Raw genomic sequence first — 54,816 nt, forward strand, 5'->3', positions numbered from 1 at the left:
GCGCCGCGGCGTGAGATTCGGCTAGTGCTTTCTCCGCCGCCCGCGCATCTTGCAGTGCTTTGTGGGCGGCCAGGGCCTCGGCAGTGGCCTTAGCCTTATGGGCTTGGAGTTCTTCGTCGGTCATACTCATTTTCTTGTGCTTTCACTTCCTTTCTATTCTTGTGCATTTAGGTGTCGTCACTAGCGACTTTATCATCTACGTGTAGTGTGATTCTGATTGAGTCCTGCACCCCAAGGTCGGTGTTAGGCCCCCAGCCAAGCATGATCCGCCCATCATCATCCAGCGGCACAATTGGCCCTACTTCGCGTTGTGCGATGCGAGTTTGGTAGCAATCGGGGAATAAGGCGGCATCGTCTTGTGCTTGCTTCAGCTTGGTGAAATAGTCCCCGCTATCCGTCCACTCCCCATCCCACATGTACTGCACCAAAAACAAGGTGTGAGCTTCCGGCCTCATGCGCCGCGCAAGATTTGTCGCAGTTCGCTCACGGCTTCGCTAAAGCTCACGGTCAACGGGCTGGTTGTGTCTTGATAGGTGCTGATGTCGAGGCTTTGCCAGTGCTCGGCCAGCTTCTCGATACCCTCCCTCAGCCTGATTACTTCAGCCACGGCCTCTGGGGCAGACACAGCGAGGAGTGCCTGCCAATCAGCAGTAGTTCTAGACAATGGAGTACTCCAAAAGAAAATCAGCCTCATAACATGGAAAGAACTTGCCCTTTTCGCTACGCACGATGAAACTTCCAGGACTTGCGTATAGATTCCGATCGATTCCTAGGAACGTATTTCTGACATAGAGTTTCCCAAAGATGCTGCTATCATCATTCCACCATGTTGCGGTTCCACCTCGGCTTTTAACCCATTCTTCGATCTGTTGGGCGTTTTTGCGGGTTCCGTCCCATTGTGCGGCCTCGACCTTTTGCGGGTTCTTGCTGTCGATCGTTGATCGTTTCCAGTAATGATTAGTGATTGCCATCGTTCTCTCCCAGGTGTCGTGCCCAATGTCCTCGCGGGCGGTTAGCTCACTAACCTCTTGCATAGCCATGCCCCATGTCGTGCAGCGGACGTAAGACACTCCGTCGATTTCCACACGCCATGGATGGCAGTAGTCATCGTCTTTGCGCACACAGTATCTACTCATTTTCCCCCTATTCTTGGGTTTATCGTCTGTCCTGATCGCTACCTAGACTCCTAGCACGATGACGATCCACAGGGTGACGTACAGAATCGCTAGGGCTGCAACTTCTTCCCGGCTCATGGCTTGGCCTCCCAGTCATGCACGAAACGGCGGTGGGTGAAGTCGCATGCTGTGAACGGTGAAATGTCCTCCAATTTCCATACGGTCGGCCCGCCCTCTTGCCACTCCCCTTTCGCCGGCTCCCCGTCTGCACCCCACGCACGAGGCAGGTCAAAACGCGGGATGAGGCATTTAGTCATTACCGAAGCGTCAGTCCTGCCATCGGTCGCCTTTGGGTCTTGCACAGATGACAAACCGTTCTTGTCATGCCGGTAGATGACGCTAAAGCGCTTTTCAGATGGGTCGGTGTAGTCACACCACATCCCTTTACATTCTTCCCGCTCCTGCGGGGCCATATCGGCCAATGTTCTAGGCATCTGCTTCACCCAGCAGCTTTGCGTAGCTGCGTACCCATTCGTACGGTTCCTCATAAAGGGAATCGCGGGCACTGATCGCCCCGGATCGTCCTGTTTCTCCATCTACATAAGCAGATGATTCTGCAACGTCACCCGTGGAGATGGTGCACTCCATTTCGGAAGCCAGATACTCAGCTATCTGCTTCGGCACATTGTCGTAGATAGAAATGAATCCAGCGTCGATAATCGCTTGTGCAAGTTCATCTGGTTCGAGATAGTCTTTCCCGTTTGAGATGATCGCAGTCAACATTCCCAGCGGAGATAAGTTCCTATTCATTGGCTTCCTCCAGTGCTTTGCGGGCTGCGCGCACCTGCGAACCGGTGGCAACAACCACCATTGGATACATCATCTCTCGCGGCTCGGCAGTCGAGCACATGTAACCCGCGCCAAAGGTTGTTGATGCCACTTCTCGATGCGTGGCGACGAGAGTATCCAGGTCTAGGGCTTCGAGTTCCTCCGCTGTGCGAATGATCTGCGGGGTACTCATTGATTCTTCTCCTCTGCGTAGTTGGCTGCTGCGAGGAATACTCCTGCAATGGCTTTCATATCCTCGGGGTTTAGTCCCTCAAGCGCTTCTTCAGGGAACTCCGTCCACCCGCCGTACAGCCCGTATTCCTTGCTGTAAGAAATCCACCACTCGTCCTTGCCGGGGGTTTGCCACACGGCTTCGGGAGGCTCGCTATCCCACTCTTCGCGGTGCCACTGTGCCCATCCGGGGTGTGACTCTGGAGTCATCGTGGGGGTCGGCAGGTCTGGCGCGAGGAGTCCCGCATCCGCGAGGGCCTGGGCTATATGCGGACTAACATGGTCTTGCATGTCACGGACACGTGGGGCGGTACGACGCGCCTCGGCAATAATCTCCACCGCTTTCTCTAGGTTGCTCATGCTTGCTCCTTTTCTAGAGCCTGTTTCTTATGGAGGTAGTCGATACCCTCCAACAGAATGATTGCTGGCAAAGCCTTTTCTCTGCCCGGCCAAAGCTTGAACTTCGCGGTGGAGTGATCAACCCAGGACCAGGCCTCTGTTATGTCTCCATTACTATCTAGAATTAGAGTATCCTCGGCAAGGCCTCGAAGATCCTTGGGATAGCGCAAAATGTCTCTCATGCTTGCTCCTTGCGGTCTGGTAGAAGCCGGGCCAGGAGGGTGATTTGCCTGTCCGAGCACCAGTTCGCGTAATGGATATCGGCATCAGAGACAACCCAGGGGCAGATGCCATCCATGGGGTGGCATCGCTTTGCTATGACTTCCCGGCCAAATGCCCTGGCAAGATACAGCTCCCCCGCTTTGCAGTCCTCGGGTTTGGGGAGGGGTGCAGGTGATGGTTCCTCTTCGAGGAACGTGAGGGTAGATGGGTCTACATTGCTCCAGTCCCAACCACTACTGATTGCGTCGGACAGGTAACAGACAAAGTATCCCCCATTGCGGTGTTCCCTAGGACTCACCACACACCGCCCGTATTTCTCATGCTCTGCCAGGCGCATACCCTTCGGCAGAGCAGGGCGGGAACCAGTGGAGGGGGTGGCATCCTCCGCTTCTTTCAGCTTTCGCTCAAGTATGTTGATGCGCATTTGCTGCATTCCGAATACACCGTCCAGTGCCTCATCCCTGGTAGCGAGGTACTTATTGTCAGCTATGAGCTTTTTCTTGCCGGCCCACAATTCCTCCAACCGCTTCTGTACTTCGTCACTCTCGCGGGTGAGGTCAGCGACTCTAGTTTGCAGCTCATTGCGCTCGGCGCGTAGAGCGTCAATTTGCGACCGTATATAGACACGGAACGACGTTTTGTTAGCGGCGTCTAGGGCATCGGTGTATATGAGATTGAGCACCTCCTCGACTGGTGCGTCCGTACACGTGATGGTGTGGGTGGTGTTGATGTTGATGCTCATTGCTTCTCCTTATGGCAGTTTGCAGCCTCAGCTGCTTGTCTCGTTTTATGCAGGTTTCCGGCCAGGTCTTTGTATCCAGTGATGGTGGTGAAACGGCCAATGGTGCGCACATCAGCTTCACAATGCACACGACCACAATCAGGGCACGGTGGCTTAATCATGCGTAGATCCTTTCGATGATGTCTGCCTCGAAATCGCATTCCTGGATGGCCCGACGCATGAATGGGTAGGGCTGCACGCCTACCCGCTTGAGCGTCTGCTCTGATTCGTCGGTGAGCTCATAGCTTTCTGGGATAGCATCCATGGCCTGCGCGTCCTCGTCGCCGTCGATCGCTACTTCTGCTTCAACGGTTATCGATATTTGAATACCCACGCCCGGCTGTTGCGGGTGTGTGACATACCCGTCGATGCGCCACTTCTTGTATTCCTCCGGCAGGTTACAGCGGTCACAAGGGCACGTCGAACTGCCGAAGCAGTGCCCGCGCATGTACCTACGATCTTCCTCAGCCAGTGCATTATTCCAACGCCCTCCCATTAGAGTGCCCCCAGCCATACCGGCGGCATGGCGATGACCGCACCGAAGATGAAGCCGATCAGGATACCAAGGACAAGGGTGAGTAGGGCGAGCCGGAGGCGCTTTTCGAGCTGATCCTCCAGCTTAGCGATGCGAGGATCAAGATTGTTTTTAGTGGTCATTGACCAGATTCCTTTCTGCTAAGCCCGTTGCAGCGGGCCATGAGTGAATTTGATTATTGCAAATCTTCGAGCGCGGTCTTGAACTCCTCCAAGGTGTCCATGAACTCGGAGAGCCGCAGCCGCGTCTCATACAGCGTGGAGGCCTGAAAGTCTTTTACGTCGAGCTTCACGATTGAGAACTCCCATTCTTCCCGCCCGTGTAGCCATTCAGCGGTGGCGACCGTGTAGTTACTCTGCCTGTAGGTGCAAACGACTTCTACAGACCAATCGTTGACGAGGGCGTCGTAGTTAGAGATCTCCATCTGGTACGGGGCGCCGTCCGCGTGGAAGATCAGGCTTTGGGATAGTGGCATCGCGTTTCCTTTCTGCTGTTGGCCCTTGCAGAGGCCGGTGAGTGTGGGCGTGATTACGGTATGCGCCCCCCACCCGTTATGGTTACTTCACCGAGAAGTAGGGGAGACCCGGCAAGCAGGCCAGTTCTAAGTCGTCCTTGGTTGCTCCCAAGACCATAGCCACGGAGGCCAGTTCCTGCAGGGCGGTGTTCAGCTTGGCGACCTCGGTGGTATCCGGAACGAACAAAATCCGCTCGTTGTTGAGGAGGCGGTCCTGGGCGGCTGCAGATTCCTGGGAAACCTTGATCAGTGCTTCGTTCAGGTCGTCGCTACAAGCAGCGATTTTGTTTAGGACTGTGGCGAGAGCTTTGGTTTCGACGATTACGGTGTTCATGGTGTGGTCCTTTCTGCTTAGGGGTTGCAGCCCCTTGTTTCTTGCTTACCTTTTTAACAATACACAGCTGTTAGATGTTTGTAAAGTCATAGGGGATAACTAGCAATAATTACCTTTTACGCGCCTCCGCCAGCCGTCGTTTAAGCTCCTCGAAATCACGATCATTAGGCGGCTCAATCTCCGCCAAATCACGCGGGGGAACCGCGCCAGGACGGTATGCGGGCCCCAGCATTCGCCGGTACTTTTCCTCTAGCCTCACGGCCCTAAACCGCTCTAGCTCCGCCTTGCCCGCCGGGGTAGATTCCCACCGCTGTACCGCAATCCTCGCAGCATTCAGGATGTCCCTTGGGGTGCACATCCGATCTCCTACCAACTCGGTTGCCCACACCAGCACAGCATCACGCCATACCGCATCGGGGAGCTCACGATTAAGGGCGATCGCCCAATCGTCTTTTACTTCTGGGCTGGGCACGGGGAACCGATCGGGGGCGAGGTTCTTGCCCAGATGGAGGATTTTCTTCGCTAGATTCGCGTCTACCACGGCAACTCACCCATCTGGACTACTTCCCCATCGATAGCCTGCGAGGCGCTCTGCGGGCCGTATTCCCACGCTTCTAGGGTGTTCTGCACACCGCGCCCCGCATTAGAATTGCGAGCAGGGATGGGATCATCTTCCCAGCAGTCCTGATTCAGCCACGTTGCCGGATGCTTAGTGAACTCCGCTTCACGATTCGGGTCATTCCGATATCGGGCCATGCCGTCAATAATTTCTTCGAGGGGTGCCCGCAGCGCCGCTTTCTCGAATGCTTTACGCGCCGCGCCCTTAGCGGCCTTACGAGGGACGAGATTCCAGAATCGATCGAACGCGTCGGAGATCGATCGATCTTTAGATTCTTCTTTGGGTTCTACTTTGGGTTCTTCTTTGGGTTTGTAGGAACACGTCTTCACCCCACCCTGTGAAGGCGTGTTCACCCCACCACCGGAAGACGTGTTCACCCCATGAGGTGAAGGCGTGTTCACCCCAGTAGGCGTGTTCACGGGTGAAGGCGTGTTCACCCCACTAGTGAAGTTAGTATCAGACTTAGGTGGCTTTCGCGGCTTCACCATCTCCAGATTCAGCACCCACACAGTAGGGCGCTTCCCCGCAGGGAGGTGCTGCACCCAATACGGATCGCCTCGGTAAATCAGCCCGGCTTCCTCCAGCGTGTTAATCGCCTTCTGCACCGTCCTCACAGACACCCCAACATCATCTGCAATGCTGCCGATAGACGGCCAGCAAACGCCCGTATCATCATTGAAGCGATCCGCGAGGGCGACAAGCACGAGGCGGTTTCGACACTGGGACGCATCCCGCTTTAGTGGCGCCTGGCGCAGCGCCCACGAGGTAGCAGCGAGGCTCATAGCTGCACCTCCCCAGCCGGCTCTAAACCGCCGTCAGCGAGCAAATAGAACCACTCGTCACGGATCATCATTGGCACCTGCCCGGGGTCGGGGTGATGCGAGTGCACAATCAGGCCGCGCTCGCGCCCAACGCTCGGATCGACGTGCGTAATGTAATGGTGGCAGGCGTGGCAAAGGGCGGCACCATTCACCACAAGATCATTGTTCCGCTGCCTCCGCTGCCGGTGGTGCCACTCCTCTGGGCTGCCCGTGCAGCAATCCAGCCCGGCCTCGCACCTGCCCTGAGAGCGTTGCATAACTGTCGCGTACACCTCCTCGGGCATACGTCCACCTCGCCTCGGGCGCTTCTTCATAGGGGTGCGTTTTATTGGTGCTCTTTTCACCGTGTGGTTTCCTTTCTGCTGTGGCGGTTGCAGCCGCCAAAAAATGTTGGAGTATCGGCTCTTGTATGGCCCGGGCCGTAGGGCACAAAATGCGGGGCGAAGTAGCGCAGGCATAGGGCCTGCTGTCCCACCCCGCCCCGCTGTGGGGAGGTTAATCACGCCGCGTTCGTGGTCACGATCTCCGCATCGATAACCTGCTGTACCGTCTCCTTCGCCTGCGATAGGTCGGTACCTAGCAGGCGGTCGAGGGTGGCTACCGCCATTTGCGAGAGCTCACGGTCGCCGGTGCGTGAGTAGTATTCGAGGGCTTTTCGCAGCTTCGCTTCGTCGCCCGCAGTCTCCGCTGCAAGGAGTCCCTGCGCCTGGTGCGCTACGTACTGCTTGCGCGCATCCTCGTCCTGCTGGGGTTCCGACTGTTGTGCAGGCCGGGCCTGTGACGTCTGCGCTTGGGGCCGCTCCTGCTGCGCGTGTTGCTGGCCGTCACCCATGAGAGACCCGTCCACACGGCCCTCAACCATCGTAGATCCTGGCTGCCCAGCCGCCGCGCCCATAGCGGTCAGCAGCTTCTCGACCGTGAAATCCGGCAGGGGCTTCTGCTCCCCTGGCTGCACCTGCAAGGCCGGGTTAGTGGTCACAATCTTTGTCAATGTCCAGGTGCGTGGCGCCCGCGCCTCAACAATCGCAGACACACGGAACGGAACCTTCTTCTGCACCTGAATCTTCCACTCCGTATTACGGGAGGGCTTACCGGCCACCATTTCGGTCACCTCGTCCAGGCGGGCTGTGCAAATAGCTGGGCCGGGGAAGTTCGCAAGCTGCCGCATAATGCCATCAGACACGTTCGCCGCGGCGTTCCACAAGTCCATATCGGGCTTAGGCTCCTCGCCATTAAGGCGGCGCTTCTTGCGGGTCAGCCGGTCTTTCATCGCCTGCTCCGCATTGTCTTTGATCAGATCCCAGATCTCGGTGAGTGAGTCCAAAATCAGCAGATTGTATTTGCCTTCTGCTGCGGGCTGGGCTGATGCCCACTGAATGGCCTCACGGATCTGCTGGAGGGTGCCGTCATGCTCGATGATTTCAAAATCAGCGCCAGGGATACTGCCGTAGGCGTCTGCCACGCCCTCCCCAATCTCAATGAAGAACGAACGATCCACAGTCTCCAATGTGGTTGCTTCCACTGCCGCCCAGGTCTTACCACCGCCGGCGATACCGGCGAGGAGGATAACGGGGGACGATTGCACACCGGTTGGTTTACGTGTATTGAAATCGTGCATTACTTCGTCTCCTTACCGTCAGTGATTTCCAGCACTTCGCCAGCGCTTTGTACGAGGGCTTCAATAGCAGCCTTAGCCACCTTCGAGCGGCCCGGCGTGACCCGAATCGACGGGCTGGAGGATTCCTTAATCTCCCACCCCGCAGGCAGTTCACCAGTTACTTGCCAGTGCTCCAGTACCTTGCCGGAGATCTCGGCCTCGTCCTCGTTCGAGATAGAGAAGTCGAGCAAATCGGGGCGATTCTCTGCCAGATAGGTGACGAGTTCGTGCGCTTTCTCCGTGGATGGGTGAGGCAGGAGGTCGATGATCTCCGCGCCGGCATCCTCGGCCATTCCAAGCAATACAGCCGGGTCGGTGCAAACGGCCTTCTTACCAGGAGCCGTGACAGAAAATGAACCAATCTCCAAGCCCTGGGCATTCTTCACGGTCTTTTTGTCGCCCGGTGTGAGCTGCTTAGCCAGCTCCTCCTTGAAGGTTTTGTGAATCCCGTTGAGCTTCTTAAGCACGGCGGATTGCAGGATCACTTTCTCAAATGGGTCGCGCTCACTAGCGGGCGCGGGGGCGGGGGTGTTAGTCTGAGTATGCATCGTGTTTAGATTCCTTTCTGCCGATGCGGCCCCTCGATTTATAGGCTTGCAGGCCTGAGGGGTCTTTTAACGTTTTAGGCCGCGGTTTGCAGCTGTTCTATCTCTACGAAGCGGTCAAGATCTTCAGCCTTGAAGAAAATGCGGCGCCCGATCTGGTAAGTGGGAACATAATTGCCGCGTTCTTCTTGCCTGTAGAGGTAGAAAGTATTTCGGGAGATTCCGCCGAGGTATGCTCGGGCGTCCTCCTCCGATATGAGGCCCGATGTGTAGACCATTCGGGTTTCCTTTCTGCCGATGCCCTTGCAGGGGCGGTACTATCTTGTACTGGGTTTCGCTGCTTTGCAGTGCATACCCTGTACTAGACTGTACTAGACCGTACTATGTGTGTCTAGTCGAGGGTAAAGATACATTCCGCTGATAGGCTAAAAGCCATGACCACCACACAGTGGCGGGCAGGCCAACTCCTTCAGGCCGCCCGCGAACGGCAAGGACTATCCAAAGCCGAAGCGGCCCGACGCTCCGGCCTCTCCGAGTCGTGGTGGCGACGCCTAGAAACCGGCGTAAACATACGCAACGGGCAGAAAATCCCCGTGAAGGCAACCCCAGAAGCCCTCACCAAAGCCGCCCACGGGGTAAACCTCGCGGCAATAGAAGTCCTCATCGCCGCAGGAATGCGCGAACCGGCCGCCGACACCCCTGGGCAGCGAGCTGCTGCGCATGATCTCATAGACTCAACCCCGGAAGAACGACTACCCGAAGCGGTGGCGTTTCTTCGCGGCCTAAACGCCACCCGTTAGAGGAAGTATGGCGCCCAGCTTTTCCATAGCGGCCCGTGCCATAGTCTGATCCAGGTGAGCGTACCGACGGGTGGAAGCTACATCACTGTGCCCAAGAATCTGCACGATAACCTCCACCGGCACCCCGGCAGCCAGAAGTAGCGACGCGGTTGTGTGGCGGGTGGAGTGCAGATCCACCGGCTCGTATCCCGCCGACTTCTGTAGCTTCTTCCATTCTCGCGTCACTATCCGCGGATCGAGTGGCAAACCTGATTCGGAAGCCCACACCAGACTATAAGGGTTAGGCCGGGCTGTATCCCGATGCTGTCGCAGCACCATGAGCAGCGGCCCGGGTATAGGCGTCATGCGGATAGACGCCGCCGTCTTAGGGCGCACCAGAATGCGGGAAGCCCGCAGTTCCCTAAACTCCTGGCCCGGCTTTACCGCGTGCTCGCGCCGTGGGCATTGCACCGCGGGCTTCCCCTCCCTGCATCCGCATTTAGGGCCGTGACGCCACGGTATTTGCTGCACCTGCCACGACAAATCAACCAGCCCGCGCTCTAAATCGAGGCGATCCCACTCCAGTGCGATAAGCTCAGCCCTGCGGAAACCGAGAAGAAGATACGACGCCCACAGCGAAAAAAGCGGATCCTTGGCCGCCCTCGAAAACTCGAGAATATGCGCGGCATCCTTCGCTGCTAAAGCTGTGCGTGTGGCAGAACGGGCCTGCGGGCGCTTCACCCGCTTACACGGGTTTGAATCCATTTTTCCCCACTCAACCGCGGCATCAAGACAGGTAGATAGTGCAGAACGCACGGCCTGCTGTGTCCTGCCAGACACGCCGGATTTTTCCACGGCCTGGTCGAGCTCAAGCACCTCCTCAATGCCCAGATCCGCGAGCTTGTATTTTCCTAGGGTCGGAACGATATGCCGACGGTGTGCAGATTGGAGATTTTGGAGAACGCGAGGACTCACGCCTTTCGGCGCTATTTGCTCCAACCATTGTGCCGACCAGGTCTCCACGGTGATTTTCTCCGGCTGCTTCTGCTTCGTGAGTAGCCGGCGGTAGAGCTCTAGCTGGCGGCGCTTCACTTCGCTGCGAGTCTTGGCCGAGATGTACTTACGGACGCGTTTGCCGGTGCCGTCGTAGCCGGTTGTTATTGCTCCGCGCCAGCGCCCGCCGGTTTTGTAGATGGTGCCAAGGGTGATCTCTACGTCGCGCATGGGGGTGGCCTTCTGGGAGTGGTGGGAATGGCTGTACTTGTGGTTGGCAGCCAGGTTGGCAGCCACCATTTAGTACAGGATAGTACACCATAGGACATAGTGGCGACGTGCGACTATCTCCCCCCAGAAGAAAAACACACCCTGTACTGGTACTTGTATAAAACGGCACCCCAATCTTCCAAGCTGAAGACGCGGGTTCGATTCCCGTCATTCCCTCCATAGAATACACCCCATGACCTGCTCTTATAGGACATGGGGTGTTGTTGTATTTTCCGGTATCAAAAGCGGTGGCAGCCAATTTGGCGCCAACTCAGAATTTAAGGCGCAACAATTGGCCCGTAAGCGTCAGGGCGACGATCACGATAGAACTGCCAGTCATAACGAGTCTTACGGATCTCGTCCATGTCGACGGTAGCTACGATGAGCTCCTCGTCTTTGGTGCTTGCTGGCCCAGCAACGTAGTTGCCCTTCGGGTCAACGATGTAAGAGGAACCGTAGAACTCTACTGCTTCGTCACCGAACTCATCATCCTCAATACCGACCCGGTTTGGCACTGCAACAAAGTATCCATTTGCCGCAGCTGCTGCTGGCTGCTCAATCTCCCACAGGCGATTGGACAGACCCGGCTTTGAGGCGTTGGGGTTGAACCCGATTTCGGCTCCCGCCAGCCCCAAGTTCCTCCAGCCTTCGGGGAAGTGCCGGTCATAGCAAATTGTTACGCCAATATTGCCCACCTTAGTCTCGAACACTGGCCAGCCAGTGTTGCCAGGGCGGAAGTAGAACTTCTCCCAGAAGCGATCCACGTGCGGAATGTGGTGCTTCCGGTACTTTCCCACCAGAGTTCCGTCCGCATCAATGACGACGGCCGTGTTGTAGAGAACTCCGGTGTTCTCTTCTTCATAAATCGGAAGAACAATGACTATGCCGAGCTCCTTAGCTAGCTTCTGGAACCTCTCAGTCGTCGGTCCTGGAATCGATTCGGCATAGTCGTAATACTTCGTGTCTTGAACAATTCCGAAGTACGGGCCGTAGAAGAGTTCTTGATAGCAAATTATCTCCGCGCCTTCTTTTGCGGCTTTTCGAGTTAGCTCCTCGTGCTTTTCAATCATGGATTCCTTATCCCCAGTCCACTTGGTCTGGGTAAGGGCGATTGTCACATTGGACATAGAATTTGCTCCTTGGGGCAAGATAATTGTGTGTTGTCGTGCAGGTTGGGTTTTCTGGTTTTTAGGGACCGCTCCTTAGCGTGGCGCCAACTCGGATGACGGGCGCAGAACGCCTAGAGCCCTTAGGCTGGCACACGGTCACTCACCTCACGAGTTTCTTCAGCTTCAATCCGGAAAGGAACTGTCACTTCTTGTCCGCGCTTTGCTAGCTTCGTGACATTGAGCAGTAGATAGACCGCGAAGCCGACGCCGAAGCTGACGACCCAGTTGTAGTCATAGAGAGTTTTGAAGATAGGTATGAAGCCGTCCACCGGAAATGGACCAGTTTTTGCCCCGTCTACTTCTGGCGAGTACGCACCCGCCACTGCGAAGAATGCACCAATGACGAAAGCCAAAAGCGCCTTAATATTGAATCCTTGCCTGTACCAATATTTCGATCCGGGAGTAAACAATGCCGGAACATCTAGGTTTGCATTCTTTAGCAGCCAATAGTCGACCACCATTACACCACCGATAGCTCCTGTGACGCCCCCGTAGAAGCCGAGCCAAACAAATACGTAGGATTCAGGGTTCGACAAAAGGCGCCACGGAAACATGCATGTTCCGATGAGCATTACAAGGCAAACCCCTACCCGGAAGTTTATCCACTTGGGGAAGGCATTCGTCATGTCTAGAGCCGGACCCGCCATATTTGCAGCCACGTTGGTGGAGAAGTTCGCTAGGACAATGATGAGGGCGCCGATAACAACCACAACGGGATTTCCGAGTGTGGCAACGAGTGCATCTGGACTCCACAAGGACGTGGGATCAACTTGGAATACCGCAGCGGCCGTCGAAGTCACCAGGACAGCAATCAAGGAGAAGGCGAACATCGATAGCGGTAGTCCGATGATCTGTCCCCTTCGCTGAGACTTTTGGTCTTTGGCGAAACGGGTGAAGTCTGGCATGTTCAGCGAAAGCGTTGCCCAGAAAGCGATATTGGCCATCAGCCCCGGAGGAAACACTCCCAACCAAAAGTCGCGTCCCCACCCCACCTCAGAGGGTTGCTCGACTACAGGGCCGAGGTCCCCTTTAGAGCGAAAGAGGAGGTATGCCAACAAGATGATTAGGGAAATCGAGATTAGCGGCGCTGATAGTTGCTGCAACCGTTTCACTGCACCAAATCCCCGGACGATAGCCCATACCTGGGCTACTGCACAGAATACAAAGCAGAACCAAACGGTGACTCGCTGTTCCCCAATGAATCCAAGAGATAAAATCGGCGCCTCTTTCCACCAAGACCCAAAAAGAACGCCTAATGCCAGATCGAGGGCTAGTGCCGTCAACCAGGTTTGAATTCCCGCCCAACCGCAGCCTACGAGGGCACGCAAGAGGGCGGGGACATTTGAGCCTCTAATGCCGAAACTCGAGCGAACAAATACGGGAAAGGAGATCCCGTGTTTAGCTCCCGCGTGACTATTGAGGAGCATGGGAACGAGAATGATTAAGTTCGCGAGAACAATAGTAAATACCGCCTGAAACCAATTCATCCCCATTGCAATTAGTGAAGACGCCAATGTCCACGTAGCGGCGTTAATCGCCATTCCTACCCACAAAGCCAAGTAGGCCCCGGACCCCCAAGTTCTTGCCAAAGGGGCAACCGGACGTAAGTCGGGATTGATTAACTCCCGTGAGACAGCTTGTGATGAAGTCATTTTCTTGCTCCTTAAGGAAGGACTCGGCCAAGGTGCCGAGCAAGTAAAGTGAGGTTCAGATTCGTCCACGATCCAACTCAGTGTTCGCGGTGCTGCCTGTGGTGAGGCTCCAATAAGCGTTTTCTTCGAAGTTCTGAGAGACTGCGGCTATCAGCTAGATCCAGCCGGAGCTAGCTGATAGTGCGGTCAATGAATCTCTATTCCGACCTCCTTTCGGTAGGCTTCCATCGCCGTCCAATCATCCGCGAGCTCAGGACATTGTTTTGTTAGTTCGTCCCAGGTGATTGATGCACGGCCCGAATCAACGGAAACCATGTCAATACAGCCCTCAACTGGGCAGACGTTCGCGCATAATGCGCAGCCAACACAGTCGCTTTCCCTGACTCGCGGAGTCGGGCGAAGGTCTAACGTCCTCTTTCCATTAAGCAAAGGGTTGATCCCCGGGCTAACTACATCTCCGTCCGTATTCACGAGGTCGATACATTGATGAGCCGTGTCATGGCATGCAGTCACACACAAGTTGCAACCAATGCACTTATCGAGGTTGATTCTCGCTACTGACTTCGCAGACAAGTCCAGCTCATTGAATGTGCCATGTGTGGCGAGGGCCTTACCCCGAAGATCTTCGATGGTCGCGAACCCCTTCTCATCCATCCAGTTGCTTAGGCCCTCACAGAGGTCCTCAATGATACGAAAGCCATGGGTCATCGCAGCTGTACAGACTTGCAAAGAAGTCGCGCCAAGCAACAAGAACTCCGCAGCATCTCTCCAAGTAGAGACACCACCCATGCCGGAAATCGGAATCTCTGCAGCTTGAACCACCTCGTCTTGCATCACCTCAGACAGCATGTGCAAGGCAATGGGCTTGGCCGAAGGACCTGCTAATCCACCGTGCGTCGACCTTCCCCCGATGGTGGGAGATACTTTAAGAGAGTCAAGGTCAACTTTTGTGACTGAGTTGATCGTGTTTATCAAGCTGAGCGCATCTGCTCCCCCGGCCAGGCCGGCCCGTGCAGACACGGTGATGTCAGTGATATTGGGAGTCAGCTTGACTATGACCGGCACTGACGCTGCTGAGGTGGCAAGCTGCGTATTGAGCTCACATAGGGCAGGGTTCTGGCCGACGGCAGATCCCATCCCCCGCTCCGACATTCCCTGCGGGCATCCGAAGTTAAGTTCTATTCCATCGGCACCGGCACTCTCTGCCGCTTTAACGTAATAGTCCCAAGTCTCCGGCTTTGCATCGACCATGATCGACACTATGAGGGCACGGTCAGGCCACTTCTTCTTGATCTGCTCAATCTCTCTCAAGTTGGTTTCGAGCGGCCTGTCCGAGATAACCTCCACGTTGTTGATGGCCAACATGCGCTTGCCTTCTTTTGTAAAAGACCCGTATCGGTTAGAAATATTGAGCACCGGCGGGCCAATGGTCTTCCAAACAACCCCTCCCCAACCTGCTTCAAAAGCCTTGTCCACTTGATAGCCGGAGTTCGTCGGAGGCGCTGAGGCAAGCCAGAACGGATTGGGGCTTTCAATGCCTGCGAACCTTGTCCTTAAGTCAGCCATTGCTTTCTACTTCCCTTCCAGATAGTCATTAATCGCACGAGCCGCAAGCTTTCCGTCTTGCACCGCCATCACCGTCGATGCATCTCCGGTTACCCGTATCGCGTCGCCTCCTGCAAAGACGTTCTCGAACTGCCCCGTAGCTTTAAAGGACTCCACGTCCAAGAACCCGCGGTTTAGTCCTAATCCAAAGGAGTTTTCTTCTTCGTACTTCTCCTGGCCAATTGCTGAGATCACCATGTCGCAAGGAATGATGACGTCTGGCTCGCCCGAGGGGACCACACGCTTTCTGCCAGCTGCATCCACGCCATCGACTTCCATCCGGGTGCCTCGGATGCCGCTTACTTCTCCGTCCTCGTCGAGCAAGATTTCGGCCGGTGCTGCCAAGAACTGAAACTCAATACCGAAGTTCGTGGCAAACTCGTACTCGGCATCGAAAGCCGTCATCTCACCAGGGGTTCGACGATAGATAATTGTTGCCTGGGCTCCACACTGCCGGGCGGTAGTGGCGGCATCGATTGCCGTGTTTCCGGCTCCGATGACGACTACTCTGCGGGGAGGAATCAACGAATCTGGAGCGGTCTTGAACTGCGCAATGAACTCTAATCCGTCCACGGCTTTGTCGGCACCGGGAAAGTCGAGCCCTGGAACTTTGCCCAGCCCTGTTCCCAGGTAAACAGCATCAAATTCACTTGCAACCCGCACTAGTTCCTCCTGAGTCTCCAACGATGTATTTGTCGAGACTTTCACACCCAGTTGCTCGACCATCTTTACTTCATGGAGCGCTGCTTCTATAGGTTCCCGGAGGGTGATAATCCCATAAGTGGACAAACCTCCTGCCATTTCGCGCCGCTCCCATACCTCAACGAAATGCCCGGATTGGGCAAGAGTGGCCGCTGCAGATAAACCAGCCGGACCAGATCCAACAACCAGTACTTTCTTTCCCGTCGGAGTCCCTGCTTTTAACAAGGCCTCGTCTTTGTGCGCACTGTAATCCGTGGCATATCTCTGAAGCCTTCCGATGGAAATGGGGCGCTCAGTTTTGTTGAGGACACATGCGCCCTCACACAGCTCTTCGACGGGGCAGACCCTCGCACAGGTTCCTCCGAGGAAGTTCGCTTGGAGAATCGTCTTGGCAGAACCAGTTACGTTCCCGGTATCGATCTTCTTAATGAATCCAGGAATGTCTATGTGCGTGGGGCACGCTTGCATGCACGGCGCATCCGCGCAATATAGACACCTTTCCGCTTCAAACTGCGCTTCTTCCGGCCTAAACGGTTGATGCAGTTCTTCCTGGCGCAGACTTGGAAAAGGGAGTTGTGTAGTCATGGGGGTTCTCCTATGGGGTGTCAGTTCGCGCTAGATTGCTTCTACAATCTCTTTCTTGCTGCTTAGAGCTTTGATAGCCAATACCGAGAGGAAGCCGAGAGTCACGCCGATGGGCCAGCTGAAGGAAGCAAGTGCAGAGAATGCTGGGACGAGGGCGACAATGAGAGTCACGATGCCGCAGAGAAGGAATGCCGCGATATAGGGAACGTTGAAGCCGCCGCTATAGTGGTAAGCCCCTTGAGGCGCAGAGGTATAGAGATCCTTGACAATGAACTTTGACTTCTTGACCAAGTAGAAGTCCGCAATCAGGATTCCGAAGAGCGGACCAACAAGGGCACCGACTCCGCCGAGGAAGTAGTTAATGATGACCGGGCTTGAGTACATATGCCACGGCATAACAACGATTGCTAGGACAGCAGTGATAACGCCGCCAATCTTGAAAGTAATTGCTTTCGGTGCCAAGTGCGCGAAGTCAAAAGAGGCCGACACAAAGTTACAAATGATGTTGACGCCGACCTGCGCAACGGACACGGCCAGGGTCGCTACCAGTAAGAGCGTGATGGAATCAAGATCTCCGAGGAGCAAGATGGGGTCTGTGACTGCAGCGTCATAAACCTCCGCTGAAGCGATACCAATAATGACCGAAATCAAAGCAAAGGCTATGCCGTTCAAAAGCAAGCCAAGTGCGTTTCCACGACGGACAGAGGACTCGGAAGATGACATACGGGTAAAGTCTGCAAAGTTCAACATAGGTCCTGCCATGTAGGCAAGGACCAAAGAAGCGACAGAAAGAACTCCGACAACAGCGGCACCACCGGTTAGAACCTGATCCGACATAGTGTAATTCCAGTCCAGCTTCCAGTCAGCGCGTGACAGTGTCCACAGCGCCAATGCAATCATTGCGATCCAAATAGTGGGGCCAGCGAAGTCAGACAACCTACGCACGGTCTCCATCCCGCGATGCAGGACAAAAAGCTGCGCGGCCCAAAGAAGCAACAGACACATCCACCCAAGCTGCGACAGCCCCAGAAACATTGTGTTGTTCAAGGGCTCGAGGCCGGGGAAAATCTTCAGAGCTAAAATCAAGACTGCCTGCGAAGCCAAAAACGTTTGGATTCCGTACCAGCACACGGCCACAATCGCTCGCAAAAATGCAGGTATGTTGGCGCCATTTACACCGAAAGACATACGGGCGAGAACCGGGAAAGGAACGCCGACGCGCTGCCCCGCTACTCCCATGAGATTTGATGCACCCCACATGGCAATCATGCCAATAGCCATGCCAAGTAGAGCTTGCCATCCGTTGAGGCCTAGGGCCATGAAGCCGACAGCCATGGCATAGCCGCCGAGCGAGTGCCATGCGCTCATCCACCAATTAAAAAGGCTTCCCGTCCCCCAGTTCCCCTTTCCGGTACGGGGCGCGATGTCTGGATTAAAAAGCCTGCCATTTGAAATGTGCTGGTCCGTTAGACCGTGCTCCGTGCGCCAGCTCGATGCTGCAGTAGAGGTGGCAACGGAAGCTTCCACCGTAGAGGGAATTGTAGCTGTTACTACAGTTGATTCCGGTTCTTTACCGTGTTTCATGATGGTCATGAGATGTACTCCTGGTTGGTTTCACAGGGCGATTGAGATTTGTGTGCCCCGGGGATGGAAGAAGGCTAAGCCTTCAAGTGATCGAGGTCTCCGGTGATGAGACGCGAAACAATATCTGTGTGAACAATGAGGCCTTGGACTAGGTCTTCATCAGCGGTGAACTCGCGCTCGCAGTGGGACACTCCGCCTTCTGAGGGGACGAATATCATAACAGTGGGAACTTTGCGATTTAGAGGCACGGAATCGTGGCCGGCCATGGTTTCAATTCTCATGCAGCTAACCCCCGTGTTCGCCGCTGCCTTTTCAGTGAGCACAACTCCGTCATCTGGGTAGCGCTGGTGGTCTCGGATATCGAAATCAACAGCCTCAATGGTGATGTCTCGAGCGCGAGCGACTTCCTCGCAGTAGTCGACCAGAATCTGGCGTGCTTTCTCGACATCTTCTCGGCGATGCCCTCGCAGGTCGATGACCAAGTTGACCTCACGCGGGACAACAATCGGCGAGTTCGGTTCTACGTTGAATTGCCCCACGGAAGTAACGATTTGCTCCTCTTCAAATTCCTCGACAACTTCCTCGGTTTTTAGTACCAGTAAAGAGGCCGCTGGCAGAGCGTCATGCCGATCTTTCATTATGGTCGCGCCCGTGTGGGACTGCTCGCCTAGTACTTTTACGTTAAGTTTCTGGGTGTACCAAGATTGCGTCACGGCACCTATCGCGATGGCATGACGCTCAAGGAGCCGACCCTGCTCGATGTGGATTTCTGCATAACTCGCGGGCACCGGGGCCTCATCCTCGCCGAGGTAGCCGATAGACTCCAAGGCTTCCCGCACTGTGGTGCCACCAAGGTCCTTTACTGCAAGCATTTCGTCGCGGTCGAAGAATCCACACATGACAGAGGAACCCATAATGGATGGAGCAAAGCGTGCGCCTTCCTCATTGAACCAGTCAACAACCGCCACGTTGTACTGCGGAATAACTTCACCGGCTTCAACGCGGCGCTTAAGCTCGATTGCCGCGTGAAAGGCCGCAATCACGCCGAAGCAGCCGTCAAATCTTCCACCGAGCGGTTGGGAGTCTAAGTGAGATCCCGTCAGCACGAAGTCCGCGTCGGGGATGAATGTGAGAAGAGCGAATACATTGCCGATGCTGTCTACACGGACTTCGAAGCCCTCCTCCTCGGCGCGCTGCTTGAACCAGTCGCGGATTCTCCCGTGCTCTGCTGTCCCTGCTTGTCGGTCGACTCCATTCCTAGCTGTAGCTCCAAACTGCCACGTATCGTGAAAGTCAGCCAGAAACTGATCAGTGTCTTGAATTACTGCGGTAGTCATTTAAAGTTTCCTCATCTCTTTGTGAGTGTGCTTTTGGGAAATGCTTCTTATCGCATAAGGAGCCTCGGGAAATGAGCTCCTTATTCTTGAATCAGGCAAGCTCTAGACCAGGTACTGGCAGGCCTGCCGCTTAATGAACTCGCCGTGGCCTTTCTTGCCTAAGTACTCACCGTTGTCTATGAGGACCTTTCCGCGGGAAATGACCGTGTCAACGTGGCCATCGACTTCGAAGCCTTCCCAGGCGGAATGATCCATGTTCATGTGATGTGTCTTGTTCAGCCCGATCGACGTGTGCCCATTGGGGTCATAAATAACGATGTCACCGTCGGCACCAGGCGCGATAACGCCCTTCTTTCCATACATTCCGAACATGCGCGCCGGAGTGGTCGATGTGAGCTCCACCCAACGTTCCAAAGTAATCTCGCCAGTGACGACGCCTTGATACATCAAGTCCATGCGGTGCTCAACAGAACCGATTCCGTTGGGAATCTTTGAGAAGTCACCGATTCCGAGTTCTTTCTGGCCCTTAAAGCAGAATGGGCAGTGGTCTGTGGCGACGGTTTGGATGTCATTTGTCCTTAGCGCCTGCCAAATTCCCTCTTGGTGATGTTCGTGCTTCGAGCGCAGCGGAGTTGAGCACACCCACTTGGCTCCTTCAAAACCAGGTGCACCCAGCTGGTCCTCCAAAGACATGTACAGATATTGGGGGCAGGTTTCACCAAAGACGTTCTGACCGACATCCCGAGCTGCCGCCAGTTGCTCCACGGCCTGCTTTGCCGAGACATGAACGACGTAAAGTGGCGCGTTTGTAAGGTTTGCAAGCATAATCGCACGGTGCGTCGCTTCTTCTTCCATCTGCCAGGCGCGCGCGACACCGTGGTAGTAAGGATCAGTCTTGCCTTGAGCGAGTAGTTCTCCGACCATTGCATCAATTGCCGGACCATTTTCCGCATGCATCATGGACAAAAGCCCAGTGTCTGCAGCCTTACGCATCGCCTTATAGATCTGGGCATCGTCGGAGTAGAATACGCCCGGATAAGCCATGAAAAGCTTGAAACTTGAGACTCCCTCATCCATGAGGCCGTCCATTGCCGCCAATGAGTCTGCGTTGACATCACCGATTATCTGGTGAAATCCGTAGTCAACTGCGCATTGGCCAGCGGCCTTATCGTGCCAATCTGCAAGACTGTCCACCACTTGCTCACCGTATTTTTGAACGGCGAAGTCGACAATCGACGTCGTACCACCCCATGCTGCCGCCCGAGTACCGGTTTCAAATGTATCCGAGGCCTCTGTGCCTCCGAAAGGCATTTGCATATGGGTATGTGCATCGATTCCTCCTGGAATGACGTACTTACCCGTGGCGTCGATTGTGGAGTCCACGTTCTCCGCGAGGTTTTCACCCAGAGTCTTTGCCCCTGGCGCAAGTACAGCAGCAATCTTTCCATCTTCGATCAGCACATCTGCCGCCCCCTTACCGGTCGCGCTGATGACCGTTCCTCCCTGGATTAATGTGGTTGGCATAAGTGCTCTCCTTTAAAGTATGCAGCGAGTGGGGACCACCCCATTCGTTATCTGTCGCTCTATAGGTAACGATGCCACTCGGCTACACCTACCAACAAGACGAATTCTGTTCATTTGGAGGGTGAAGTCGTGACACTTTGTACACCTGGACAAAACCCCAGTTAAACCGGTGGATAACACCTCAAAGTCAGTCGACTTTCGCAACTAAGGCAACACTTTCCACCCGTACTATAGGCCGGCCAATCCCGGTTTCGACGGTTGTCTGCCTCAATCAACACTCCTGCGGCTCCCCGACGTTTCCGCGTAGTCTGGGCCGCATGACAGTACCAATGATTAAGTTGAATGACGGCAATTGCATTCCCCAACTGGGCTATGGGGTCTTCCAGGTAGATCCAGACAAAACGGAAGAGCTAGTGCTGGAGGCACTGCGTGTAGGCTATCGCCACATCGACACCGCGGCCATCTACGGCAATGAGGAGGGCGTTGGCAGGGCAATTGCCAAGTCAGGCATCCCGCGCGAAGAGCTCTTCATCACCACGAAGCTGTGGAATGATCGCCAGACTGACGCTGCGGCCGCGCTCGATGAATCACTTCACAAGCTGGGCCTAGATTACGTAGACCTCTACCTCATCCACTGGCCCTGTCCCGCCAACGACCACTACCTCGAGGCGTGGAAAGAGCTCATCAAGCTGCGCGATGCGGGCAAGACTCGCAGCATTGGCGTATCCAACTTCGAAATCGAGCACCTTGAAAAGCTCGAGACCTATACCGACGTAGAGCCCGTGGTCAACCAGGTAGAGCTGCACCCCTACCTGCAGCGGTGGCGCGAGCTAGATGCGTTCCGCGCGCACAACATCCAGATTGAGGCGTGGGGGCCGCTAGGCCAAGGCAAGTCCGATATCTTCGAACAGCCAGAGATTACCGAACCCGCGCACAAGTACGGAGTTTCCCCCGCCCAGGTCATCATCCGCTGGCACCTGCAGAACAACGTCATCGTATTCCCCAAGTCCGCCACGCCTTCCCGCATTGCGGAGAACTTCGACGTCTTCGGCTTTGAACTCAGCGAGGATGAAATGGCCGCCATAACGGGCCTGGATCGCGGCGAAGAGGGTCGCGGAGGCTCGCACCCCAATGACGTAAACGTGTCCTAACTCCGGACCACGCTCGACGAAATGGCTTCACAACAAACCCCGCCGCCAAGCTTTCACAGCATTTAAGCTGTGGCTTGGCGGCGGGGTAATTAATTGCGTGGGCAGCTTGCCCGGAGCTGCTAGCGCGCGGGCGGGACCTCTGGGGCAACGCCGGTGCGCTCGAAATCAGAAAGAATGTCGATGCGGCGCTGGTGGCGCTCGGCCCGGGACCATTCTTGGTCCAAGAAAGCGTCAACGATGGCGAGAGCCTCGGCCTCGGAGTGCATGCGCCCGCCGATGCCGATGAGCTGAGCGTTGTTGTGCTCGCGTGCGAGGCGGGCAGTCTCCTCGGACCATGCCAAGGCACAGCGTGCACCCTGGACCTTGTTGGCGGCGATCTGCTCACCGTTGCCGGAGCCACCAAGGACGATGCCCAAAGAACCCGGGTCATTGACGGTGCACTGCGCCGTCTCAATGCAGAATGCCGGGTAATCATCCTCGGCATCGTATTCGTGGGCACCGCAGTCGATGACCTCGTGTCCTTGCTTCTTCAAATGCTCGGCAATGGCATTCTTTGTCTCAAAACCGGCGTGGTCTGCTCCTAGATAAACGCGCATGCCCTTGATACTACCGCCTTGCCGCTAGTTCGCAGGCGCTAGCCCACTTCTGGAGTAGGTGATGCCCCTGCGCAACCGTCCTGTGTTCTAGTGCGGGAAGCTTGCGAGAATTCGGGTGGCTTGGACATAACTGCCGACATAGCCGACTGGCGTACTGGCAGGTCAAGGGCGTGATTGAACCTGCGGCATCTCCGTGCGGGTGCGCTTGATTTCAAAGAAGTAGGGGTACTGGGCCAAGCGCACGGCGGCGTCGAAAAGCTCGCCGGCCTCCTCCCCCGTGGGAATGCGGGTAATAACGGGGCCAAAGAAAGCGGTATCGCCGAGCTTGACCACGGGGGTACCAACTTCATCGCCGACCTCGGAGATGGCGTGATTGTGAAACTCGCGCAGCTTGTCATCGACGGCCTCAGTGTTGGCCACCGCGGCGAACTCGGCGGGAAGACCGGCTTCGGCGAGAGCCTCGGAGATAACCTCGTCGTAGGCGCCGTAGCCCTTCTTGCCGCCCTTGCCGTGCCCGTGGAGGGCGTTGCCCATGGCCGTGTAATAGGCGTCGACCTTCTCAGGGGCCTCCACCGCAATCTTGGCAGCAACGCGAGCCGGGCCCCATGCGGCCTTCATCATCTCCAAGTATTCGGGGTCAAGGTCGCGGCCCTCATTAAGTACGGACAACGACATCGGTTCGAATTCGACATGGATATCGCGCACCTTCTCTACCTCCTTGATCCAGCGCGAGGTTGCCCACGCGAAAGGACAGGTGCAGTCGAACCAGAACTTGACGGCTTCAGCCATGGTTTTCTCCTTGATGTCAGGTGTTTTTGCGTGTTTTTAAAGCGAGCAAGACCAAGGGAGTGGGCATTCCCCGAGGCTTGCTCTGCCCCCCACTGTAGGTGCGCGGCTAGGGTGGATGCAGAAAAACATCCGCTAGTTAGGAGCAGAACTTCCATGACCTCGACAAACCTCACTCGTGAGGAAGCCGCCGCGCGCTTTCGGCAGATTGCCGTCCATCACTACGATGTCCATCTTGACCTCACAGTGTCGGAATCGCACTTCCTGTCCACCACCACCGTGCGCTTTAGCTGCCAAGAACCGGGGTCGACATTCATCGACCTGCGCGCGCAAGAGATCCACGAGGTGACCCTCAACGGGCAGACGCTGCCGCAGAAGGGATACGAGGAGGAATCCGGGATCGTGCTCGCTGGGCTCGAGGAAGATGACTACGAACTCAAAGTCGTGGCCACCATTCCTTTCTCGCGCACGGGCGAAGGGCTCCACCGCTTCGTGGATCCGGCCGATGAGCAGGTTTATCTCTACACCCAATTTGAGACCGCAGATGCCAAGCGGGTCTTTGCCTGCTTTGATCAGCCGGACATGAAGGCAACCTACGATCTCTCCTTCCGCACTCCCCAGGGCTGGAAAGTCATCACCAACGGGCCAGTCACGCAGCAGGACAATACCTGGTCCACCAGCATTGATTATCCACTATCCACCTACCTGGTGGCTCTGTGTGCCGGGCCCTATCACGAGATCACAGACACCTGGCACGGCGAGCTCACCGAGCACCCAGAGGGCCAGCCGGCGCGTGCCGTCGAAGTTCCGCTGGGGTTGTACTGCCGCGAATCCCTGGCGCCACACTTGGACGCACAGCGCCTGTTCCGCGAGACCAAGCAGGGCTTCGACTTCTACCACCGCAACTTTGGTGTGGCCTACCCCTTTGGGAAATACGATCAGATCTTCGTCCCCGAGTTCAACGCCGGGGCCATGGAAAATGCCGGCTGCGTGACCATCCGCGACGAGTATGTTTTTAGCTCCCCGGCCACTCACTATCGCTACGAGCGCCGCGCGGACACCATCTTGCACGAGCTGGCGCACATGTGGTTCGGCGACCTCGTCACCATGAAGTGGTGGAACGATCTCTGGCTCAACGAATCCTTTGCCACCTGGTCAGCGGCCATTTCCCAGGCGGAGGAAACCGAGTATGACACTGCGTGGGTGACCTTCGCGAACGTCGAAAAGGCCTGGGCCTACCAGCAGGACCAGCTTCCCACGACGCACCCCATCTCCACCGATGCCTCCGATATCGAGACCGTGGAGCAGAACTTCGACGGTATCACCTACGCCAAGGGCGCCTCTGTGCTCAAGCAGCTCCAGGCCTATGTGGGCAGGGAGAACTTCTTTGCTGGGGTGCGTCGCCACTTCGCAGCGCACGCCTACTCCAATGCCACCTTCGAAGATCTCCTCGGGCACCTCGAGGAGGCCTCCGGGCGCGATCTTTCTTTCTGGGCGCAACAATGGCTCAAGACCACGGGCATGAATACCCTGTCCGCCGACTTCCACGTGGAGGACGGCACCTATAGCGACTTCCGCATCCGGCAGCAGGGTGAGCCGGCGCGCACCCACCGCATCGCGGTCGGTCTCTATCGCCTGGAAGATGGCAAGGTCCGCCGTTTCAAGCGCGTCGAGCTCGACATCGATGGTGCCTCCACCGAGGTCCCGGAGCTGCGTGGCGTTCCCGCCGCCGACCTCATTTTGGTCAACGACGACGATCTCACCTACTGCTTGCAAAAGCTCGATGAGGCTTCGCTCGATTTTGCTGTGGGCAACATCGACAAGATCGCCGACCCCATGGCGCGCACGTTGTGCTGGTCGGCGGCTTGGCAGATGACGCGGGATGGGGCGATGCGCGCTCGCGACTTCGTCCAGCTCGTTGCCCGTGGAGCTGCGGCTGAGAGCGAGCTAGCCGTGTTGGAGCGCATTCTGCAGCAAGCCGCAACCGCCCAGTTCCACTATGCAGACCCGCGCTGGGCGCACCAGTCCACCGTGCTTGCCGACGCCCTTTTGGAAGGCACCACCGATCCAGATTCCGAACGCGCGCTCATTTTCGCCCAGGCTTTGACGCGGATCAAGCTGACCGAGGGCACGCGCGAGTTTCTGCGCGAGACTCTCCAGAACTCGAGCGACCAGGGCCTGCGCTGGCACGCTATTGCCGCGCTAGCCGCCGACGGCGCACTAGAGGATCCCTCCGCCACCATCGAGGCCGAACTGGGCCACGATAACTCCGCGACAGGCTATCAATCCGCAATCCGCGCTCGCGCTGCGGTCAATACTGCCGAGAACAAGCGTGCGCAGTGGAAAGAAATCGTCGAAAGCGAGCTGGGCAACCGCGAGCTGACCTCCAAGCTAGAGGGTCTGACTTATCCCGGCGCGGAGGAACTCCTGCCCTCTGCGGAGTACTTCGACGTCGCGGAGAAGATCTGGAGCTCGCGTTCCTCCGAGATTGGGCAGACCACCGTGACGGGGCTCTTCCCCTCCTGGGATGTCTCGCATGCCACCCTCGAGCGTGCGGATGCATTCCTTGGCCGTGACCTGCCGGGGGGCTTGCGCAGGATCGTCACCGAGCAGCGCGATCGCAGCGCCCGCGCTCTGCGTAACCGACAGGTCGACGCCGCTTAAGGAGCCCTCTGGCCGGCAGCTGCCGCGGCTAATCCAGCCGCGGCGCCTCCGTCGGCGCTGGATCCTCCCCCATCTCGAGCTCGATGTTTACCGCATCGGCGCGCAGGGATTCCTCGACATAGTCAACGACCGTGCCATCAGCCGCCTTGAGGATCCGCATCAGACGCAGCAGCGGGTGTCCACGGCTGACCTTCAAAAGGCGCTGCTCTTCGCTGCGGGCAGTGGTGGTGGAGATGGCCTCACGCTTGTACACAGGCGGGCATCCCGCCGCGGCCAGCAGCTGCGGAATGGGGGCAGTGAGCTCGTTTTCCCTCAAATCCGGCACGAGTGCCACCGGGAAAGTGTGATAGGAAAAGATCACCGGAAGGCCGTCAATACAGTGCACGCGTTTGAGCTCCCACACGGGCGTGCCATCCTCTATTCCCAGCGCCACCGCCACATGCCGGAGCACCTCATTTCGAGAAAGCGAAACCACCGAGTCTGCAGTTTCATGCCCCAACGCGCGTAGCTGCTCGATGAAGCCCTCTTTAGAGGTCAGGCTCAGTGCGGGAGGAATAGCGCGCACGAAGGTTCCGCCCGTGCGTCCGCGCCGCCTGTCAATAAGGCCCTCGATTTGTAGAATATCGAGGGCATGCCTCACCGTCATGCGTGCTACGTTAAACTCCTGCACTAATTCGCGCTCAGTTGGAAAGCGCTCCCCTGGTTTGAGCTCGTGTCTTTCGATACGGCCACGCAGGGAATCCGAGATCGTCAAATACGCCGGACGCCGGCGGTTAGTATTGCCCACATAAGGATTATAACGAAAGGGTATCTAATGAGAGACTTAACATATGTGACGTCTATCGCCCTTTTTATTATTACTTCTTCAGTTCCACCCGCGGGCGTACCTGAATCTCCGTCAACTGCGTTGAAGGGCCGGCGTTGACCACGGCGCGGATAGCCTTGGCCACCTCGACCGGCGCAATAACATGCTCCGGCTCATAGTCCTGCAGGCCTTTGAGCATCGGCGTATCCGTCGGCCCCGGTGCCACGGTAGAGACGCGAATCTCGGGCTCGGCCTTGCGCAGCCCATCCGCGAGTGCATAGAGCGCATGCTTGGTAGCTGCGTAAATGACATTATCTGCATAGCTATTGCGTCCCGCACCCGAGTTGATAAAGATCACCGTTCCCCCGGCCTTCCGCGTCTGCGGCAGGAGAGCCCTGGTCAACTCCGCGGCGGCATACACATTGAGGTCCATCTGATCCCGCCAAGCGCTCGGCCGAGCCGACTCCACCGAGAACTTATCCGCGCGCGCCGCCGCATGGACGAGAACATCAACTCGCGCGATCTCCGGAAGCTCTAGCCCGGAATCCAGCCCCGCGACGAGGTCGATGGCAACGGGGGTGACGTTTTCCATTCCTGCAATCTTTTCTACCTGCCTGCCGAGGGCAAAAACGTGATGGTCACGCGCGAGATCCGCGATGATCTCACGCCCCATTCCTCCGGTGGCACCGCTTACTACTGCAATCTTCTCTGGGGAATCTACTTCTGGTTTAGCCATGCCGACCATCGTAGCGATACAGCGCACACCCGGTCAGGATTCTATTTACGGAAGCGCTTGGGCAACTCCGCCTCACCCAGCGTCAGCATGAGGCGGTTAGCCCAATTGAAGAAGGAAGCGGAGTAAACCAGATCAAGAATAGATTGATCGTCGAATCCGCCCGCGCGCAGCTCCTCCACATGCTTGGCCCCAAAGGCAAAGGGCGTTGCCATGAGCGCCAGCGCTGCCCTGCGGATGAGGTCCCACTTGCTGCTGCCCAGATCCGCCTCGACGCCCTCAAAGAGCAGGCGGTCAATAGCTGCGCGGTCCCCGCCCTCCTCCACGCTGCGAGCCTGATGCACCGAAGCGCAGTATTCGCAGCCGTTGTAACGCGAGACCACCGTGGCTGCGAGCTCGCGATCGGCGCGAGCAAGGCCGCCCTCAGTGTTATAAAAGATGTCGAAGTCCGTCAGCGTCCGAGCCTTTAGCGCGGCGGGATCACGCGCGAGCAGCCGAAAATAAGCCGAATCAATGCGTTGAGGTTGGATGAGCGCCTCGCGCTGCTCTCGCGTGAGCTCCTCCTTGCTCAGCGGCGCCACCCACGGACGCCAGCCTAGAGAGTGGTTGACAAAGCCGGCTGGGCCTACGACCTCCTCATTTACCACGCTATCCGTCACCTGCCAGCCTGGATCCGTCACGCCCTCGACACGGGAAGCAGAAGGCACTGAAGGCGACTGGCCACCCAACACGCTGAGCGCGTGAATCACGCGTAGCTGGAAAGAAAGGAAAGCCACCAGCTGGGAGAGACTGACTGTGTCATCCTCCGCCCACCCGGCACTATAGAGGTGCCCGATCGCAGCAGGCGAGGCATCCTTGGGATGAAAAATAAGCAGGTGCGCCCAGTCAAAGGCTGCGGCGAGGCGCTCGCCCACATCGGCGGCGCTAAACACCAGGAAACTTCCGTGCTTATAAGGCCCGCTGGATACCCCGTGCTCTATCGCTCGGCGCACGGCATCCACGACCTGTGGCGAGGTTTCATCCGCCAGCAGATCGAGATAGAACTCCGCGGCCTGGGATGACTGGGAGACTCCGGCACTAAAGGCAGCCACCGCATAGCGCTCGCCATAGGAAAAGGGCCCGGGGTTCTCCGGCTCGAGCAGGGCCTTAAAGGAAGCCTGCGCATTGCTACGCGCATCCGCCCGGGCGGCGCGCAATGCCTCAATGTCCGGGCCGGCCTGTGCTAGTTGATTGATGATGTCTTCCATGTTTTCCTTTCAGTGCCTTATAAATGCCTTTAGAAGTTCAGTGCCTTTAAGTGCAAGGCCGAGCCTAGAGCCCCAAGTTCAGGTCACCTGCACGGTAGCGTGAGCCTGGAATAGCCTCGATGAGCTGGCGGGTAAACCCAGACTGCGGGTTGCTAAAGACCTCGGCGGTTTTACCGTATTCCACCTGTTGTCCGTGCGAGAGCACGCTGACGGTATCGGAAATCTGGTTGACCACGGCTAAATCGTGCGAGATGAATATATAGGTCAGCCCCAGCTGGCCCTGCAGATCGTTGAGCAGGCGCAAGATCTGCGATTGGACGGTGACGTCGAGGGCGGAGACAGCCTCATCGAGCACCACGAGTTCCGGCTCGACAATCATGGCGCGGGCGATGGCCACGCGCTGGCGTTGGCCGCCGGAGAGCTCGCGCGGACGTCGAGAAGCAATGGCCTTGTCTAGGGCCACGAGGTCTAGGTATTCTTCGGCCTTGCGACGAGCCTGACGCGCTGAGGCTCCGTCGAAGTTACGCAGCGGCTCAGCGATGCTATCCCCGATGCTCATGCGCGGATCCAGGGAACCGAAAGGGTTTTGGTAGACCAGCTGGATGCGCCGGCGCAAGTGCCGCAGCTCCTTGCCCCTGCGCCCAGTTATCTCTTCCCCACTCAGGGCGATAGAACCGGATGTTGGGGTATTGAATAAGGAAATGGCGCGACCAATGGTGGTTTTCCCGGAGCCGGACTCCCCCACTAAAGCGTGGGTGCTGCCGCGAGCAACGCTGAAGCTCACTCCATCGACAGCCGTGAAGTCATCGAAGCGCTGGACCATGTTCTTCACCTCGAGCAGCGTCTCGCTATGGGGCACGGGGCGCCGGTCGATGTCGGCTACGGTGAGGGAGGGGGCGTCGGCAAGCAGGCGTTTGGAATAGGCGTCTTGGGGATCGGTGAGCACGCTGGCGGCAAAGCCCGACTCGCGCACCTGGCCCTTTTCCATGACCACGATGTGATCCGCGCGGTCGCCGGCCACCGCCAGGTCATGCGTGATGAACAGGATGCTCAGGCCCAGCTCATGCCTCATCTCATCAAGGAGATCAAGAATGACCTTCTGCACGGTGACGTCGAGGGCGGAAGTCGGTTCGTCGGCGATGATGAGCGCCGGTTCCAGCGCCACTGCCGCGGCGATGAGCACGCGTTGCTTCATGCCGCCGGAGAGCTCGTGGGGATATTGCCCGTAGCGCTTGCGCGGGTTATCAATGCCCACGCGCTCCAGCAGCTCAAGCGCCTTGGCTTTGCGCTGCGCCGCGCTGCCGCGACCGTGGATGGCCATGCCGTCCTCCACCGCGGCGCCAATGGTCTTGAGCGGGTTGAGGGAGTTATTCGGGTCCTGGGGAACCAGACCGATCCGGGTGCCGCGCAGCCCGCGCCACTGCTTGTTACTAAAGTCCGTGACGTCACGGCCATCGAATACGATGCTGCCGGCTGTGATCCGGGCATTCGGCGCCAGCAACCCAATCGCGGCCATGGCGGAAGTGGACTTGCCTGAGCCTGATTCGCCCACGATCGCGGTAATCTGGCCCGGATAAGCAGCTAGGTTGACGCCTTCGACGGCGTCGACGTGCCCCTGGGCGGTTTCATAGGAAATATTGAGGTCAGTTATCTGCAAGAGCGGTTGTGTCACGGTTTATGCCTCTGCTCGGAAGTTCTGCGATAGACGGTTGGCCGAGACAACAACGGCCACGATGGCCAGCCCCGGCAAGATGATGAGCCACCACGCCGTGGCCATAAAATCGCGGCCCTCGGCGATGATAAGGCCCCACTCTGGCGTGGGGGCCGGTGCCCCGTAGCCCAAGAAGCCCAGGATGGAGAGCTGCAGGATGGCGGAGCCGAATTGCAGCGTCGCCAGAGCTATGACCGGAGTCAGCGAGTTGGGCAGGATATGCCGGAACATGACCTGCGCCGGGGTAGCACCCGAGCCATAGGCAGCCTCGATATACTCCGCGCCGGCCACCGAGATCACCCGCGAGCGAGCCAGACGGGCGAAGGTGGCGATGGAGGTCGCACCGACAGCGACCGCGGCCTGCAGCGAACCAAAGCCCAGGACAATGATGATGGACAGGCTGAGCAAGATGCCCGGAATCGAAAGCAGCACATCGACGACGCGCATGATGACCACGTCTACCCAGCCACGCAAGGAACCGGCGACAAGGCCCAGCACCGTGCCAACCACCAGACCTACGGCCACGGCGATGAGCGCCCCGAGCAAGGATTGCCTGGCGCCGTAGACCACGCGCGCATAAAGATCGCGGCCAATCGCGTCGGTGCCAAACCAGTGCTGCGAGCTGGGGCTAAGCAGCGCGACATCGGTTCCCGCATAGGGGTCAGAGTTACTAAAGAGCCCGGGAAAGAGCGCTGCGAGAAAGGCAATAGCCAAGATAATGGCAGAGATCACCGTCGTGGGGGCGAGAAGCTTCTGCTTGGTCATGCGCGAGGTCCTTCCTCGAGTTCGGCCGCTGGTGCCGTGACGCGGGCCGAGACGTGGTCTGCGGCGGCTTGTGGGCTGGTGGAGCGCGTGCGGGGAGCACGCAGGCGCACATCGAGAACGGGATAGAGAAGGTCCACGATGAGATTGATAACAACGTAGGCTGCGGCGGCGATGAGCACTATCGCCAGCAAGACCGGGGTATCACGGTTGGACACCGCCTGGGCGGTCATCTGCCCCAGTCCGGTGCGACCGAAGACGGTTTCCGTGACCACGGCGCCGCCGACGAGCTCTCCAAAGAGCAGTCCCGCCATGGTCAGCGCGGGCAAGAGCGAGTTGCGCAGAATATCGCGCCAGAATATCCACGCCTCGCTTGCTCCACGCGAGCGCACGGCCTGCACGAAAGGCATGGCCTGGGTCTCATCAATGGAGCGAATGAGCACCTGGATAAGCGGGGCCGCCATGGGCACGGCCAGCGTCAGGGTGGGAAGGATGAGCCCCTCAAAGGAAGAGGGCTCGATGATTCTTATCCAGCCCAGCTGGAAGGAGAAAAACTGGATGAGCAGGATGCCGATCCAGAATCCCGGCAGGGAGACCATGAAGGAAGGCAGCCCACGGAAGAAAGCGGAGATGAAGCCAAGCCCGGGCAGAGTGGCAAGGAAGGCCACGAGAAGCGCCACGAGGATGGCCAGCCCAATGGAGCTGGCGGCGAGGGCGAGGGTGTGGGGCGCGGCGTCGGCAATGAGCGTTCCCACCTTGGCGCCAGTCTGGGTTGAGTTGCCGAAGTCACCCACCAGTGCCCCTGCCAGGCCGGTGAAGAATTGCACCACCAGAGGCTTGTCGACGCCCATTTCCTCCCGAATGGCCGCAATCTCCGCCTCGGAGAGCCCGAGTGCCGGGTCACCGAAGCGCGACATCACCGCATCAGAGGGCAGCGCCGAGAGGAGCAGGAAGGCGACCGTGTAGGTCACCACAAGCACGACGACCGCCTGGCCGATACGCGCAGCAAGTTGCTTGGGATTCATCGTTTATTCTCCTCCTGCTGTGCGGTGGAGCTCCACCTCATAGAACCAAGGGCGTGCCACCGATTCGGGTCTAAAGCCCGTGACTTCCCTGCTGACGGCGTAGACCACCGGCTCTTCAAAAAGCGGCAGGAGATAAGCCTGCTCGGTGAGGTAATCCTGGACTGCCTCGACGGCCTTGCGGCGCTGTTCTTGCTCCGGGCTGGAAGTAACCTCGTCCAAGAGCTCCTCTAGACGCGGGTCCAAAGCGTTGCCTTCCGCATCCTGGTTGAGCAGGGCGTCACGGGAGTCTTTGGCATACATCGAGGAGATGACGTCGTAGTCGGCGCGGCCCACCATCATGTGATAGAGCTGCACCTTATCGATGGATTTCGCATCGGCATTCTGTGTGGCCTGGTCACCGGCGTTGATGTGGAAGTCAATGCCCAGGTCCCCCAGCTGGTCTTGCACCATGGTCATGACTTCCTTGGAACGCGGCTGCGGAATCGCAGTGTTGGTACGGAAAGAAAGCCGCTGGCCGTCCTTGACCCGAATTCCATCCGGGCCTGGCACCCATCCGGCCTCATCGAGCAGGCGGCGCGAGAGCTCCGGGTCATAGGTATAGGCCGCGGACTGGTCTTTATATCCCAGCGCAGTGGCTGCCAGAGACGAGGTGGCCAGCGGATAAGAATCGGAGAAGAGCACCCGTAGGATCTCCTCCCTGTCGATGCCATGGATAATGGCCTCGCGCACGCGCTTATCCTGCAAAGTGGGATAGTTGAAGCGGAAGGCAATCTGATTGTTGACTGAGTTGGTACCCCGCGAGACAATATCCACGCCCTTCTCCCGCAGCAGCGGCTCCTGCGGCGCGGAAATCTGACGTGCAATATCGGCCTGAGCCGAGATGATCGCGCCGGTGCGCACTGACTCTTCGGAGGCCAGAATGTAATGCACGCCGTCGACGGAAGCACGTCCCTGATGCTCCGTGGCGGGAGGCGCCCAGTCATAGTCCTCGCGGGTGCGCAGCATGAGATCGGTGCCGATCTTCTCCGATTCCACGACGAAAGGCCCCGAGCCTATGACCTGGGTTGCATTGCCTGGTCCGAAGCCCTCATCATCAAAATCGAGGGTGCTATCAGAAAGCAATCCAGCGTTATAGGTGGAGGTAGCTTGCAAGAAGCCCGGCGCGGGCGCCGAGAAGTAGAACTTCACCGTGTCCTCATCAACGGCTTCCCCACGCTCGTAGTTGGAGATCTGCTCCGAGGAGGACAGCCGGCGGTCCTTATCGCCGAGCCCAAAGAGATCGAAATTGCGGACAATATTCTCCGTTGTCATGGGAGTACCGTCGGAGTAGGTCACGTCGGTGCGCACGTTGAAGGTGTACTCAGTGGCATCCTGGTTAACCTGCGGCAACTCCGTGGCAATCCACGGGCTGAGCTCGAGAGTCTCCGGATCCTGAAAGAGCAGCCGGTCCGTCAACTGGTTGACCACGGCGCCATTGGGATAGAAGCCTGCTGCGGGCGGGTAGAGAGTGCGGAAGAACTGTGGTTCAAGGTAGGTGAGAACGTTGTCTTCCTCCTTCGACTCGGCGTGCGCTGCACAACCGGCCATCACAGCCGCAGCAGTGATGATGCTGGCCATTGCTTTCAAGCGTTTCACGGTCTTACTTCCCATGCTGAAGAGAGTGTTTGTCTATAGGTCTGTAGAATTTAACACAGCGTAGACTATTTAGTATTATCTCTACAGACAGCACAGTCTAAAAAGGTTTATAAACTGCGAGCGTGTCAGCCCGCGCTAAGGATGAATAAAATGACCCCAACCACCCCGTCCATCGCCCTCGTGGGGATGGGACCGCGCGGTATCTCCCTCGTCGAACGCCTCGGCGCCCACCTGCTGGACCGCCCACCTGCGCCTATTGAGCTGCACCTTATCGACGATTCCGACATCGGCGCCGGCCGCATCTGGGACACCTCGCAGACCAAGACCCTGTGCATGAACACCCTCGCCGGCGCCGTCACCCTCTTCACCGAGCCAACCTCAACCACCACAGCCCCCGTCGTGGAAGGCCCTACCCTCTACGAATGGATCCAGCTCCTGCGCGGGGAGTCCGCAGGCATCGCCCCCGCGAAGAAGCGCCTCTTCGATTCCCATCCCGCCTCCGTGGCCCCGGCCTTCGCCGCAGAACTCGCCACCACCCGCCCCGAGTCCAACCCCTCGCGTGCCCTCTACGGCGCCTACCTGCACTGGGTCTATGAGGTTGCCTTGGCCCAGCTCCCAGATTCCGTCACCGTCATCGAGCACCACTCTCGTGTCATTTCCGTCGCACAGGCCGGCGACCACGACGTACTCACCTTGTCCGACGGCTCCCACGTCAGCGCCACCGCCACTGCTTTGGCCTACGGCTGGCAAGTCCCTGCGCTCACTGACTCAGAAGCTCACCTCGCCGAGTCTGGTCTCCACTGGGTTCGCCCGGATAACCCCGTCGAACAGCCGCTATCCGAGGTCCCCGCCGGCATCCCCGTCCTCGTCCGCGGGCTCGGAATGGGCTTCTTCGACGCCATGGCGCTACTGACCATCGGCCGCGGCGGCATCTTCCACGAGGATTCAAGCACCCGCTCCGGCCTGCGCTACGAGCCCAGCGGCCGCGAGCCACACCTCGTGGTTTCCTCTGGGCGCGGCTACCCCTACCTACCCAAGTCCGAGTACCACTCACTGCCTCCAGCAGCCAATCTCCCCCGCTTCTCCGCCGCGCTGGCTTCACTCGGGCCCGAAATCGACTTCGGCACCGAGGTCCTGCCCCACCTGCTGCGTGATGCCTACGCCGCGTACTATCAGACCCAGGACCGGGTAGCACCCGCCGCGTTGAAGCTTCCCCTGCCCGAGATCCTTACCCGCCTCGACGCCGCCCCGATCACCTCGTCGGACTTTTTCGGAGCCTGCCGTGAAATCAACGCAGCACTAGCTGGTGTCTCCACCGATCCCCTCGACCTTGCCCACTGGGTACGTCCTTTCGCGGACTTTTCCGGCGGCAGCGTCGATGATTTCCTCGCCTCTGCCTTGGCACACGACATCGCCGAGGCCGTCGCAGCCGCGGATTCTCCTCTCAAGGCTGCCCTGTGGACCATCTCGGCCGCGCGCAAGCCCGCCTCCATCGCTGCCTCACCTGGGCGCCTGACCTGGGATTCCCGCAGCGATTCCTACAGCGAGTTCATGGCCTTTGGGCAGATGGTCGGCTCCGGCCCTCCACTGTTCCGCACCCGTGAACTGCTCGCGCTTGTCGAAGCCCGCCTCGTCTCCTTCCTAGGCCCCCACCCCAATCTCACCTTCGACGACACCGAGTTCACCCTCAGCACCAAGTACGCCTCCGCTTCTTCGCCCTGGCTTATCGACGCCTGGATGCACCAGCCCGACATCCGCCACTCCACCGACCCCTTGGCGCTCTCGCTGGCGGGGCGCGTGCGTGCCTTCCGCGACCACGAACGCCGCACCGGGTCGCCGGAAACCACATGGGAGAGGTTGGTGGTGCACCCTGATGGCGGCGTCGACAAGCGCCTGCATATCCTGGGTATTCCCACCTACGCGCAGTGGCCGGACACCACCATCTCCCCGATGCCAGGTACCGACCCGCTCATGTTGCAGGAGACTGACCGCACCGCGGGTTCCCTACTTCAGGCCGCGCGCGGATAGCCTCCAGCGCGCGAAAGCTCTCCCCACTCTGGCTCCCAAACCCCGAACCGGCCCCCGCCCCCAACCGCGAAGCCGGCAGCTCGGCGCTTCCTGCGCGAGGTTCCTCCCCAGAAATCCACCATCCTGGGGCCCGGCGCGCGCGGCGGGGAAAGGCCTCGCGCTAGGTTTTGCGCATGAAGCACTACTCGGGGGGACTTTCGGCGCATCAGCTGTATCGGCGCATCAAGAAGGGCGTGATGACCAGGCTCGCGCCCGGCATTCATGTGTGGGGAAAGCCTTCGCCAGTGGAGGCCGCGCACGTGCTCTCCGCGCAGGGCTTCCTGCTCACGGGGAGGACCCTCGCGCAACTGATGATGGAGGAGGAGGTCACGCCCCCATCGAGGTGAGCATTCCGCACCGGCAGCGGCGCAGCGATACACCGTGGGTGCGTTTTCACCGGACGCGCATCTTCCGGCCCGCCACCTGGGGCGAGTTCAACATTGAGCTGCCGGTCATCGCCGCAACCCGCTTGGCGACGGCCGCTGCACTAAGGTTCCTCAACCACGTCTACGCAGGCAGGAAAGGCCAGGCAGAGGCCGATAAGCACGCGAAGGGAAAGCTCAGCGCACGCGCGAAACGCCTGCTTAACCAGGCTGCAATCGAAGCGGACAGTCCGCCGGAGCGCGACCTCGTCGCGGCGTTGCGGCAGGCCGGACTACGTCTTAAGTGTAACTCCAAGATTGGGGACTATCACTGGGACATAGAGCTCTTAGACTATGGCATCGCGATCGAGGTCGACGGCTTTCGCTATCACCGCGATTCAGAGGAGACCCAGGCTAACTTCCGCAGGGACAGGTGGAAGGCCAACGATGCGACGCTGCGTGGGGTACACGGTTCTGCGCCATGCGGCGGGATGCATCTATCAGCAATTAGGCCAGGTGGTGGACCAGATCCTCGCGGCGGTGCGCCCAGACCCGAAGCCTGGCCGCTGGTCCTTCGGAGTATGGAAATGGCACCCGTACTTTCAGGGCCTTGGACCAGGCTTTCTCTAATGAAGGGCGTCGAGTGCCTGCGCGAAATCTGCCAGGAGGTCCTCGATGTCTTCGATGCCAACAGAGATACGCACCAGGTCAGCGGGAGGTACGAGCACCGATCCAGCAGCCGAAGCATGGGTCATCGACTGCGGATGCTCGATGAGAGACTCGACTCCTCCCAAAGATTCCGCAAGACACACGAGACGCGTGTTGAGGCACACTCCGCGAGCCTGCTCCTCGCTGTGGAAACGCACGGAGAGCATGCCACCAAAACCGCGCATCTGCCGAGCAGCCAATTCGTGTCCCGGGTGCGAAGAAAGGCCAGGATAAAGAACCTGGCTGACCTCTGGCCGAGATTCCAGGAATTCCGCCACGGCCTGGGCATTCGAGCAGTGCCTGTCCATGCGCACCGACAGCGTCTTGATGCCGCGAGTGGTGAGATAGGCGTCGAAAGGCGAGGACACAGCGCCTACGTTTCCCTGGAAATAGAGGAGGCGCTCGTCCATATCGGCGCAGTTGGTCACGACAGCGCCACCGAGGACGTCGGAATGCCCGCCGAGGTACTTGGTGGTTGAGTGCAGGACGTGGTCGGCGCCAAGCTCGAGAGGCTTCTGCAGGTAGGGCGTGGCAAAAGTGTTATCCACGACTACCGCAGCACTGCCTTTTACTGCGGATATCGCCGCAATATCGGTGATGTTCAGCGCGGGATTAGTCGGGGTTTCAAGCCAAATGATCCGAGTGTTTTCGCGCACCGCGTCACGGACTGCAGCCACATCTGTGGTGTCGACGATGGAGAGCTCAATGCCCCACTCGCCATAGTCGTGTTGAAGGAGGCGATAGATCCCGCCATAGGCATCGTTTCCCAAAATGACGTGGTCACCTGGGCGCACGAGGATGCGGATGAGGGCGTCAACTGCGGCCATGCCCGAGGAAAAAGCGCGCGCGAAAGATGCCTCTTCCAGCGCGGCCAGGGTCTGTTCGAGCGCGCGCACCGTGGGGTTGGCCACGCGTCCATACTCGTATCCGCCACGTAGCTGCGCCAGCCCATCCTGGGCGAATGTCGTCGACGCATAGATGGGAACGTTAATGGAGCCCATATGGGAATCTGGCTCATAACCAGCGTGAATGGCGCGGGAACTAAAACCTTGTGCGGTGCTCTCAATCATGCAATTCACACTAGACCAAGCTGTACAGTTGTGGAAGAATCACGCCTATTTAATTTCATGCTTGGCGAAGCCGCCTCGCCCCTCCACCGCCAAGTATCCTAAAGTTCACATAGGCCAAAGACCCCAACAGTAAAGGAAATCGGCGTGCAGCCAGCAAGTGTGTATGAAGCGATAGGTGGCATGGAAACCTTCGACAGGATCGTCGCGGGTTTCTATGCGCAAGTCCGGGAGGACGATCTGCTCGGGCCCATGTACCCCGCCGAGGATTGGGAGGGCGCCGAACAGCGCCTCAAGTGGTTCCTCGTGCAGTATTGGGGCGGGCCGCAGACCTTCAGTGAGCGCCGCGGACACCCGCGCCTGCGCATGCGCCACGCGGAATTTCCCATCGATCTGCGCGCGCACGACAGGTGGCTAGAGCTCATGTCGAACTCCTTAGAAGACATCGAGGAAGAGACTCTGCCACCTGCCTACCGGGCCATGTTGTGGGATCACATGCAGCGCGTGGCTGTCATGCTCATCAACCGGCCGGTATAGACCGCTTAACCGCTGATTCCTAGGGCGGCGCGGACGGGCTCGGAAAGCAGCTGGCCTTCACGGGTCATGATGCCGTTGGCCAGGCCTGGGAAGCGATCGACTGCGCCGTCAATGCCTTGTGCGGCGACGGCCCGGATATAGGGCAGCGTGGCCGAATTCAGCGCGCGAGCGGAAGTATTGGCCACCGCCCCCGGCATATTGGCCACGCAGTAGAAGTTCGTATCGAATACCTTGAATACCGGATCGTCATGCGAGGTCTTGCGCGAGTTCTCGAAGCAGCCGCCTTGGTCAATAGCGACGTCGACAAGCACGGCGCCGGCCTTCATGCGCTTGACCGTGTCCTCTCGGACCAACTTGGGGGCGGCTGCGCCTGGGATGAGGACCGCGCCGATGACGAGATCGGCTTCTAGGAGCTCTGTCTCCAGCGTGGCGGGATCGGACACGAGGGTGCGAACTGCGCCTTGGTACTGATCATCAAAGCGCTGCAGTACGTGCGGATCAAGGTCCAAGATGGAGACCTCGGCGCGCAGTCCGTGCGCCATGGCAACTGCAGAGGCGCCGACCTGGCCGCCACCAACGACGACGACGCGCGCCGGCTGTGTACCTGGCACACCCGAGAGCAAAAGGCCGCGCCCGCCCTCGGTCGAAAGCAGGTGGTGTGCACCCTCGATGACTGCCAAGCGGCCTGCCACCTGAGACATCGGGGTGAGCAAGGGAAGCGTGCCGAGCCGATCAGTCACGGTTTCGTAGGCAATGGCAGTAGTACCGGCCGCGATGAGCGCCTCAGTCAAAGCGCGGTCTGCGGCGAGGTGGAGGTAGGTAAACAAGAGTAGGTCAGGGCGCAGGAAACCATACTCCACCGGGAGTGGTTCCTTGACCTTGACTACGAGCTCAGCCTGCTGCCAGGTTTCCGCGGCCGACTCTACAATCCGGGCACCGGCGTTTTCATACTCTGTATCTGGGAATGAGGCCCCAGCACCAGCACCGGTTTGAACCAAAACCTCATGGCCATCCTTGACTAGGGTGGCTACTGCGGTAGGGGTCAACGCGACGCGGTTTTCATTGTTCATAATTTCCGCAGGGACTGCGATACGCATGGACTATTTCCTTCTCTCACGATAGGCAGAAGCACACTAAGGAGGACTCTTCCTCCTGAGAAGAAAGTGTGCCACACCCAATGCGTTCTTTCGCTGAGTTTCTGCGAGAAATTCAGGACTTAATGCCTGCGCTCTCAGCCTGCCTAAAACAGAGATAGGCGCGTGGAGTGATACACGCTGCCGAAGGGGGCGTCCAGGCGCACCCACCGTCCGAGTCCGGCGACACGCAGATGGCGCGGAACGTCCTGCGGGGCGGAGAACCCCGGAATGAGGCCTAAGTTTGTGCAGGCGAACACCATGCGCATGGGGATCTCGACTGTTTGCCCCGCCCCCTCTACCTCAATCACTGGCTGGTTAAGGAGGCTGGTCGGAGGACCCAGCGGTCCAGAGAACTGCCGGGCAAGCTGCCGGCCTTGGTCTGAAAGGTCGCGCGCTACCGTTACCGGCAAAGTATCGAGTAAGACGAAGCCCTCCGCCGGCGGCAGCGCGCCAGGCCACGCAAAGTCCTGAGCTGGGCCGAGGTCGATCTCTCCCCCGCGGGAATCACTATCCACCAGCCCCGCGTAAAGCGTTTGGGCGGAGACCACTGCCCCATCTCGCGAGACTCGGCCGCGGGCACGCCGGGCAGCAACCACCTCGAAGGGAGTGGTGGCAAAGACGTCGATCGCATCGGCGCCGAGCTGACGCAGGCGAACAGTGGCGGTGGGCTCGAGACCCACAACCCGGGCGAGGAAAGCTCGCAGTCCGTCTCCGCCACCGAGTAGGGTCAGCGTGTCATTGACCATGAACTTCCCGTCACTTCCTTAACTCTCCGCCCCCGCCTGCGCTGAGCAAACCCTCAGGCGGGGATTAAATCGCTGCTAGGATGCCACTGCCTCAGAAGGTGTCTTGAGCAGGGTGTTCTTCTCCTCATCGGTGAGGGGACGCGGGGCCTGCGTCTGCGGATCGATTGCTACCTGAGTGCAATCCACAACGCAGGCGATGTTGCCCTTGTGGTCCTTTACCACCTGGTGGGTCACGTAGGAGGTGGTCCCGACGCGGGATACTGAGCTCTCCACCGTGATGGCTGCCTCGTTGTCCCACTTGACGGGCAAGAGATAGTTGATGTCAAGGTGGCGCACGAAAGCGATGAAGTTCAGGCCTTGCCCAAAGATGTGCTCACGGGCGAAGGCGAGACGAGCCTCCTGTGCCACCTCCACGAAGTTGGCGTTCATCATGTGTCCGTACATGTCGAAGTCCGACCAGCGAACCTCGACCTTATGGGTATGTATAACCTGCGATGTCATGTTTTCTAGTTCCCCCTTTTAAAAGACTTATCGGGTCAGCTTGCGGTGTGTTACGCGCGACGGGCGTGCCGCGTCTTCTCCAAGGCGCTCGACCTTGTTCTTCTCGTAGTCGCCGAAGTTTCCTTCGAACCAGAACCACTGCCCTTCAGCCACATTGCCCTCCCACGCCAGGATGTGGGTACAGGTGCGGTCGAGGAACCAGCGGTCGTGGGAAATCACGACAGCGCAACCAGGGAACTTCTCCAGCGCATTCTCCAAGGAACCGAGTGTTTCCACGTCGAGGTCATTGGTCGGCTCATCGAGCAGCAAGAGGTTTCCACCCTCCTTCAGCGTCAGGGCGAGGTTCAGGCGGTTGCGCTCACCGCCCGAGAGCACCTTCGAAGGCTTCTGCTGGTCCGGCCCCTTGAAGCCAAAGGCAGAGAGGTAGGCACGCGAGGGCATCTCATTCTGGCCAACGTGGATGTAGTCCAGACCGCCGGAAACAACTTCCCAGACGGTGGCATCCGGATCGATGTTCTCGCGGTTCTGGTCCACGTAGGACAGCTTGACGGTGTCGCCGACTTCCACTGTTCCGGAATCCGGCTGCTCAATACCAACGATGGTCTTGAACAAGGTGGACTTGCCGACGCCGTTCGGGCCGATAACACCCACGATGCCATTGCGCGGCAGCGTGAAAGAAAGGTCCTTGATCAAGACGCGACCGTCAAAGCCCTTGGTGAGGTTCTTGACGTCAACGACCTTGTTGCCCAGGCGTGGAGGAGTAGGAATCTGGATTTCCTCAAAATCAAGCTTCTTGTACTTCTCGGCCTCAGCCGCCATCTCCTCGTAGCGCTCCAAACGCGCCTTGTTCTTGGCCTGGCGAGCCTTAGCGCCAGAGCGCACCCAGTCCAGCTCTTCCTTGAGGCGCTTGCGCAGCTTGGCGTCCTTCTTGCCCGCTACCTGCAGACGCTCCTGCTTCTTCTCCAGGTAGGTGGAGTAGTTGCCCTCGTAGGGATAGAGCTTGCCGCGATCGACCTCACAGATCCATCCGGCGACGTGATCGAGGAAGTACCGATCGTGCGTGACGGCCAAGACGGCACCGGGATAGTTCTCGAGGTGCTTTTCCAACCACTGCACGGACTCTGCGTCAAGGTGGTTGGTGGGCTCGTCGAGCAGGAGGAGGTCGGGCTCCGAAAGCAGCAGCTTAGCCAGTGCTACTCGGCGCCGTTCACCTCCGGAAAGGTTGGTGACGGACTCATCCGAAGGCGGACAGCGCAAGGCCTCCATGGCCTGCTCGATCTTGGAATCGACCTCCCAGGCATCAGCCGCGTCGAGCTCTTCTTGGAGCTTGCCCATTTCTTCCATGAGCTCGTCTGTGTAGTTGGTCGCCATTTCCTCGGCGATAGCCTCGAAGCGCTGCTTCTTCTCAAAGATGTCTCCGAGGCCCTCTTCGACGTTCTCCCGCACATTCTTTTCCTCGTTGAGAGGAGGTTCCTGCAGCAGAATGCCGACCGTAGCCCCCGGATCGAGGAAAGCCTCGCCGTTGGAGGGCTGGTCTAGGCCGGCCATGATCTTGAGAATGGAAGACTTACCAGCGCCATTCGGACCCACGACGCCAATCTTGGCGCCCGGGTAGAAAGACATCGAGACATTATCGAGGATGAGCTTATCGCCGATAGCCTTGCGCACGTTTTTCATCGTGTAGATGAACTCGCCCATGTTTCCCCTTTGCGTTACTTGGGACAGGTTTTGAACAACTCAAAGAGTACATTAGATGAAATGGACAAGTGCCCCCAAGCCTGACACCTGCCCATACGCGCGACATTTCCGCCTGAATCTTAGGCGCTCACCGGCTCGTTTTCACTTTCTTCCTGGGTTTCTGGGGCTTTTTCCGCTTGGCGGCGATCTGCAGCCGTATCGTGGGCATCGTCGTCCAAGCCCTGCTCCGCCACAACCGGCAGTACGCGCGTGCGATCAATATCCGGAACTACTGGTTCCTCACCTTGGCTCAGCTCCGGGATGTTTTCCTGGTTATAGACCACCGCCAGCTTCTTCGCTGCAATAACATAGCGGTTGAGGTCAAGGCCCACGTAGAAAGCCTTGATGAAGGTGCGGCTGCGAGGAACGCCCTCCTTGTCCTGCCACTGATCAGTGACGATGGAGCCAACCGCGATGATGGGCATCCCCTTGTGCAGGGACTTCTTCACATTGATGGCGAATTGTCCCCACATCTCAACGTCAATGAACACCAGGTCGATGTCGCGCCATTCCGGCTGGCTGCTATCTTCCTGATGCTCGCGGTTGGGCACGCGGCGCGACGATGCCACGCGCAGGCGGGTTTTAAACATATCGGCGGAGACCTTCGTCAGCTCCGGCTCGTGGGTGAGGTGTCCTGTGATGGTGATGGGCAATTGTGACATGAGATTCCTGTTCTGGTTGATGGCTCGGCCTGTACTAGCACGGACGCGGAACCTGCTGGCTCGTCTGCCGTCCCGCCGCCCTTGCTTAGGCCATCATCACCGCCGCCGCGAGCCCACCACCATGCCTGAACTGCCCACCTGTGGATAACTCGTTGTATGTGTCAACAAACACCGGGCGGCAGAAGCCAACTATCCACAGGAGTGGGTGAGGTACTAGCGATCGTCGTTAAGCTGGGCGAGCATCGCATTATAGTCAGCGAGATCTGCATCCCCATCATCATCAGCCTGGGCGTCATGGCGCACGGCGGTGGCGCGATCATCACGCAGCCACTCAACAAAGAGCTTGCCAAAGACAATCAACAGCGGGAACTGTCCAAAGCCCCACGCAATACCTCCGCCGACGCGTTGATCTTGGAGGAGATCAGGATGCCACGGCAGATTCAACGAGCTGTAGAAATCCTGGCCCAAGATGATCTGCATTTGCATGAGATAGACACCTGCGAAGAGGTGCAGCGGCATGGACAGGAAAATCAGCCCGAGCCTCAGGCTCGACGGACCGCGGCTGGGCAGCGGATCAGGCCCGATGACCTCCCAAAAGTACAGATATCCGGAGACAAGGAAGATGAAGTTCATGACCACATGCCCGGCGTGCTCGGAGATGGCGAACTGATATAGATCGGCGAAAAGGTAGATGACGTAGAAGAAGAAGAGAAACTGGACGAGGTTGATGAAGGGATTGGTGATGAACCTCAAGATCCTCGACTTAGTCAGCGCAACCGCCAGATCATGCACATTGGGCTGGCCGGGAACCCCCGGACCCCACGCCTGCATGACCAGCGTCAACGGTGCGCCGAGCACCAGGAAAGGCGGGACGAGCATGGAAAGGATCATGTGGCCGAGCATGTGCATGGAATAGAGTGCCGGGATGTACATGCCGATTCCATTCGACATGACGATGACGAGGATGGCCGCGCCGGACATGAACCATGCGGTTCGCGCATTCGACCACTTCATACCGCGACGATGCAGGCGCAGCAGCGCATAGCCATAACCCGCCGCAGCCAAAAGCCCGATGGTGCCAAACATGAGGTCGAAGCGGAACATCGTCCACACGTCACTCATGGTGGGCGGCTGCGTAAGTTCATAGCCCAGCAGAAGCTGCATGGAGTTCAGGTTGGGATCACGCGGCGGCGGTGGCGGGGTGCGGCCCATGGTTATCGCCACGCCGATAGTGGCGGCCATGATGATCAGCTCGACTACTGCGACCCTTCTAAAAAGCTGCGGCCGCTGACCCAGCTGGGGAATAGTAGCCTGCCTATGAACCAGCCCCACCAGCGCCAGGACGCAGGTCAGGACGGTCTTGGCAACAATGATGAGCCCGTAGCGGGTGCTCAAGAGATCACTGGGTTCAATGCGGATGAGGGCATTGATAACGCCGGAGATTGCCAGAGCAATGATGGAAATAAATGCCACGGCCGAATACCGCCGCACCGCCACAGCCAGCCCGGGCCCGAGGCGGCGCGAGTGCGCGATAAGCCCCATGAGGCCGCCCACCCACAGCATGATGAATACGAGGTGCCACAGCAAGGAGTTGGTGCCAAAGTCATGGTCGCCGCCGGAAGCAGAGTGCCCCTCCATCCCCAACGGGACCACCTGCATCAAGGCGAAGAAGAAGAGCAGCGGTTGGGCCGCCCAACCACGCGCGAAAAGGCCCCCCACACCGACGAAGAAACTAATCACCGCGGTGACAAGCCATACCTGCGCCGTAGCGATCTGGCCGAAGGCAATGGACATCAGCTCCGGGTTCAGCACGCGCAGGAAAGGCGTTCCCGTCAGATCCGACATCACCAGCGGCACCTCGAGCAGCGCCACCACGCTCACGCCCAAGGCGGCAAAAGAGCCCGTCCGGGCCGCGATATGCCCGTCCACGCTTAACGAAGCCTCTATCAACCTGCTGTTGTCCTTGCCCGGGATACGCGGCGCGATGAAGAAAGCCGAGGCCATAAAGGAGCCCACAGCCAGCGCCATGAGCACCCAGCCCACGCCGCGGAAGAAGGGCAGCCCAAAAGTGGTCAGCCGGCCCGGATCCGGGATTCCCAGTGCAGCGAGTGAATCGCTCAAGAAAAATAGCGAGATAAATCCGGCGACGAGACCAGCGAAACCGGCAGCACAGACATTAATGAGTGTCGAGCCTCGAGCCTTATCCCCAGCCTTACTCAAGGCTTGTTGACGGGCGGTTTTGTCCTTGGTGTGCATGTTCGGCATTGTATCGCCCGCATCAGACATTCCTAAACCGTGCACTTCCCCACCCAGCCACGGTTTCCGCCCTGGGGTGCCACGCCCGCTTCTTGGCCTCCACGCCCAACCCCGGTTCGTTGCTCCACAGACAATGGGCTATGATTATTGGCTGCATGCCTCCATAGCTCAGCGGATTAGAGCAGTGGGTTTCTACCCCATGTGTCGCAGGTTCGATCCCTGCTGGGGGCACCCAGTTCAAGGCCACTTTTTGAGGGTTTTATACCTCCAGAAAGTGGCCTTTTGGGCACCTTGTGGGCACACCCCACATAGCTAGAACTAGTTCTACTCAAACTCTTCCAAGATTCTTTCGAGCACCTTCCTCTGGGCAGGATTCATTGAGGCTTCCATCAGCGTGCGCACCGCTCGCGCTCCTTCTTCTTCCCCCACCTGTGTGTCGAAGCTAGGAAGGTCCTCCCCCACCTCCGCGCGCAGGCGGTCGATGGCCGTGACTCCCTCGCTGCACACAATCTCAATCTCATCTGCTGAGGCATCAGCTGGAAGGCCGAACAAGGCCTGGTTGAATCTCTCCATGTCCGCGGCTGGGTTCTGCAGTGTCGCGGCGAAGCCAAGCAGGTCCTCCTTGGAAAAGAGGCGTGCCAATAAAGTAGAGATATTCCGGGAAGCCTTGTCCGTACCGAGCGCCTCCAAGGCCACGCGCGCCTCCGGCGAAAGGTCCGGCGATCCGCCGCTGGCGATGAGTCCGTCGACATCGCGGCGCATCTTGCGAAGTTCCAGGATCCGCTCATCTAACTCGGAGCGCAATCGACGCAGCGAAGTCTGGGCATGCTCATCGGATTCGAGCATCTCCGCAATGTTGTCGAGGCTAAACCCGAGTGCGGCCAGCCTGGCTATGCGCAGCGCAACGACGAGGTGCTCGGCGTCGTATTGCTTATAGCCATTGGACAACCTAGTCGGCTCAGGAAGCAGCCCCTGCTCATGCCAGTGGCGGATCGCCCGGTGGGTGACTCCCGCTAGTTCTGCCAGCTGCCTTGTGCTCCACATCTCCTGCTAGTTCTCCCCTTGCCTCGGTGCTTCCATTGTGTCTGAAGGTGCGTCTGAAGGCCCACCTGAAGGCCCGCCAGCGTGTGCATCCAAGTCCCGGAAGGCCGGCGTGAAGAAGGCCGCCACCGTGGTGATTGCCACGGCGATGGCGATGCAGGCTCCTGCCGCATTGAGCCCAAAGGCCTGCGCAATCGCGGCGATTGGAGCCGCGGTCAAGGCTGGCGCTGCCAGCATCAACGCGTTCTGCGCCCCGAGAACGCGCCCGCGCATCGCGTCTGGTGTAGCCCGAATCGTGGCGACCCCCAGGACGGCTGACATGGGCGAGTTGGCAATTCCAATGAGTACTGCGGCAACAATTACCAACCAGGGCGCTCCCAGAGTCCCGAGAATCCCGAAGCCAATTCCCGTGCCGATAGCGCCGAAGATGAACCATCGGCGCGGTGAAGTACGCGCAATCGTCGCCGCATATACGCTGGCCCCCAGCAGACTGCCCAACGCGATTCCTGTCACCGCGAACCCGCTGAGCTCCGGAAGCCCCTGCGCAATGAAGTAGGCGGGCAAGACGGTTGCCTGCAGCCCAGCAATCACAGCAACGAACACTGCGGTCAAGATGCTCGCCCCCAGTACCAGCCTATTGGAGAGCAAGAATCGCCATCCGCTCCACAAGTCAGCGAAAACCTTCTTGACCTTGTTGTTTTCCGTTGCGTTGCTACCTTCCGGATTAACCGCTCCGGCTGCGGCTGAGATTCCGAAGGTAACCAACGCGGCACCCAGGCTCGTCGTCGCTGTGATGAGAAGGGTAGCCGAGCTCACTCCAAGCAGTGCCACCAACAGCCCTCCCGCGCCTGGTCCAACGAGCATCAGCACCGCGGCGAGTGCTTCCCTGATCCCGACGAGTCTATCCAGCCTCCCGGCTTTCGCGCCGCCGTCTAGCTCCACTAAACGCGGGAGCATGGTTTCTCGCGCAGTCATGCCCGGAATGTCTCCGAAGGCACCAATGATGCCGAGGACGATGAACCACGTGAGGTTGAGCCCCCAGAGATGGTCAACGAGCGGCAGCGCTGCGATGGACGCTGCAGAAAGAATGTCACTAACTATAGAGACAGTCCTGCGATTAACCCTATCTATCACCACCCCGGCCAGGACTCCTACCACTGCCGAAACGGCAGCCGTTGCGGAGGCGATAACTCCCGCAGCAAGGATGTCCCCCGTCTTTGCCAAGACGAGGAGCGGAAAGAGCACTGAGGCAACCCCGTTGCCCAGCAGGGATAGGCCATAAGCCATAAAATAAACAATCGTGTTTCGCTTCATGAAACCAATCCAAAACTATGCCGTAGCGGCATAGTCAAGACAAAGATCTGACTTCTGGATCTGCGCCGTCATCACCTAGGCTAAGAAGTCCAACCTTCCCCCCTTAGAGGAGATAATTTCATGATTAGCATCGGACTCGTCCTCACAGCAGTGGCGGCCCTCGTCCACGTTTTCATTTTCTATCTCGAATCCCTCGCGTGGACTTCACCTCGTGCGCGCAGGATCTTCGGCGTCGCCACGCTTGACGATGCCGAGTCCCAAAAAGAACTGGCCTTCAACCAAGGCTTCTACAACCTTTTCCTGGCCATCATCACCGCGGTAGGCATCGCAGCTTTTTCCATGGGTCACCACGCCGTTGGCGCGGCACTCGTCTTCAGCGGCGCAGGCAGCATGGCTGCGGCGGCAACGGTGCTCTTGCTCTCGAGCCCAGACAAGGCCTCCGCAGCGCTCAAACAGGGCGTCATTCCACTGCTAGGAATCATCATGCTCGCGATCGGCCTTGCACTCTAAGCACTTGACTCATCGCGCAGAACGTCGAAACGACGCCACCGGCAGACTACTCCACTCCCGGGCTCCCAAACTGGAAAAATAGTGCGCTATTAAACGTCACCGCTTCTGCAAATTATGCGGATTCGCCTTTTTGATGCAGGCGGTTAGCCCACGCCTGAGCTTCCCAATCCAAAGGCGAACCATAGAATTCTGCTGTCGCTTCGCGCAGCCGCTTTTGATACGACAAGTAGTCTTCTTCACCAAGCTTGGACCACGCCACCTGCTTGGGAGGACGGGCAACTCCCAGCCCAGGTGAAGGCTCTTGGGCAACATCAAACACAATGGAATCGACCGGAACATGAAGATAGGCATAGGCCTTCTCCACCGCTGGGCAGCCCAGCACCGCGAGGTACTTTAAGGTCATGTTGATCCACTTTTGAGCTTGTCCATAATTGAGACAGAATTCCGACCTATCCTGATGCGGATGCGCAGTGAAGAACTCAATTCGATCTCGGCACCAGCGGGCATGACGCTCATCAAAATCACTTTGATCTGTCACTGTATTTAGCCCAGAAACAAACGACACGAGAGAATCATAGGTTGCATTAACCAAGTGGTCCCTGTCTTTATGAGTACCAATACCCCGCAGCGTTCGATTGAGATCCCGATAAGCGCGCCGAGCAGCTACTTTTACGACGCCATCTGAGCTGGGATCACCTAGTGCTTTAGATCCAAAATAGAACGTCACTAAGCTCAGCCACTTTAAGGATTCATCCATGAAGATAAGCTTAGTAATGTGGCTGCAGCACGGTGGAGCCTAAGCTAGAAGCCATGGACCTCACGCTGGCGACCTTTGATCATCTCTCCCCGCGCGAGCTGCGCGGCGTTTCTTTCACCAACGCTTGGTCACCAGCTCCACATTATGCAGATGCCCGGCGCGCTGTGCTCACAGGGCAATACCCGCAGCGCCGCGCGTGGACTCGCATCACTTCAATTTTTGCGGCAGCGGGATTCACGGTCACTGAGTCTGCAGTATCCACAGTGCCCGCAGTGCCTACGGTGCCCCCAGAATCCGCTGTGTCCGCAGACGCAGCCGGCACCTTCCGCCTGCTGGAGCAACCTGAAGTTGGGACGCTGCATACCCTCGGCGGCGTGGTAGCGATGTGTTCCCTGCTCGATTCTCCGGCTGCGATGTCTATCTACTGGCCCGGCGTAGCAGAAGAAGGCAGCAGCGCAGAGCTGGTCTCCCCGCTCGACTTGGCGCCCACGCTGGCCGCGATTGCAGGCCTCGATGTAAGGCCCAATGCGCAGCTTTCCTTCGATGGCCTCAACCTGGTTCCGGTATTGCGCCACGGGGCTGCGGGGCATGCGGCGCTCTTTTTCGATGATGGGGTGCGGATGCCGGATGCGGTGCTCAAAGGCGACATCTCCAAGCCGGAAAGCGCCCGCGCCCGGCTCCACGATGAGTGGAATGCCTGGCGCGGGTTCATGGACCTGGGGCCGCTGCAATAACTGCGAGCGCAGTATTGCAGCGGTAGTTCTGCGGCTATGCCTCCGGGGTGATGAACCACATGATGAGGTAGAGGATAACTCCCCAACCGGCGGTGAGGCCGGCGAGCGCGAAGAGGATGCGTACGAGGGTGACGTCGACATTGTAGGTCTCTGCTATGCCTCCGCAGACCCCAGCGATATAGCGGTCGCTGCGGGAACGGTGCAGTCTATTGTTCACAAAATTGTTCATTATCTTTATCTCCTTTCCCTTCCTATCCAACCCTTCCAGCGCACCGTAAACATCAGGTATCACCCTGACTTTCACCCTGAAGTCGCGGACTCGTCTACTCTTGACGCAGATCTTCTCTAGTGTCGAAAGGACGATTAAAGCCGTGGCAAGAAAACCTGGGCTGCCCGCCCCCACCCCTAATTCCTATGCATTGGTGACCGGAGCCAGCCAGGGCATCGGCGAGGCCATGGCCCGCGACTTGGCAGTCCTGGGATACAACGTCATTCTTGTTGCCCGGCGCCGTGAGGTGCTCGAGGAGATCGCAGCACAGCTGGAGTCCAGGCACTCGGTGAAGACGATTGCCTATCCGGCGGACCTTTCGGATGCGGACGACGTCGACAAGCTCATCGAGTTCATGGCGGACAAGGAAATCTCCATCCTCATTAACTCCGCAGGCATCGCCAGCTTCGGTGCCTTCATGGAGCAAGATTGGGACTATGAGAGCAAGCAGTTCGAACTCAACGCCCGCTCCGTCCACCGCCTTACGCGGGTGGCGCTTTCACAGATGTTGCCACGGCGCAGCGGCGCGGTGTGCAACGTTGGCTCGGCGGCCGGCAATATTCCTATCCCCAACAACGCCACCTACGTCTTCACCAAGGCCGGCGTCAATGCCTTCACCGAGGCCCTGCACTACGAACTTAAGGGAACAGGTGTCACCTGCACGCTGCTGGCACCTGGACCTGTGCGCGAGGCGGTCATAGCCCCAGAGGATCAGACCATCGTTGACAAGGTCGTCCCTGACTTCTTCTGGACTACCTATCAATCTTGCTCCGCCGAGACCCTGGATGCGATGGCCCACAACCAACGCCGGGTGGTTCCCGGACCACTGTCCAAGGCCATGAATACGCTAAGTCAGGTCCTTCCCACCCCGCTCATCGCGCCGCTGGTGGGCAAGTTCTATTCCAAGATGGGCTAGCGTTAGCGGCCTGTTCCCCGCGCGGGGCGGGCTGCGCGCTAGAGTGAGCATCATGCACAACACCGACATCGCTTTCAAAAATGACCGCCTCGTCTGGATAGATCTGGAGATGACCGGGCTGGATCCGCAGCGCCACGTCATCGTCGAGGTCGCCGCCATCATCACGGATGCGAATCTCAATATCGTCGGCGAAGGCATCGACGTGGTCGTGCATGCCTCCGAGGAGGAATTGGCACAAATGGATGACTTCGTCACGAAAATGCACGCCCACTCGGGCTTGGATAAAGAGATTCGGGCCTCGACAACCACACTCACAGAAGCCGAGGACGCCGTCCTTGCCCTCGTGGAAGAGCACTGCGATCCCGAGCACCCCGCTCCCCTAGCCGGCAACTCCATCGCCACCGATCGCACCTTCATCCGCGCATACATGCCGCGCCTGGACAAGGCCCTGCACTATCGCATGATCGACGTCTCCACCATCAAGGAGCTCTCGCGCCGCTGGTACCCGCGCGCCTATTACAACCAGCCGGAAAAAGGCATGGCCCACCGCGCCTTGCAGGACATCATCGAGTCCATCCGCGAGCTCGATTTCTACCGTCGCAGCGTCTTCCGCACCGATGAGGGCCCCTCCACAGCCGAGGCCACCGCGCTCCAGGAACAAACCACGGCCGATTACCGCGCGCTGCTCTAGAACCGGTGACGCACCTGCGCGCTTAGCGTCGCACAATCTGCACTAAATTGCTCACAGGCGGCTCCCGCTGCTGTAGAAACATAGTTGTGATCAATTCAGTATCCGCGGGCATTATCACCGCGCTAGTTGGCTTTACTAGCTCTTTCGTCGTGGTACTCACCGGCCTGCGCGCGGTCGGGGCTTCGGAAAGCCAAGCCTCCAGTGGCCTCGTGGCGCTGTGCATCGTCGTGGGCGCATCCACCTTATGGCTCGCACTTCGCCACCGCATTCCCGCCACCACGGCTTGGTCCACACCCGGTGCAGCCTTGTTGACCACCGCCGGTGCCTCCGCCATGGGCTTCGACGAAGCCATCGGCGCCTTCATCCTCTGCGCCGCGCTCCTCCTGCTCTCCGGACTATGGCCGGCACTCGGAAAGCTCACTGCGGCCATCCCCACCCCAGTTGCGCAGGCGATGCTAGCCGGTGTCCTCTTTCCCCTCTGCCTCAAGTCCATCAGCGGCCTGAGCGCATCCCCGGCAGCCGTGGCACCTGTCGTTGTTATTTGGCTGCTGGGCATCATATTCCTGCCGATGTGGGCGGTGCCTTTGGCCTTTGTCGGCGCGGGCATCGTCATCGCGGTGCACCTATCCCGTTCGGGCTTTAGCATTGATGCTGCGGAACTTCTTCCCACTTTGGAGTGGACGTCCCCGGCCTTCAGCGTCCAGGCCGCAATAGGCATTGCCCTTCCCCTCTACGTGGTCACCATGGCCGCTCAGAACCTGCCGGGCGTCGCGGTCCTGCGCAGCTACGATTACGAGCCCCCCTGGCGCGATTGTCTTAGCTCCACCGCGCTGGGCAGCCTCACCGCCGCCCCTTTCGGCGCCAGCACCATCAACCTGGCAGCGATTTCCGCTGCTCTCGCCGCCGCCCCAGAGACCAACGTTCCGGCGGATAAACGCTGGCGAAACGCCGTCGTATCCGGCTTAACGTATCTCCTCCTCGCCGGCGCGGCTGCCGCTGTGGTGGCCTTAGCCGGGGCAGCACCCACCGGACTCATCGCTGCGGTCGCCGGGCTCGCACTCTTGGGCGCTTTCGGCGGTGCGGTGCAAGGAGCGTGGTCCGATGCCGCATTGCGCCTGCCGGCAGTGCTCACCTTTCTAGTGGCCGCCTCAGGCATAACCGTCGCCGGGATTGGCTCCGCCTTCTGGGCGCTGGTGACAGGCGTCATCATGACAATGGCGGCCAACTATTCCGCTCGCGTGCAATCGCGTCGGTTGCGCCACGGGCGTTAAGGTAGGCTTGCTCCCCACCTTGTGCATTGCTTGGCGATGCCCCCTCTCCCGTATCATGCACTTCACCTGCAGTTTTGTAGAAAACATAGCACGTGCACTAACATTGCACGTGCTGCAAAGCGCGAGCGGAAGTAGCAATGGTGGCTGTAGTTCAGCTGGTAGAGCACCAGGTTGTGATCCTGGTTGTCGCGGGTTCGAGCCCCGTCAGCCACCCCAAAGAAGAAGCAGGTCAGGACAGGTTTTAGACTAACCGTCCTGGCCTGTTTCGTTGCTCATGCCCACATTTTGCCCACAATTGCCCGCAAACTTAGTGGCCATAGTGGCAGTGAATGCGGCGTAATCGTCTGGGAAGAGGTGCCCATAGCGGTCGATGGTGAATGCCGCCGAGTGGTGTCCCAGCGCGAGTTGCAACGCTTTAATCGACGCTCCCGACGCTATGGCCACGGACGCGAACGAGTGCCGCATATCGTGCGGTGTGAGGTCGGGGTAGCCCGCGGCTTTTGCTGCATTATCGAACCAGTCCCGCCGCGCATTGCGTCCACGTAGCGGTGTGCCGCCGGCGGTTGTGAACACGAGGTCCCCGGGCGCCTTTCCCTCAATCTTGGTTTTGAGTATCGTTTCCGCCTGGTCAATCAATGGCACTAGCCGCTGCTTGTCATGCTTGGGTGCCCCGTAGACCAACTTCCCGTTTAGTTCAGTAATGGTGTGCCGCACATGTAGACGATGCCGCTTGAGGTCTACGTCTTGGACCTGTAGCCCGGCAAACTCTCCCCACCGCAGTCCGGTGTATGCGAGGAACCGCACGAAGTCGCCATAGGTGTCCCCTGCCGCAACTGCCATAGTCTCGACTGCGGTCGGGGGAATGATGGTCATGTCTTTCTTGGGCACTTTTGGCAGTTCCACGTACTTGCACGGGTTGTCTGGGATTCGCTTGTCTCGCACTGCCCGTCCGAGTATCTGATTCAGCACACCGAACGAGTTACGTACCGTCTTGGGTGCTCGATTCTCTCCTAGCGCCGCAATCCATTGCTCGACGGAGGCGGTGTCCACATCACGAAGGTAAGTGGCGCCGATAGTGCCTACGGTCTTGACGTGCTTCACCGCACCTGAGTAAGCATCAGTGGTTTTGGGGGTGAGGTTAATTTTCGTCTTGAGCCAGTTGTCCGCGAGTTCCGCGACGGTGACACGCCCGGCTGTAGCTGGCCGCCACTCCCCCGTGTTGAGTTTGACGGTGTTTTCCGCCAACCAGTCTTGGGCTTGACGTTTCGACGTGAACCCTCTTTTATCGGTTTGCCTGCGGTCAGGGGTGCGGTAGCGAACGCGGTAGCGCTTTTGCCCTGAGCTGGTGGTGTATGCGCTAATCGTCGCCATAGTCGCTTGGGTTTTCGTGTCTAAGGTCAGATAAAAGGCTCTCAATTTGCCATAAAGGCCTACACCGCATTAGCCACTCCCACAGTTCCGCGCTTGTTTCAGGATGTCCGCCAAGAGGGGTCTCCGCCGTTAGCCACTCCCAAAGTCGAGCTGAGGTAACGCCCCGCGAGCCGGTTAAATGCACACTGTCCGTTGACTGCTCGGTATAGGGCATTAACAGCGTAATCGGAGCCACTCCGAGCACTTGG

At 58.5% G+C, this 54,816-nt stretch carries 58 protein-coding genes and 2 tRNA genes (2 of these 60 only partly in view); 13 read left to right on the forward strand and 47 right to left on the reverse strand.

The annotated features are described in order from the left end of the window. The 17 genes from F4V60_RS09350 to F4V60_RS09425 form a co-directional block, all read right to left on the reverse strand. A protein-coding gene (locus F4V60_RS09350; protein ID WP_141255953.1) for a hypothetical protein crosses the window boundary here: on the reverse strand, positions 1-124 show its 5' portion. It extends 176 nt beyond the left edge of the window; only the first 124 of its 300 coding nucleotides appear in the window; it begins with the start codon at positions 122-124; its stop codon lies beyond the left edge, outside the window. A 327-nt stretch (positions 125-451) separates the two neighbouring features. Continuing rightward, positions 452-664: a hypothetical protein gene (locus F4V60_RS09355; RefSeq protein WP_075730337.1), complete on the reverse strand. Its 213-nt coding sequence runs from the start codon at positions 662-664 to the stop codon at positions 452-454. Beyond that, the gene (locus F4V60_RS09360; RefSeq protein ID WP_141255951.1) at positions 657-1,121 is read right to left on the reverse strand and encodes a hypothetical protein; all 465 of its coding nucleotides are present in this window, start codon (positions 1,119-1,121) and stop codon (positions 657-659) included. Before F4V60_RS09360 ends, F4V60_RS09355 begins: the two co-directional genes overlap by 8 nt. Positions 1,122-1,601: 480 nt before the next feature. Beyond that, positions 1,602-1,925: a hypothetical protein gene (locus F4V60_RS09365; protein ID WP_141255949.1), complete on the reverse strand. Its 324-nt coding sequence runs from the start codon at positions 1,923-1,925 to the stop codon at positions 1,602-1,604. Beyond that, the gene (locus F4V60_RS09370) at positions 1,918-2,136 is read right to left on the reverse strand and encodes a hypothetical protein (RefSeq protein WP_075730341.1); all 219 of its coding nucleotides are present in this window, start codon (positions 2,134-2,136) and stop codon (positions 1,918-1,920) included. Before F4V60_RS09370 ends, F4V60_RS09365 begins: the two co-directional genes overlap by 8 nt. After that, a complete protein-coding gene (locus F4V60_RS09375; protein ID WP_075730342.1) occupies positions 2,133-2,534 on the reverse strand; it encodes a hypothetical protein in 402 nt (133 codons plus the stop codon). Before F4V60_RS09375 ends, F4V60_RS09370 begins: the two co-directional genes overlap by 4 nt. Next, the gene (locus tag F4V60_RS09380; RefSeq protein ID WP_075730343.1) at positions 2,531-2,755 is read right to left on the reverse strand and encodes a hypothetical protein; all 225 of its coding nucleotides are present in this window, start codon (positions 2,753-2,755) and stop codon (positions 2,531-2,533) included. The genes F4V60_RS09375 and F4V60_RS09380 overlap by 4 nt, the downstream gene beginning before the upstream one ends. Continuing rightward, positions 2,752-3,537, reverse strand: coding sequence for a hypothetical protein (locus F4V60_RS09385; RefSeq protein WP_075730344.1), 786 nt, complete (start codon positions 3,535-3,537; stop codon positions 2,752-2,754). Before F4V60_RS09385 ends, F4V60_RS09380 begins: the two co-directional genes overlap by 4 nt. Before the next feature lie 157 nt (positions 3,538-3,694). Then, positions 3,695-4,024 carry a hypothetical protein gene (locus F4V60_RS09390; RefSeq protein ID WP_075730345.1) on the reverse strand — a complete coding sequence of 110 codons (330 nt, stop codon included), beginning with the start codon at positions 4,022-4,024 and terminating at the stop codon, positions 3,695-3,697. A gap of 47 nt (positions 4,025-4,071) precedes the next feature. Then, positions 4,072-4,233, reverse strand: coding sequence for a hypothetical protein (locus F4V60_RS12555; protein ID WP_157105734.1), 162 nt, complete (start codon positions 4,231-4,233; stop codon positions 4,072-4,074). Positions 4,234-4,286: 53 nt separating this feature from the next. Beyond that, a complete protein-coding gene (locus F4V60_RS09395) occupies positions 4,287-4,586 on the reverse strand; it encodes a hypothetical protein (RefSeq protein ID WP_075730346.1) in 300 nt (99 codons plus the stop codon). 82 nt (positions 4,587-4,668) lie between these two features. Continuing rightward, positions 4,669-4,959, reverse strand: a complete 291-nt coding sequence (locus F4V60_RS09400; RefSeq protein WP_075730347.1) for a hypothetical protein — start codon at positions 4,957-4,959, stop codon at positions 4,669-4,671. Positions 4,960-5,068: 109 nt separating this feature from the next. Further along, a complete protein-coding gene (locus tag F4V60_RS09405) occupies positions 5,069-5,500 on the reverse strand; it encodes a hypothetical protein (RefSeq protein WP_075730348.1) in 432 nt (143 codons plus the stop codon). Beyond that, positions 5,494-6,360, reverse strand: coding sequence for a helix-turn-helix domain-containing protein (locus F4V60_RS09410; protein WP_075730349.1), 867 nt, complete (start codon positions 6,358-6,360; stop codon positions 5,494-5,496). Before F4V60_RS09410 ends, F4V60_RS09405 begins: the two co-directional genes overlap by 7 nt. A gap of 538 nt (positions 6,361-6,898) precedes the next feature. After that, positions 6,899-8,017: an AAA family ATPase gene (locus F4V60_RS09415; RefSeq protein WP_075730351.1), complete on the reverse strand. Its 1,119-nt coding sequence runs from the start codon at positions 8,015-8,017 to the stop codon at positions 6,899-6,901. Next, on the reverse strand, positions 8,017-8,604 hold the full coding sequence (locus tag F4V60_RS09420; RefSeq protein WP_075730352.1) for a hypothetical protein: 588 nt from the start codon (positions 8,602-8,604) through the stop codon (positions 8,017-8,019). The genes F4V60_RS09415 and F4V60_RS09420 overlap by 1 nt, the downstream gene beginning before the upstream one ends. A 74-nt stretch (positions 8,605-8,678) precedes the next feature. Further along, entirely contained in the window at positions 8,679-8,879 is a 201-nt protein-coding gene (locus F4V60_RS09425) for a helix-turn-helix domain-containing protein (protein ID WP_075730353.1), read from the reverse strand. A gap of 156 nt (positions 8,880-9,035) precedes the next feature. Here F4V60_RS09425 and F4V60_RS09430 point away from each other — a divergent pair, with 156 nt between their 5' ends. Beyond that, entirely contained in the window at positions 9,036-9,401 is a 366-nt protein-coding gene (locus tag F4V60_RS09430; protein WP_075730354.1) for a helix-turn-helix domain-containing protein, read from the forward strand. On the opposite strand, the gene F4V60_RS09435 is transcribed toward F4V60_RS09430, so the two are convergent. The 8 genes from F4V60_RS09435 to hydA form a co-directional block, all read right to left on the reverse strand. Continuing rightward, entirely contained in the window at positions 9,384-10,673 is a 1,290-nt protein-coding gene (locus tag F4V60_RS09435) for a tyrosine-type recombinase/integrase (RefSeq protein ID WP_075730355.1), read from the reverse strand. The genes F4V60_RS09430 and F4V60_RS09435 overlap by 18 nt on opposite strands. Positions 10,674-10,921: 248 nt before the next feature. Beyond that, positions 10,922-11,770 (reverse strand): nitrilase-related carbon-nitrogen hydrolase, encoded by an 849-nt coding sequence (locus F4V60_RS09440; protein ID WP_075730356.1) that lies wholly within the window; start codon positions 11,768-11,770, stop codon positions 10,922-10,924. Between the two features lie 122 nt (positions 11,771-11,892). Further along, positions 11,893-13,464 (reverse strand): NCS1 family nucleobase:cation symporter-1, encoded by a 1,572-nt coding sequence (locus F4V60_RS09445; RefSeq protein WP_075730357.1) that lies wholly within the window; start codon positions 13,462-13,464, stop codon positions 11,893-11,895. A 186-nt stretch (positions 13,465-13,650) separates the two neighbouring features. Continuing rightward, positions 13,651-15,030 (reverse strand): NAD-dependent dihydropyrimidine dehydrogenase subunit PreA, encoded by a 1,380-nt coding sequence (gene preA, locus F4V60_RS09450; protein WP_075730358.1) that lies wholly within the window; start codon positions 15,028-15,030, stop codon positions 13,651-13,653. A gap of 6 nt (positions 15,031-15,036) precedes the next feature. Next, a complete protein-coding gene (locus F4V60_RS09455) occupies positions 15,037-16,356 on the reverse strand; it encodes an NAD(P)-dependent oxidoreductase (protein WP_084559191.1) in 1,320 nt (439 codons plus the stop codon). A 30-nt stretch (positions 16,357-16,386) separates the two neighbouring features. Further along, a complete protein-coding gene (locus F4V60_RS09460; protein ID WP_084559192.1) occupies positions 16,387-17,949 on the reverse strand; it encodes an NCS1 family nucleobase:cation symporter-1 in 1,563 nt (520 codons plus the stop codon). 65 nt (positions 17,950-18,014) lie between these two features. After that, on the reverse strand, positions 18,015-19,277 hold the full coding sequence (locus F4V60_RS09465) for a M20 family metallo-hydrolase (protein WP_075730359.1): 1,263 nt from the start codon (positions 19,275-19,277) through the stop codon (positions 18,015-18,017). Positions 19,278-19,379: 102 nt separating this feature from the next. Next, the gene (gene hydA, locus F4V60_RS09470) at positions 19,380-20,801 is read right to left on the reverse strand and encodes a dihydropyrimidinase (RefSeq protein ID WP_075730360.1); all 1,422 of its coding nucleotides are present in this window, start codon (positions 20,799-20,801) and stop codon (positions 19,380-19,382) included. A 317-nt stretch (positions 20,802-21,118) separates the two neighbouring features. Between hydA and F4V60_RS09475 the strand changes: the two genes are divergently transcribed. Continuing rightward, a complete protein-coding gene (locus tag F4V60_RS09475) occupies positions 21,119-21,952 on the forward strand; it encodes an aldo/keto reductase (protein ID WP_075730361.1) in 834 nt (277 codons plus the stop codon). A 119-nt stretch (positions 21,953-22,071) separates the two neighbouring features. Here the strand turns inward: F4V60_RS09475 and F4V60_RS09480 are convergent, their stop codons facing one another. Then, entirely contained in the window at positions 22,072-22,548 is a 477-nt protein-coding gene (locus F4V60_RS09480) for a ribose-5-phosphate isomerase (RefSeq protein WP_075730362.1), read from the reverse strand. 162 nt (positions 22,549-22,710) lie between these two features. Beyond that, positions 22,711-23,337, reverse strand: a complete 627-nt coding sequence (locus tag F4V60_RS09485; protein WP_075730363.1) for a mycothiol-dependent nitroreductase Rv2466c family protein — start codon at positions 23,335-23,337, stop codon at positions 22,711-22,713. 153 nt (positions 23,338-23,490) lie between these two features. On the opposite strand from F4V60_RS09485, the gene pepN reads away from it, so the two are divergent. Continuing rightward, complete coding sequence (gene pepN / locus F4V60_RS09490) at positions 23,491-25,998, forward strand: aminopeptidase N (protein ID WP_075730364.1); 2,508 nt, start codon at positions 23,491-23,493, stop codon at positions 25,996-25,998. A gap of 28 nt (positions 25,999-26,026) precedes the next feature. Here pepN and F4V60_RS09495 read toward each other — a convergent pair whose 3' ends face one another. The 7 genes from F4V60_RS09495 to F4V60_RS09525 all read right to left on the reverse strand — a co-directional run bounded on the left by F4V60_RS09495 (position 26,027) and on the right by F4V60_RS09525 (position 33,931). After that, positions 26,027-26,785, reverse strand: a complete 759-nt coding sequence (locus F4V60_RS09495) for a GntR family transcriptional regulator (protein ID WP_075730365.1) — start codon at positions 26,783-26,785, stop codon at positions 26,027-26,029. Positions 26,786-26,855: 70 nt separating this feature from the next. After that, on the reverse strand, positions 26,856-27,539 hold the full coding sequence (locus F4V60_RS09500; RefSeq protein ID WP_075731277.1) for an SDR family oxidoreductase: 684 nt from the start codon (positions 27,537-27,539) through the stop codon (positions 26,856-26,858). A gap of 41 nt (positions 27,540-27,580) precedes the next feature. Then, positions 27,581-28,783, reverse strand: a complete 1,203-nt coding sequence (locus F4V60_RS09505; RefSeq protein ID WP_075730366.1) for an alkylhydroperoxidase domain protein — start codon at positions 28,781-28,783, stop codon at positions 27,581-27,583. 64 nt (positions 28,784-28,847) lie between these two features. Then, positions 28,848-30,455, reverse strand: coding sequence for a dipeptide ABC transporter ATP-binding protein (locus F4V60_RS09510; protein ID WP_075730367.1), 1,608 nt, complete (start codon positions 30,453-30,455; stop codon positions 28,848-28,850). A 3-nt stretch (positions 30,456-30,458) separates the two neighbouring features. Next, a complete protein-coding gene (locus tag F4V60_RS09515; RefSeq protein ID WP_075730368.1) occupies positions 30,459-31,259 on the reverse strand; it encodes an ABC transporter permease in 801 nt (266 codons plus the stop codon). Continuing rightward, positions 31,256-32,281: an ABC transporter permease gene (locus F4V60_RS09520; RefSeq protein ID WP_075730369.1), complete on the reverse strand. Its 1,026-nt coding sequence runs from the start codon at positions 32,279-32,281 to the stop codon at positions 31,256-31,258. Before F4V60_RS09520 ends, F4V60_RS09515 begins: the two co-directional genes overlap by 4 nt. Positions 32,282-32,284: 3 nt before the next feature. Beyond that, the gene (locus F4V60_RS09525) at positions 32,285-33,931 is read right to left on the reverse strand and encodes a TIGR04028 family ABC transporter substrate-binding protein (RefSeq protein ID WP_075730370.1); all 1,647 of its coding nucleotides are present in this window, start codon (positions 33,929-33,931) and stop codon (positions 32,285-32,287) included. A gap of 135 nt (positions 33,932-34,066) precedes the next feature. On the opposite strand from F4V60_RS09525, the gene F4V60_RS09530 reads away from it, so the two are divergent. Further along, positions 34,067-35,944, forward strand: coding sequence for an FAD/NAD(P)-binding protein (locus F4V60_RS09530; RefSeq protein WP_075730371.1), 1,878 nt, complete (start codon positions 34,067-34,069; stop codon positions 35,942-35,944). A gap of 173 nt (positions 35,945-36,117) precedes the next feature. Beyond that, complete coding sequence (locus F4V60_RS09535) at positions 36,118-36,330, forward strand: hypothetical protein (RefSeq protein ID WP_075730372.1); 213 nt, start codon at positions 36,118-36,120, stop codon at positions 36,328-36,330. A gap of 641 nt (positions 36,331-36,971) precedes the next feature. Here F4V60_RS09535 and F4V60_RS09540 read toward each other — a convergent pair. Further along, positions 36,972-38,123: a cystathionine gamma-synthase gene (locus F4V60_RS09540; protein ID WP_075730373.1), complete on the reverse strand. Its 1,152-nt coding sequence runs from the start codon at positions 38,121-38,123 to the stop codon at positions 36,972-36,974. Between the two features lie 144 nt (positions 38,124-38,267). Here F4V60_RS09540 and F4V60_RS09545 point away from each other — a divergent pair, with 144 nt between their 5' ends. Beyond that, a complete protein-coding gene (locus F4V60_RS09545) occupies positions 38,268-38,657 on the forward strand; it encodes a globin (protein WP_075730374.1) in 390 nt (129 codons plus the stop codon). 5 nt (positions 38,658-38,662) lie between these two features. On the opposite strand, the gene ald is transcribed toward F4V60_RS09545, so the two are convergent. From ald to F4V60_RS09575, 6 genes are all read right to left on the reverse strand, one after another. Beyond that, positions 38,663-39,754, reverse strand: a complete 1,092-nt coding sequence (gene ald / locus F4V60_RS09550; protein ID WP_075730375.1) for an alanine dehydrogenase — start codon at positions 39,752-39,754, stop codon at positions 38,663-38,665. 143 nt (positions 39,755-39,897) lie between these two features. Further along, positions 39,898-40,539, reverse strand: a complete 642-nt coding sequence (locus tag F4V60_RS09555; RefSeq protein ID WP_075730376.1) for a DUF8185 domain-containing protein — start codon at positions 40,537-40,539, stop codon at positions 39,898-39,900. Between the two features lie 75 nt (positions 40,540-40,614). Continuing rightward, the gene (locus tag F4V60_RS09560) at positions 40,615-41,040 is read right to left on the reverse strand and encodes an acyl-CoA thioesterase (protein WP_075730377.1); all 426 of its coding nucleotides are present in this window, start codon (positions 41,038-41,040) and stop codon (positions 40,615-40,617) included. A gap of 27 nt (positions 41,041-41,067) precedes the next feature. Continuing rightward, positions 41,068-42,738 carry an energy-dependent translational throttle protein EttA gene (gene ettA / locus F4V60_RS09565; RefSeq protein WP_075730378.1) on the reverse strand — a complete coding sequence of 557 codons (1,671 nt, stop codon included), beginning with the start codon at positions 42,736-42,738 and terminating at the stop codon, positions 41,068-41,070. A 119-nt stretch (positions 42,739-42,857) separates the two neighbouring features. Then, a complete protein-coding gene (locus F4V60_RS09570; RefSeq protein ID WP_075730379.1) occupies positions 42,858-43,439 on the reverse strand; it encodes a single-stranded DNA-binding protein in 582 nt (193 codons plus the stop codon). A 213-nt stretch (positions 43,440-43,652) separates the two neighbouring features. After that, on the reverse strand, positions 43,653-45,695 hold the full coding sequence (locus F4V60_RS09575; RefSeq protein ID WP_075731279.1) for a bifunctional copper resistance protein CopD/cytochrome c oxidase assembly protein: 2,043 nt from the start codon (positions 45,693-45,695) through the stop codon (positions 43,653-43,655). A 157-nt stretch (positions 45,696-45,852) separates the two neighbouring features. On the opposite strand from F4V60_RS09575, the gene F4V60_RS09580 reads away from it, so the two are divergent. Continuing rightward, positions 45,853-45,926: transfer RNA gene (locus F4V60_RS09580), tRNA-Arg, on the forward strand. A gap of 93 nt (positions 45,927-46,019) precedes the next feature. On the opposite strand, the gene F4V60_RS09585 is transcribed toward F4V60_RS09580, so the two are convergent. Together F4V60_RS09585 and F4V60_RS09590 are read right to left on the reverse strand one after the other, a co-directional pair. After that, positions 46,020-46,739 carry a helix-turn-helix domain-containing protein gene (locus F4V60_RS09585; protein ID WP_075730380.1) on the reverse strand — a complete coding sequence of 240 codons (720 nt, stop codon included), beginning with the start codon at positions 46,737-46,739 and terminating at the stop codon, positions 46,020-46,022. A 6-nt stretch (positions 46,740-46,745) separates the two neighbouring features. After that, a complete protein-coding gene (locus F4V60_RS09590) occupies positions 46,746-48,050 on the reverse strand; it encodes an MFS transporter (protein WP_075730381.1) in 1,305 nt (434 codons plus the stop codon). 120 nt (positions 48,051-48,170) lie between these two features. On the opposite strand from F4V60_RS09590, the gene F4V60_RS09595 reads away from it, so the two are divergent. Beyond that, a complete protein-coding gene (locus F4V60_RS09595; protein ID WP_075730382.1) occupies positions 48,171-48,560 on the forward strand; it encodes a DUF1304 domain-containing protein in 390 nt (129 codons plus the stop codon). A 112-nt stretch (positions 48,561-48,672) separates the two neighbouring features. Here F4V60_RS09595 and F4V60_RS09600 read toward each other — a convergent pair whose 3' ends face one another. Then, on the reverse strand, positions 48,673-49,317 hold the full coding sequence (locus tag F4V60_RS09600; RefSeq protein ID WP_141255942.1) for a hypothetical protein: 645 nt from the start codon (positions 49,315-49,317) through the stop codon (positions 48,673-48,675). A 53-nt stretch (positions 49,318-49,370) separates the two neighbouring features. On the opposite strand from F4V60_RS09600, the gene F4V60_RS09605 reads away from it, so the two are divergent. Next, positions 49,371-50,051 (forward strand): hypothetical protein, encoded by a 681-nt coding sequence (locus F4V60_RS09605; RefSeq protein ID WP_075730384.1) that lies wholly within the window; start codon positions 49,371-49,373, stop codon positions 50,049-50,051. 34 nt (positions 50,052-50,085) lie between these two features. Here F4V60_RS09605 and F4V60_RS09610 read toward each other — a convergent pair whose 3' ends face one another. Continuing rightward, the gene (locus F4V60_RS09610; RefSeq protein ID WP_075731281.1) at positions 50,086-50,280 is read right to left on the reverse strand and encodes a PspC domain-containing protein; all 195 of its coding nucleotides are present in this window, start codon (positions 50,278-50,280) and stop codon (positions 50,086-50,088) included. Positions 50,281-50,422: 142 nt separating this feature from the next. Here F4V60_RS09610 and cmrA point away from each other — a divergent pair, with 142 nt between their 5' ends. From cmrA to F4V60_RS09630, 4 genes are all read left to right on the forward strand, one after another. Then, entirely contained in the window at positions 50,423-51,235 is an 813-nt protein-coding gene (cmrA, locus tag F4V60_RS09615) for a mycolate reductase (RefSeq protein WP_075730385.1), read from the forward strand. A gap of 52 nt (positions 51,236-51,287) precedes the next feature. Continuing rightward, complete coding sequence (orn, locus tag F4V60_RS09620) at positions 51,288-51,926, forward strand: oligoribonuclease (protein ID WP_075730386.1); 639 nt, start codon at positions 51,288-51,290, stop codon at positions 51,924-51,926. Positions 51,927-52,012: 86 nt separating this feature from the next. Continuing rightward, complete coding sequence (locus F4V60_RS09625) at positions 52,013-53,197, forward strand: benzoate/H(+) symporter BenE family transporter (RefSeq protein WP_232315917.1); 1,185 nt, start codon at positions 52,013-52,015, stop codon at positions 53,195-53,197. A 140-nt stretch (positions 53,198-53,337) separates the two neighbouring features. Next, positions 53,338-53,413 (forward strand) — tRNA-His (locus F4V60_RS09630). A 30-nt stretch (positions 53,414-53,443) separates the two neighbouring features. On the opposite strand, the gene F4V60_RS09635 is transcribed toward F4V60_RS09630, so the two are convergent. Next, positions 53,444-54,568 (reverse strand): site-specific integrase, encoded by a 1,125-nt coding sequence (locus F4V60_RS09635; RefSeq protein ID WP_075730388.1) that lies wholly within the window; start codon positions 54,566-54,568, stop codon positions 53,444-53,446. Beyond that, a protein-coding gene (locus F4V60_RS09640) for a helix-turn-helix domain-containing protein (RefSeq protein ID WP_141255938.1) crosses the window boundary here: on the reverse strand, positions 54,555-54,816 show its 3' end. The gene runs 341 nt beyond the window's last position; only the last 262 of its 603 coding nucleotides appear in the window; the start codon falls outside the window, past its right edge; it ends in the stop codon at positions 54,555-54,557. Before F4V60_RS09640 ends, F4V60_RS09635 begins: the two co-directional genes overlap by 14 nt.

Source organism: Corynebacterium flavescens, assembly GCF_008693105.1.
Lineage (GTDB): Bacteria > Actinomycetota > Actinomycetes > Mycobacteriales > Mycobacteriaceae > Corynebacterium > Corynebacterium flavescens.

What these genes read in the sequence shown, in the direction of transcription:
- F4V60_RS09555 (WP_075730376.1), bottom strand. Translation starts at nt 40,539, where the DNA reads ATGGTCAATGACACGCTGACCCTACTCGGTGGCGGAGACGGACTGCGA.
- F4V60_RS09560 (WP_075730377.1), bottom strand. Translation starts at nt 41,040, where the DNA reads ATGACATCGCAGGTTATACATACCCATAAGGTCGAGGTTCGCTGGTCG.
- F4V60_RS09610 (WP_075731281.1), bottom strand. Translation starts at nt 50,280, where the DNA reads ATGAACAATTTTGTGAACAATAGACTGCACCGTTCCCGCAGCGACCGC.
- ald (WP_075730375.1), bottom strand. Translation starts at nt 39,754, where the DNA reads ATGCGTATCGCAGTCCCTGCGGAAATTATGAACAATGAAAACCGCGTC.
- F4V60_RS09445 (WP_075730357.1), bottom strand. Translation starts at nt 13,464, where the DNA reads ATGACTTCATCACAAGCTGTCTCACGGGAGTTAATCAATCCCGACTTA.
- hydA (WP_075730360.1), bottom strand. Translation starts at nt 20,801, where the DNA reads ATGCCAACCACATTAATCCAGGGAGGAACGGTCATCAGCGCGACCGGT.
- F4V60_RS09570 (WP_075730379.1), bottom strand. Translation starts at nt 43,439, where the DNA reads ATGTCACAATTGCCCATCACCATCACAGGACACCTCACCCACGAGCCG.
- F4V60_RS09520 (WP_075730369.1), bottom strand. Translation starts at nt 32,281, where the DNA reads ATGAATCCCAAGCAACTTGCTGCGCGTATCGGCCAGGCGGTCGTCGTG.
- F4V60_RS09385 (WP_075730344.1), bottom strand. Translation starts at nt 3,537, where the DNA reads ATGAGCATCAACATCAACACCACCCACACCATCACGTGTACGGACGCA.
- orn (WP_075730386.1), top strand. Translation starts at nt 51,288, where the DNA reads ATGCACAACACCGACATCGCTTTCAAAAATGACCGCCTCGTCTGGATA.
- F4V60_RS09395 (WP_075730346.1), bottom strand. Translation starts at nt 4,586, where the DNA reads ATGCCACTATCCCAAAGCCTGATCTTCCACGCGGACGGCGCCCCGTAC.
- ettA (WP_075730378.1), bottom strand. Translation starts at nt 42,738, where the DNA reads ATGGGCGAGTTCATCTACACGATGAAAAACGTGCGCAAGGCTATCGGC.
- F4V60_RS09460 (WP_084559192.1), bottom strand. Translation starts at nt 17,949, where the DNA reads ATGACCATCATGAAACACGGTAAAGAACCGGAATCAACTGTAGTAACA.
- F4V60_RS09575 (WP_075731279.1), bottom strand. Translation starts at nt 45,695, where the DNA reads ATGCACACCAAGGACAAAACCGCCCGTCAACAAGCCTTGAGTAAGGCT.
- F4V60_RS09605 (WP_075730384.1), top strand. Translation starts at nt 49,371, where the DNA reads ATGGACCTCACGCTGGCGACCTTTGATCATCTCTCCCCGCGCGAGCTG.
- F4V60_RS09455 (WP_084559191.1), bottom strand. Translation starts at nt 16,356, where the DNA reads ATGACTACACAACTCCCTTTTCCAAGTCTGCGCCAGGAAGAACTGCAT.
- F4V60_RS09540 (WP_075730373.1), bottom strand. Translation starts at nt 38,123, where the DNA reads ATGATTGAGAGCACCGCACAAGGTTTTAGTTCCCGCGCCATTCACGCT.
- F4V60_RS09400 (WP_075730347.1), bottom strand. Translation starts at nt 4,959, where the DNA reads ATGAACACCGTAATCGTCGAAACCAAAGCTCTCGCCACAGTCCTAAAC.
- F4V60_RS09375 (WP_075730342.1), bottom strand. Translation starts at nt 2,534, where the DNA reads ATGAGCAACCTAGAGAAAGCGGTGGAGATTATTGCCGAGGCGCGTCGT.
- F4V60_RS09365 (WP_141255949.1), bottom strand. Translation starts at nt 1,925, where the DNA reads ATGAATAGGAACTTATCTCCGCTGGGAATGTTGACTGCGATCATCTCA.
- F4V60_RS09505 (WP_075730366.1), bottom strand. Translation starts at nt 28,783, where the DNA reads ATGGAAGACATCATCAATCAACTAGCACAGGCCGGCCCGGACATTGAG.
- F4V60_RS09635 (WP_075730388.1), bottom strand. Translation starts at nt 54,568, where the DNA reads ATGGCGACGATTAGCGCATACACCACCAGCTCAGGGCAAAAGCGCTAC.
- F4V60_RS09600 (WP_141255942.1), bottom strand. Translation starts at nt 49,317, where the DNA reads ATGGATGAATCCTTAAAGTGGCTGAGCTTAGTGACGTTCTATTTTGGA.
- F4V60_RS09585 (WP_075730380.1), bottom strand. Translation starts at nt 46,739, where the DNA reads ATGTGGAGCACAAGGCAGCTGGCAGAACTAGCGGGAGTCACCCACCGG.
- F4V60_RS09595 (WP_075730382.1), top strand. Translation starts at nt 48,171, where the DNA reads ATGATTAGCATCGGACTCGTCCTCACAGCAGTGGCGGCCCTCGTCCAC.
- F4V60_RS09420 (WP_075730352.1), bottom strand. Translation starts at nt 8,604, where the DNA reads ATGCATACTCAGACTAACACCCCCGCCCCCGCGCCCGCTAGTGAGCGC.
- F4V60_RS09415 (WP_075730351.1), bottom strand. Translation starts at nt 8,017, where the DNA reads ATGCACGATTTCAATACACGTAAACCAACCGGTGTGCAATCGTCCCCC.
- F4V60_RS09465 (WP_075730359.1), bottom strand. Translation starts at nt 19,277, where the DNA reads ATGACTACCGCAGTAATTCAAGACACTGATCAGTTTCTGGCTGACTTT.
- F4V60_RS09425 (WP_075730353.1), bottom strand. Translation starts at nt 8,879, where the DNA reads ATGGTCTACACATCGGGCCTCATATCGGAGGAGGACGCCCGAGCATAC.
- F4V60_RS09530 (WP_075730371.1), top strand. Translation starts at nt 34,067, where the DNA reads ATGACCCCAACCACCCCGTCCATCGCCCTCGTGGGGATGGGACCGCGC.
- F4V60_RS09525 (WP_075730370.1), bottom strand. Translation starts at nt 33,931, where the DNA reads ATGGGAAGTAAGACCGTGAAACGCTTGAAAGCAATGGCCAGCATCATC.
- F4V60_RS09515 (WP_075730368.1), bottom strand. Translation starts at nt 31,259, where the DNA reads ATGACCAAGCAGAAGCTTCTCGCCCCCACGACGGTGATCTCTGCCATT.
- pepN (WP_075730364.1), top strand. Translation starts at nt 23,491, where the DNA reads ATGACCTCGACAAACCTCACTCGTGAGGAAGCCGCCGCGCGCTTTCGG.
- F4V60_RS09430 (WP_075730354.1), top strand. Translation starts at nt 9,036, where the DNA reads ATGACCACCACACAGTGGCGGGCAGGCCAACTCCTTCAGGCCGCCCGC.
- F4V60_RS09390 (WP_075730345.1), bottom strand. Translation starts at nt 4,024, where the DNA reads ATGCGCGGGCACTGCTTCGGCAGTTCGACGTGCCCTTGTGACCGCTGT.
- F4V60_RS09485 (WP_075730363.1), bottom strand. Translation starts at nt 23,337, where the DNA reads ATGGCTGAAGCCGTCAAGTTCTGGTTCGACTGCACCTGTCCTTTCGCG.
- F4V60_RS09380 (WP_075730343.1), bottom strand. Translation starts at nt 2,755, where the DNA reads ATGAGAGACATTTTGCGCTATCCCAAGGATCTTCGAGGCCTTGCCGAG.
- F4V60_RS09590 (WP_075730381.1), bottom strand. Translation starts at nt 48,050, where the DNA reads ATGAAGCGAAACACGATTGTTTATTTTATGGCTTATGGCCTATCCCTG.
- F4V60_RS09370 (WP_075730341.1), bottom strand. Translation starts at nt 2,136, where the DNA reads ATGAGTACCCCGCAGATCATTCGCACAGCGGAGGAACTCGAAGCCCTA.
- F4V60_RS09475 (WP_075730361.1), top strand. Translation starts at nt 21,119, where the DNA reads ATGACAGTACCAATGATTAAGTTGAATGACGGCAATTGCATTCCCCAA.
- preA (WP_075730358.1), bottom strand. Translation starts at nt 15,030, where the DNA reads ATGGCTGACTTAAGGACAAGGTTCGCAGGCATTGAAAGCCCCAATCCG.
- F4V60_RS09500 (WP_075731277.1), bottom strand. Translation starts at nt 27,539, where the DNA reads ATGGCTAAACCAGAAGTAGATTCCCCAGAGAAGATTGCAGTAGTAAGC.
- F4V60_RS09410 (WP_075730349.1), bottom strand. Translation starts at nt 6,360, where the DNA reads ATGAGCCTCGCTGCTACCTCGTGGGCGCTGCGCCAGGCGCCACTAAAG.
- F4V60_RS09440 (WP_075730356.1), bottom strand. Translation starts at nt 11,770, where the DNA reads ATGTCCAATGTGACAATCGCCCTTACCCAGACCAAGTGGACTGGGGAT.
- F4V60_RS09535 (WP_075730372.1), top strand. Translation starts at nt 36,118, where the DNA reads ATGAAGCACTACTCGGGGGGACTTTCGGCGCATCAGCTGTATCGGCGC.
- F4V60_RS09435 (WP_075730355.1), bottom strand. Translation starts at nt 10,673, where the DNA reads ATGGTGGCTGCCAACCTGGCTGCCAACCACAAGTACAGCCATTCCCAC.
- F4V60_RS12555 (WP_157105734.1), bottom strand. Translation starts at nt 4,233, where the DNA reads ATGACCACTAAAAACAATCTTGATCCTCGCATCGCTAAGCTGGAGGAT.
- F4V60_RS09480 (WP_075730362.1), bottom strand. Translation starts at nt 22,548, where the DNA reads ATGCGCGTTTATCTAGGAGCAGACCACGCCGGTTTTGAGACAAAGAAT.